Source organism: Kitasatospora sp. NPDC001664, assembly GCF_053596675.1.
In genome coordinates this window covers 216,109-273,779 of the sequence record NZ_JBSFGS010000007.1, presented here as the reverse complement: position 1 = coordinate 273,779, position 57,671 = coordinate 216,109, and the positions used below count along the sequence as shown (strand labels likewise).

33 protein-coding genes and 1 pseudogene are annotated in these 57,671 nt (G+C 73.6%); 12 read left to right on the top strand and 22 right to left on the bottom strand.

What is annotated here, in order from left to right:
• Positions 1 to 247: 247 nt before the first annotated feature.
• The 3 genes from ACWCYY_RS12945 (at position 248) to ACWCYY_RS12935 (ending at position 3,084) form a co-directional block, all read left to right on the top strand.
• The gene (locus ACWCYY_RS12945; RefSeq protein WP_449796068.1) at positions 248 to 982 is read left to right on the top strand and encodes an alpha/beta hydrolase; all 735 of its coding nucleotides are present in this window, start codon (positions 248 to 250) and stop codon (positions 980 to 982) included.
• Between the two features lie 130 nt (positions 983 to 1,112).
• The gene (locus ACWCYY_RS12940; RefSeq protein ID WP_449796037.1) at positions 1,113 to 2,321 is read left to right on the top strand and encodes a hypothetical protein; all 1,209 of its coding nucleotides are present in this window, start codon (positions 1,113 to 1,115) and stop codon (positions 2,319 to 2,321) included.
• Entirely contained in the window at positions 2,305 to 3,084 is a 780-nt protein-coding gene (locus tag ACWCYY_RS12935; protein ID WP_449796036.1) for a hypothetical protein, read from the top strand. Before ACWCYY_RS12940 ends, ACWCYY_RS12935 begins: the two co-directional genes overlap by 17 nt.
• Before the next feature lie 180 nt (positions 3,085 to 3,264).
• Here ACWCYY_RS12935 and ACWCYY_RS12930 read toward each other — a convergent pair whose 3' ends face one another.
• From ACWCYY_RS12930 to ACWCYY_RS12920, 3 genes are all read right to left on the bottom strand, one after another.
• Complete coding sequence (locus tag ACWCYY_RS12930) at positions 3,265 to 3,696, bottom strand: SMI1/KNR4 family protein (RefSeq protein WP_449796035.1); 432 nt, start codon at positions 3,694 to 3,696, stop codon at positions 3,265 to 3,267.
• Between the two features lie 361 nt (positions 3,697 to 4,057).
• Positions 4,058 to 8,167, bottom strand: coding sequence for a tetratricopeptide repeat protein (locus tag ACWCYY_RS12925; RefSeq protein WP_449796034.1), 4,110 nt, complete (start codon positions 8,165 to 8,167; stop codon positions 4,058 to 4,060).
• Positions 8,168 to 8,275: 108 nt separating this feature from the next.
• A complete protein-coding gene (locus tag ACWCYY_RS12920; protein ID WP_449796033.1) occupies positions 8,276 to 8,593 on the bottom strand; it encodes a trypco2 family protein in 318 nt (105 codons plus the stop codon).
• A gap of 626 nt (positions 8,594 to 9,219) precedes the next feature.
• On the opposite strand from ACWCYY_RS12920, the gene ACWCYY_RS12915 reads away from it, so the two are divergent.
• Positions 9,220 to 9,483, top strand: coding sequence for a DUF2695 domain-containing protein (locus tag ACWCYY_RS12915; protein ID WP_449796032.1), 264 nt, complete (start codon positions 9,220 to 9,222; stop codon positions 9,481 to 9,483).
• A 6-nt stretch (positions 9,484 to 9,489) separates the two neighbouring features.
• Here the strand turns inward: ACWCYY_RS12915 and ACWCYY_RS12910 are convergent.
• Together ACWCYY_RS12910 and ACWCYY_RS12905 are read right to left on the bottom strand one after the other, a co-directional pair.
• Positions 9,490 to 9,624: pseudogene (locus ACWCYY_RS12910) on the bottom strand (transposase); the annotation flags it as partial.
• A gap of 460 nt (positions 9,625 to 10,084) precedes the next feature.
• Entirely contained in the window at positions 10,085 to 11,827 is a 1,743-nt protein-coding gene (locus tag ACWCYY_RS12905; RefSeq protein ID WP_449796031.1) for an IS3 family transposase, read from the bottom strand.
• Positions 11,828 to 11,990: 163 nt separating this feature from the next.
• Between ACWCYY_RS12905 and ACWCYY_RS12900 the strand changes: the two genes are divergently transcribed.
• The gene (locus ACWCYY_RS12900; protein ID WP_449796030.1) at positions 11,991 to 13,313 is read left to right on the top strand and encodes an XRE family transcriptional regulator; all 1,323 of its coding nucleotides are present in this window, start codon (positions 11,991 to 11,993) and stop codon (positions 13,311 to 13,313) included.
• Between the two features lie 56 nt (positions 13,314 to 13,369).
• Here ACWCYY_RS12900 and ACWCYY_RS12895 read toward each other — a convergent pair whose 3' ends face one another.
• The 8 genes from ACWCYY_RS12895 to ACWCYY_RS12860 all read right to left on the bottom strand — a co-directional run bounded on the left by ACWCYY_RS12895 (position 13,370) and on the right by ACWCYY_RS12860 (position 35,359).
• On the bottom strand, positions 13,370 to 14,680 hold the full coding sequence (locus ACWCYY_RS12895; protein WP_449796029.1) for a JmjC domain-containing protein: 1,311 nt from the start codon (positions 14,678 to 14,680) through the stop codon (positions 13,370 to 13,372).
• The gene (locus ACWCYY_RS12890; protein WP_449796028.1) at positions 14,677 to 15,927 is read right to left on the bottom strand and encodes a hypothetical protein; all 1,251 of its coding nucleotides are present in this window, start codon (positions 15,925 to 15,927) and stop codon (positions 14,677 to 14,679) included. The genes ACWCYY_RS12895 and ACWCYY_RS12890 overlap by 4 nt, the downstream gene beginning before the upstream one ends.
• On the bottom strand, positions 15,924 to 18,551 hold the full coding sequence (locus ACWCYY_RS12885; RefSeq protein ID WP_449796027.1) for a DUF4135 domain-containing protein: 2,628 nt from the start codon (positions 18,549 to 18,551) through the stop codon (positions 15,924 to 15,926). The genes ACWCYY_RS12890 and ACWCYY_RS12885 overlap by 4 nt, the downstream gene beginning before the upstream one ends.
• A 171-nt stretch (positions 18,552 to 18,722) precedes the next feature.
• Entirely contained in the window at positions 18,723 to 18,869 is a 147-nt protein-coding gene (locus ACWCYY_RS12880) for a hypothetical protein (RefSeq protein WP_345284730.1), read from the bottom strand.
• A 121-nt stretch (positions 18,870 to 18,990) separates the two neighbouring features.
• Positions 18,991 to 19,683, bottom strand: a complete 693-nt coding sequence (locus tag ACWCYY_RS12875; RefSeq protein WP_449796026.1) for a VOC family protein — start codon at positions 19,681 to 19,683, stop codon at positions 18,991 to 18,993.
• A 10-nt stretch (positions 19,684 to 19,693) separates the two neighbouring features.
• Positions 19,694 to 19,903 (bottom strand): MbtH family protein, encoded by a 210-nt coding sequence (locus tag ACWCYY_RS12870; RefSeq protein ID WP_345284734.1) that lies wholly within the window; start codon positions 19,901 to 19,903, stop codon positions 19,694 to 19,696.
• 13 nt (positions 19,904 to 19,916) lie between these two features.
• Positions 19,917 to 34,274, bottom strand: a complete 14,358-nt coding sequence (locus ACWCYY_RS12865; protein ID WP_449796025.1) for an amino acid adenylation domain-containing protein — start codon at positions 34,272 to 34,274, stop codon at positions 19,917 to 19,919.
• 65 nt (positions 34,275 to 34,339) lie between these two features.
• Positions 34,340 to 35,359, bottom strand: a complete 1,020-nt coding sequence (locus tag ACWCYY_RS12860) for an iron-siderophore ABC transporter substrate-binding protein (protein ID WP_449796024.1) — start codon at positions 35,357 to 35,359, stop codon at positions 34,340 to 34,342.
• A 196-nt stretch (positions 35,360 to 35,555) separates the two neighbouring features.
• Between ACWCYY_RS12860 and ACWCYY_RS12855 the strand changes: the two genes are divergently transcribed.
• The 3 genes from ACWCYY_RS12855 (at position 35,556) to ACWCYY_RS12845 (ending at position 38,162) form a co-directional block, all read left to right on the top strand.
• The gene (locus ACWCYY_RS12855; protein ID WP_449796023.1) at positions 35,556 to 36,503 is read left to right on the top strand and encodes a methionyl-tRNA formyltransferase; all 948 of its coding nucleotides are present in this window, start codon (positions 35,556 to 35,558) and stop codon (positions 36,501 to 36,503) included.
• Between the two features lie 112 nt (positions 36,504 to 36,615).
• Positions 36,616 to 37,632, top strand: coding sequence for an SMP-30/gluconolactonase/LRE family protein (locus ACWCYY_RS12850; protein WP_449796022.1), 1,017 nt, complete (start codon positions 36,616 to 36,618; stop codon positions 37,630 to 37,632).
• Positions 37,633 to 37,697: 65 nt separating this feature from the next.
• On the top strand, positions 37,698 to 38,162 hold the full coding sequence (locus ACWCYY_RS12845; protein ID WP_449796021.1) for a DUF5990 family protein: 465 nt from the start codon (positions 37,698 to 37,700) through the stop codon (positions 38,160 to 38,162).
• A 13-nt stretch (positions 38,163 to 38,175) separates the two neighbouring features.
• Here the strand turns inward: ACWCYY_RS12845 and ACWCYY_RS12840 are convergent, their stop codons facing one another.
• Complete coding sequence (locus tag ACWCYY_RS12840) at positions 38,176 to 40,227, bottom strand: phosphocholine-specific phospholipase C (RefSeq protein ID WP_449796020.1); 2,052 nt, start codon at positions 40,225 to 40,227, stop codon at positions 38,176 to 38,178.
• A gap of 290 nt (positions 40,228 to 40,517) precedes the next feature.
• Between ACWCYY_RS12840 and ACWCYY_RS12835 the strand changes: the two genes are divergently transcribed.
• On the top strand, positions 40,518 to 41,039 hold the full coding sequence (locus ACWCYY_RS12835; protein ID WP_380149674.1) for an SgcJ/EcaC family oxidoreductase: 522 nt from the start codon (positions 40,518 to 40,520) through the stop codon (positions 41,037 to 41,039).
• A 267-nt stretch (positions 41,040 to 41,306) separates the two neighbouring features.
• On the opposite strand, the gene ACWCYY_RS12830 is transcribed toward ACWCYY_RS12835, so the two are convergent.
• The 5 genes from ACWCYY_RS12830 to ACWCYY_RS12810 all read right to left on the bottom strand — a co-directional run bounded on the left by ACWCYY_RS12830 (position 41,307) and on the right by ACWCYY_RS12810 (position 47,779).
• The gene (locus ACWCYY_RS12830) at positions 41,307 to 42,590 is read right to left on the bottom strand and encodes a chitinase (RefSeq protein ID WP_449796019.1); all 1,284 of its coding nucleotides are present in this window, start codon (positions 42,588 to 42,590) and stop codon (positions 41,307 to 41,309) included.
• 259 nt (positions 42,591 to 42,849) lie between these two features.
• Positions 42,850 to 44,232: a sensor histidine kinase gene (locus tag ACWCYY_RS12825; protein WP_449796018.1), complete on the bottom strand. Its 1,383-nt coding sequence runs from the start codon at positions 44,230 to 44,232 to the stop codon at positions 42,850 to 42,852.
• Entirely contained in the window at positions 44,229 to 44,912 is a 684-nt protein-coding gene (locus ACWCYY_RS12820; protein ID WP_345284757.1) for a response regulator transcription factor, read from the bottom strand. Before ACWCYY_RS12820 ends, ACWCYY_RS12825 begins: the two co-directional genes overlap by 4 nt.
• A 49-nt stretch (positions 44,913 to 44,961) precedes the next feature.
• Positions 44,962 to 46,623, bottom strand: coding sequence for an AMP-binding protein (locus ACWCYY_RS12815; protein ID WP_449796017.1), 1,662 nt, complete (start codon positions 46,621 to 46,623; stop codon positions 44,962 to 44,964).
• A gap of 178 nt (positions 46,624 to 46,801) precedes the next feature.
• The gene (locus ACWCYY_RS12810) at positions 46,802 to 47,779 is read right to left on the bottom strand and encodes an Lrp/AsnC family transcriptional regulator (RefSeq protein ID WP_449796016.1); all 978 of its coding nucleotides are present in this window, start codon (positions 47,777 to 47,779) and stop codon (positions 46,802 to 46,804) included.
• 212 nt (positions 47,780 to 47,991) lie between these two features.
• On the opposite strand from ACWCYY_RS12810, the gene ACWCYY_RS12805 reads away from it, so the two are divergent.
• Positions 47,992 to 49,419, top strand: coding sequence for an MFS transporter (locus tag ACWCYY_RS12805; protein WP_380149673.1), 1,428 nt, complete (start codon positions 47,992 to 47,994; stop codon positions 49,417 to 49,419).
• A 40-nt stretch (positions 49,420 to 49,459) separates the two neighbouring features.
• Positions 49,460 to 50,647 carry an amidohydrolase gene (locus ACWCYY_RS12800; RefSeq protein WP_380149672.1) on the top strand — a complete coding sequence of 396 codons (1,188 nt, stop codon included), beginning with the start codon at positions 49,460 to 49,462 and terminating at the stop codon, positions 50,645 to 50,647.
• Between the two features lie 62 nt (positions 50,648 to 50,709).
• On the opposite strand, the gene ACWCYY_RS12795 is transcribed toward ACWCYY_RS12800, so the two are convergent.
• The 3 genes from ACWCYY_RS12795 to ACWCYY_RS12785 form a co-directional block, all read right to left on the bottom strand.
• Positions 50,710 to 52,614: a helix-turn-helix domain-containing protein gene (locus tag ACWCYY_RS12795; protein WP_449796015.1), complete on the bottom strand. Its 1,905-nt coding sequence runs from the start codon at positions 52,612 to 52,614 to the stop codon at positions 50,710 to 50,712.
• A 104-nt stretch (positions 52,615 to 52,718) separates the two neighbouring features.
• Positions 52,719 to 55,526: a molybdopterin-dependent oxidoreductase gene (locus tag ACWCYY_RS12790; RefSeq protein ID WP_449796014.1), complete on the bottom strand. Its 2,808-nt coding sequence runs from the start codon at positions 55,524 to 55,526 to the stop codon at positions 52,719 to 52,721.
• Positions 55,523 to 56,356, bottom strand: coding sequence for an FAD binding domain-containing protein (locus ACWCYY_RS12785; protein WP_449796013.1), 834 nt, complete (start codon positions 56,354 to 56,356; stop codon positions 55,523 to 55,525). The genes ACWCYY_RS12790 and ACWCYY_RS12785 overlap by 4 nt, the downstream gene beginning before the upstream one ends.
• Positions 56,357 to 56,665: 309 nt before the next feature.
• On the opposite strand from ACWCYY_RS12785, the gene ACWCYY_RS12780 reads away from it, so the two are divergent.
• Positions 56,666 to 57,671: CHAP domain-containing protein (locus tag ACWCYY_RS12780; protein WP_449796012.1), on the top strand; the 1,006-nt coding region annotated here is incomplete at its 3' end.

Genomic DNA, 57,671 nt, shown 5'->3' with positions numbered 1-57,671 from the left:
GGCATCCGCCGCCGGTTCGTGCCACCACCCCCTGCTGCGCGGGCCTCCGGCAGAGCAACCGTCGGCCCGGAATCCGTTTGTGCCGAGGCTGCGGGCACTGCTACGTTCTCAGCGACCGTGTGGCAGAACGAGGAGGTGGTACCCGTGAACGCAGTATCGACGTGGGTGCTCCTCTCCGAGGTCACGGTCGGGCGGTAGGTCGCCCGGGAGCGCCGTTCTCTGAGCCCTCCCGAAAGGCATGACCACCATGCGCTTCACCTCCGAACAGCGTCTCGACGGCGACCTCCTCGAGCGCGGGTTCACCCTCGGCGACGTGCCGGGCTTCCTCTGGACGCCCGAACCGGCCGCCGCACCGGCTCCGCTGATCCTGCTCGGCCACCCTCCCCTGGGCCTGGCCCGGATGTACCCCGCGCTGCTCGCGCGGGCGCGACAGGCCGCGGCGGACGGCTTCGCCACCGCCACCATCGAACTCCCCGGCAGCGGAGACCGGCCCCGCCTGCCCGAACTCGACCGGGCCCGGGCCGAGTTGCGCCGCACGATGGAGGCCGGCGAACCGGTCGGCCCGGCGATCGTCGACGCCCTGATCCTCCCGCTGGTGGACCGGGCCGTCCCGGAGTGGCAGGCCGCTCTGGACGCCCTCCTCGACCTGCCCGGGCTCCGGGGTCCCGTCGGCTACTCGGGCGGGGTGATCGCCGTCGGCACCCGGCTGGCGGCGGTCGATCCGCGCATCGAGGCCGCCGTCCTGTTCGCCGGGAGCTTCGTGCCCGCCGCCACCGTCGAGGAGGCCCGCCGGGTCGGCATTCCGCTGCACGTCCTGCTCCAGTGGGACGACGAGGGGAACGACCGGCAGGCCTCCCTCGCGCTCTTCGACGCCTTCGGCTCCCGGGAGAAGACGCTCAACGCCAACATGGGCGGGCACACCGGCGTCCCGGCCTTCGCCGGAGAGGCCGCCGCCCGGTTCTTCACCCGGCACCTGAAGTAGCCTTGGCCGAGGGCTCCCACCCCAACCGACCTGCGAAAAAGGCTGGTTGGGGTGGGTGCCCGATCTTCGTTGCCCACCGTCGGAGCCCGTGAGAGCATCGAGGCTCGACGGACGACGACAGGTACATTCGATGCAGACAGCAGAGGCCCGGCTCCAGGATGCGGACCACATCCTGGTCGCACCTTCGACGGTGACGGACCGTGACACGCGCGGGGACTTCTTCGGGTCCGTCATCACGCCCGGGGAGCTCGCCTCCGGCGCCGCCGACCTCGCGGGGAGGACCGTCTACCTCTGCGGCGACGTCTCCACCTACGCCGAGCACCGACTCCGCCCCGCCGCAAGGGTCTTCGTCGTCCGGGAGCTGTCGCACGGCCACCCGGGACCCTGGCCGGTGGTCGGCCTCGGGCGGGTCCCGGTGCGCGTGCACGGCGCCGGCGTGTACTACCGCCGCTTCTTCGAGCCGGACGCCGGCCACTTCGGCAGGATCCGCGCCGAGCACGAGTTCCAGTCCCTGACGGAGTCCACCAAGCCCGGGACGGCCCACCGCAGCGGGATCTACCTGACGCCCGTCACCCGGGAGGGCGACGCCCTGCGCTTCCGCCTGCTCCGCTGCTCCACCAACCTCTCGGGGCCGACCGAGACCTTCCGGCCGACCGACACCGAGATCGTCGACGCCCTGAACCGCGAGGCCGCCACCGTCTTCCGGGGCCACGCACCGCTCAACCACGTCCTCGCGCAGGTCTACCACAACACCCTCGCCACGGCGGAGCGCAAGCAGTCCAAGGCCAGGATCTCCTCCCACGCCGACAAGACCAAGGACATGCCCGCCGACGGCGTGATGGCCTTCTGTACCTTCTACCAGGGACTCGACCGGCTCCAGCCCCTGGCCGACGACCCCTTCGACCTCGGCGTGAAGCGCACCAGCGGGCTCACCCGGCTCGACTTCCGCCTGAAGGAGCCGACCGCGGGTCCCGACGGGACCGCCCTCCCCGCCCGGTTCGGCGTGACGCTGTACCCCGGCTCCGTCTTCTTCATGCCGCTCTCCACCAACCGCCTGTACACCCACGAGATCCGGCCATCGACCCTGGACGCCGGGCTGCTGCCGACCCGCCTCGGGTACGTCGTCCGCTGCTCGGACACCGAAGCCGTGCACCGGGACGGCAGGACCTATCTCCAACGGGAGGGCCGGCCGGTGGAGTTGGAGCCCGCCACGGAGGAGGGCATGGCCGAGCTGCGCCGGCTGTACGCGGAGGAGAACCGCAGCACGTCCCCCGTCGACTACGGCGACAAGTTCCTCTTCAGCATGAACGCGGGGGACTACCTTGCTCCCCGCCCCTGACATCGCCGGCGCCGTCCTCACCCACGAGCTCCCGCTCGAGGAGAACCCCTTCCCCGAACTCTCCCTCTCCGCCCGCTTCGAGGAACTCGGCAAGGGCCGCCGCGGCACCACGCTCGCTCTGGTCGACGAGACCACCGGCGGCGTCCCGCTGGTCCGCACGACCAGCCGCTACGCCCACCCCGCCCAACAGTTCGGCGCCGTGCACCGGCGCTTGGCGCAGCTGATCCAGGAGCGCGCCGCGGTGCCGCTCGGCTTCAACAACGCCCTCGTCGAGTGCTACACCAACGCCTACGCCAAGATGGGCGCCCACTCGGACCAGGCGCTCGACCTCGCCGACGGCTCGCACATCGCCGTCTTCTCCTGCTACGAACACCCCGAGGCGGATCCGCCACGGCGCCTGCTCGTCGAGTCCAAGGAGTCCGGCGAGACCCTCGAACTCCCGCTCACCCACAACGGATTCGTCGTGTTCTCGGTCGAGGCGAACCGACGCCTCAAGCACCGCATCGTCCTGGGCTCGCCCTCCCGACGCACCGAGAACCGCTGGCTCGGCCTCACCTTCCGAACCTCGAAGACCCTCGTCCGCTTCCACGACGGACACCCCCACCTCCCCCGGGGCGACCGCCTGACCCTGGCCGACGAGGACCAACAACGCGACTTCTTCCGGATGCGCCGCCAGGAGAACACCGAGCCGGACTTCACCTACCCCCCACTGACCTACACCGTCAGCCCGAGCGACCTCCTGCCGCCCGTCTCCCCGGGGTGACGGCCCCTCAGCCGTAGCGATCACGAGTCCCGGGATGGGCGGCCGCACTGCGAAGAGGTAGCCGGACCTCACGGTGAAGAACGTCGGCCGGCCGATCACTCAGGAGTGTGTGTGCAGGCTTGCGCGCAACGTGCAGGCGCGCGGGTGAGCTGAACAATGCCCGGCTACAAGGTTGCAGGACTACCGGTACCAGTCCCCGCGTGCCTGGAGAGCCTGCTCCAGATACTGGTCCAACCCGTACGAAACCAGGTACCTGCTGTCAGTCTCGTGCTCCCAGACGAAGACCTCGTTGCGTTGCGGGGTCCGGACGAAGGCGAACTGGTCACCCCCTGCGTTGCTGCCGAAGAACATCAACGGCTCGAACGGCATGTACAGCTCGGCGAGATCCCTGGCCGTTCGAAAGTCGGCATTGTCCTTCGCGATCCGCTCCGCGCTCCAGATGACGTCGAGACCATTGCGTCCTCGAACGCCATCGCATTCACCCAACAGCGCAGCAAGCTCGGAGGGCAGCGGCTGCCCAAGTACGCGTTCGACCGCCGCCAACGAGTCTTCCCCGGCCGGACCGCCAACTTCGGCATCCGCCATCACATTCAGAACCAGTTCCCGCCACATCGCCCCAGCATTCCAGATCGTCCTACGGAGACCGACCTGAGCTGCTGGACAAGCTTGGCGCCGGCAGGCGATCGGCCCGGTCCCTCAGTGAGCCTTGCGGGTCTCTTGACCGGATATCGCCCGCTCACTGCCGGGCCCGCGCCGACGGTCGGTCGAAACTCACAGCACGACCCTGCGTGTCCGGAAGCAACACCGTCCTAGTATTCCAGTACGACTTCGTGACCTATCGGGCGCGCGGACACGAAGCAACTGGCCTGAAGCTGGCCTCATCAATCGGCGGGTAAACAAGCGACACTCGCCGAAGGCGTGTACACCGCCCCAGCCCCCTGCTGGAGGTTCCGGTTCGGCCGGGCGATGCTTGCTATTCCGGAAGAGACCTGAACAAGGCAGCGATCTCCAGCGACTTTCGCAGAGCCGCGTCGAACCGCTCTGGGTTCGCCTCGGCAAGCGGGCGGTGGATGGTGACCGCTTCCTCGCTCACCGCCAGTCCCTCCGCCCACCGCCCCACCTCCGCCAACCGGACGGACAAGTTGTTCAGGGCGCCGGCGAGGTCGGGCAGGTAGGCGTCCGGGCTCGCCTCAACCAACGTGCGGTAGTGGCGTGCGGCTTCCTCGCTCGCCACCAGTCCCTCCGCCCACCGCCCCACCGCCCCCAACCGGACGGATAGGTTGTTCAGGGCCATGGCGAGGTCAGGCAGGTAGGCGTCCGGGCTCGCCACAACCAACGTGCGGTAGTGGCGTGCGGCTTCCTCGCACACGGCCAGGGCCTCCTCCCACCGCCCCACCTCCCCCAGATCGACGGACAGGTTGTTCAGGGCGCCGGCGAGGTTGGGCAGGTAGGCGTCCGGGCTCGCCACAACCAACGTGCGGTAGTGGCGTACGGCTTCCTCGCACACGGCCAGGGCCTCTGCCCGCCGCCCCACCTCACCCAGATCGACGGACAGGTTGTTCAGGGCCCTTGCGAGGTCGGGCAGGTAGGCGTCCGGGCTCGCCTCAACCAACGTGCGGTAGTGGCGTGCGGCTTCCTCGCTCGCCACCAGTCCCTCCTCCCGCCGCCCCACCGCCCCCAACCGGACGGACAAGTTGTTCAGGGCCCTTGCGAGGTCGGGCAGGTAGGCGTCCGGGCTCGCCTCAACCAACGTGCGGTAGTGGCGTGCGGCTTCCTCGCTCACCGCCAGGGCCTCCTCCCACCGCCCCACCTCCCCCAACCGCACGGACAGGGTGTTCAGGGCCCTTGCGAGGTTGGGCAGGTAGGCGTCCGGGCTCGCCACGGCCAACGTGCGGTAGTGGCGTCCGGCTTCCTCGCTCACCGCCAGTCCCTCCTCCCGCCGCCCCACCGCCCCCAACCGGACGGACAGGTTGTTCAGGGCGCCGGCGAGGTCAGGCAGGTAGGCGTCCGGGCTGACCTCAACCAACGTGCGGCGGATGGTGACCGCTTCCTCGCTCGCCGCCAGTCCCTCCTCCCGCCGCCCCACCTCCCCCAACCGGACGGACAGGTTGTTCAGGGCCCTTGCGAGGTCAGGCAGGTAGGCGTCCGGGCTCGCCACGGCCAACGTGCGATGGATGGTGACCGCTTCCTCGCACACGGCCAGGGCCTCCTCCCACCGCCCCACCTCCCCCAGATCGACAGACAGGTTGTTCAGGGCGCCGGCGAGGTCGGGCAGGTAGGCGTCCGGGCTCGCCACAACCAACGTGCGGTAGTGGCGTGCGGCTTCCTCGCTCGCCGCCAGTCCCTCCGCCCGCCGCCCCACCTCCCCCAACCGGTTGGACAGGTTGTTCAGGGCCCTTGCAAGGTCAGGCAGGTAGGCGTCCGGGCTCGCCACGGCCAACGTGCGATGGATGGTGACCGCTTCCTCGCACACGGCCAGGGCCTCCTCCCACCGCCCCACCTCCGCCAACCGGTTGGACAGGTTGTTCAGGGCGCCGGCGAGGTCGGGCAGGTAGGCGTCCGGGCTCGCCTCGACCAACGTGCGGCGGATGGTGACCGCTTCCTCGCTCGCGGCCATGGCCTCCGCCCGCCGCCCCACCTCCCCCAACCGGTTGGACAGGTTGTTCAGGGCCCTTGCGAGGTCGGGCAGGTAGGCGTCTGGGCTCGCCACGGCCAACGTGCGGTAGTGGCGTCCGGCTTCCTCGCTCACCGCCAGGGCCTCCGCCCGTCGCCCCACCTCCCCCAACCGCACGGACAGGTTGTTCAGGGCCATTGCGAGGTCGGGCAGGTAGGCGTCCGGGCTCGCCGAGACCAACGTTCGGTAGTGGCGTGCGGCTTCCTCGCACACGGCCAGGGCCTCCGCCCGCCGCCCCACCTCCGCCAACCGGTTGGACAGGTTGTTCAGGGCGCCGGCGAGGTCGGGCAGGTAGGCGTCCGGGCTCGCCACAACCAACGTGCGGTAGCGGTTGGTGATGGCCTCGGCGAGCTGGGAGGCGGTGCAGGCGAGGCGCCGACTGGAGTGCGGGAGCCGGTCGTGGAGGGTGGTGAGGTCGCCGAGTGCAGTGGTGGGGTCGGTGGCGAGGGTGTCGAGGGCGGTAATGAGGGGTCGGGGGTGGTCGACCTGGACGGCGGTGGCGATGATGTGGGGGGCGAGCCAGTCATGGTGCCTTACACACAGGGCGGTGAGGTGGGTGTCGAGGCGACCGTCGAAGATGGGGTGGGCGGCTGCGCGGCTGTAGACGGTCAGGAGCTGGGCCGCCTGCGCGGCGTCGGTGCCGTCGATCAGGCGTTCAGCCAGGTGAGGGTCGGCGGCAAGGACGCGTCCGATGTGGCGTTCGGCGAGCCGGTCGGGCTGCAGCGCGCCCCAAGGCCGGCCCGGCGCGGTGGCCGGGTAGAGAGCGGTGATCCAGGCGGTGACCGCATCGCGCCGGTCGCGGGGCTGGTCCGCCAGGGCCGGGATTCTCGACCACGTGCGGTCGGCGTGTTCGTTGTCGGCCGCTCCCACCAGGTGGGCTGCGGCCAGGGCCGTCTCCAGGGTGCTGCGACTCGGCGTCGGGGTGAGGCCGTGGACTGTGGCGCCGTGCTGCCAGTAGCGGCGCTCGTGTCCGAGCAGCCGGTCTTCCACACCGTGCACCTGTTCGGCGGGAACCGGTGGCGTCCCGGGGCCGGCGGGGGTGGTGGTGTCGAGGAGGTCGGCGAGTGCAGTCATCTGCAGAGTCAGGGCGTTGGCGAACGCGTCGTGGTCGAGTCCCGGGGTGGGCAGGGTGTCGGCGGCGCTGCGCCAGTCGTGTCCGGCCATCCCTTTCACGTCCGGCAGGGCATCGGCCAGGGCGCGGGCGGCGGTGCGGTAGGCCTGCGGGCGCGGGCCCGGGTCCTGCTCCAGCGGCTCCAGCAGCATCGAGGGGGCACCGTCGAGGTAGTTGTCGGTCAGGCGGGTGGCGCTCTTGGCCTGGGTCCACCAGTCGCCGTCGGTGCGGGCCAGCAGCAGGACCTTGAACGGCGTGGTGTCTGGGTGGTGGGCGGCAGCCACAATGAGCGCGGTCAACTGCCCGGTGCGTGCCTCGGCGTAGTCGAGGACGACCAGCAGCGGCTTGACTACCTCGCGCAGCTCTCGTAGCTCGGCCGCGGTGGCGTCCGCGCGCGGCCACAGCACGGCCCACCCGTCGGCGGCCAGCAGCGCGGCCAGGTGGTGGGCGAGCCGGGTCTTGCCCTGCCCGCCCGGTCCGTGCAGCAACCATGCCCCGAACCCGTCCCGGCCGCACCAGTCACGCAGGCTGGCGAGCAGGCCTTGGCGGCCGTGGAAGGGAACCGTCTGCCGACTCGCCTGCAGCAGTGCGGCCGGTGAGCCCGGTGCCTCTCCGCGCCCGGCGGGCTCAACCTCAGCCAGGTACTGGAGCTCCACCGCCTCCAGCCCGCTCGCGCCGGCGCCGTGCTCGGCCAGCGCGGCGCGGAAGGCCGGGTCGTGGTGCAGGACGTAGGCCGGGACGACGTTCAGCTGCCCGTGCCCGGAGTGCTCGCGGTCGGAGGCCACCACCCCGGCCAGCATGCGGTCGCAGAAAACAGCCGCCCCCGACATCCCGCCCCACGGCGAGGTGCCCTCCTCGGACCACTGCGGGGGGTGCTGGAGCAGGTCCATCACGTACTGGTTGCCGGCGAACCCGGTGCCCGGGTTGACCGTCCCCGCCAGCTGCGCGGCCTCGACCGGCTGCCCGGCGCGTTGGGCCACGTCCGGCACCCCCCACGTCCGGCATCCGGTGCCCGGCTTGTCGGTCGCCATCCGCCCCCAGCGCACCACCGCTCCCGGCGCCTGCCAGGCGGAGTCGTCGTCGAGCAGGACCAGCGCGGCGTCGTCCCGCCCACCCGGGGTGCCGCACCACACCACCCGGCCGCCCACCCTGCCCGCGCCACCCGGGCGGAACACCTGGACCCGCTCACCCGCCCGGGCCACGACATGAGCGGACGTCAGCACCAGACGCCCGCCCACCGCATACCCCGACCCCGGACCACCCAGCCCGGTCACACCCACCACCCGCGCCCGCTCCACCCCTGGCCCCTCCGACCGAGTCTTCAGTTCACCCCGCGGCGTGCCGCGGCACGCCGCCGGCCGTCCGGCCCCGCTCCGAAGCCGGACGGCCGGCGACAGCCAACCCGGTCAGTCCGGAATGCGGCCCGACACGTCACCAGGACCGTCAGGACGCTCAGCTGAGCCGCTCACCAGCAGGTCACCACCGTGCGCGCTCCTCGGCGTCAGCGTGAACGACACCCTGTGCGTGCGGCCCCGCGAGAGCCCGGCCTCCGTCTCCGCGCCCACCGCCCACAGCTTGAACCCGGCCTTCGCTTTCGCGTCCACCCGCAGCTCGACCTCGAACTCCATCTCCACCGGCCCCACCGCGAACACCACCTCCGGATGGTTCCCGCCCCGCCCCGCCGCCGCGATCAACTCGTCCCGCACCGCCGCCACCGCGTCCACCAGAGGAATATCCACTCAACCCACCCCAATCCGACGACCCGTCAACACCCCCACCGTAGAACCCCCGTAACCACTCCGGCAGGCGAACACCCAGACCCACCCCAGGGCCCACGGCAGGACACCCCGGCCTCCAGGACGGACAACGCCCGCCCGGCCCAAGGCCAGCCCACGCCCGGTCCCGGCACAGGGGGAGTACCGCACGCTCCGCCGATCGGCCGGGCGGGCAAAGCCCGAACACGGGAGACTCGCACGGCACGGGTTCTGGGTGCCGGGCCCCTGCCCGGACCAGGGCCCCTCTCCACGGAACTCACGTGATCATCGATGGTCGTGACGACTTCTGAAGATCACGACACGGCCGCCACTCATAGCTTGGACGCCGCCTGCTGGCGGGCGATGTTCGACCAGGCGATGGCCCGGATCGCGGGCCGTTTCACGCGGGTGGAGCCGCGCGCGACCGCCCGTGCCTTCGTCCTAGTGCCGCGTCAGGCAACCTTTGCCCTGTTCAAAGGACGAAATCGTGACTTCGCCCCCGGAGGCGGGGACTGTCGGCGGTCATAGGCTTGGGGCTTCGGTTGGACTGACGAGAGCGGGTCGTTCTGATGCCTTCGGAGAAGGATCGGCGGCGGATGCTGCGCGACGCCTACAAGGCAGAGCGCAAGCGTGATGAGTGGGACCTGCTCGGCATCGACCGCGAACAACTCGACGGTCTCCTCGATCATCTCGAAGAGCGTCTCGCGGACACCGGCTGTGATCACACGCTGAGCCACTCCCGGGCCTGGGCCGGCTCCAGGCCAGTGGCATGGTCCGAGCTGGAAGCGGGCCTACTGGCCAGCGGCGCCGGCTGCGACTGCGAAGTGCTCTCGAACGTCGACCCGGACGAGAAAGTCTGATACTGCTCAGGCGACGTTCGCCCTGGTGACGACCTCGCGTAGCCGCTGATCGGCGGCGTGCTTGTTCCGCCAGGTGATGTAGCGGCGGATCATGCTGCCCTGCTCCTTGTGACTGGCGTGGTCGGTGCCGTCGAGGGCGAATGCCGCCCAGCGCAGCAACCTGACGACACGTCACACAGGGCGAAGGTTGCCTGATGCGGCACTAGCACGAACCGGCGGGCGGCATCTTCACTGTGCCCGGTGACCATGGACCAGGTCGGCCTCAGCTACGCCCGGATCGCGTGGGGCGGACCGATCCTATGCCTCCCCGTAAGAACCGTGCCTATCTGCGCCGCCGCGGGACCCGCTGCACCATCCCCGACAAGACCGACCATGCGCGCAACCGGCGGAAGCTCGGCCCCGCGGCGGTCGGCCGCCGATGGTCGACAAGGCTGACTGCCGTGAGCGTCATGTGGTCGAGTGCGGATCAATCGCCTCGAAAGGCACCACCCTGTCGCCACGCGATATGACGAGCTCGCTCTTCGCTACGAGGTGACCGTGCTGATCACAGCTCTCGACGAGTGAGCTTGCTCCGCTTTGACGAACACCTGCGGTGTGGTGGTCAGGCTGCGAGGACGGTCACGTACTCGGCGGGGCTGCGGTAGCCGAGGCTGCTGTGCAGCCTGTGTATATTGTACCAGCTTTCGATCCACTCGAAGATCGCGGAGTGGGCCGCTGCCCGGCTGGGCCAGGTCCGGTGGCCCGTCAACTCCCGTTTGAGGGTGGCGAAGAAGGACTCGGCGAGGGCGTTGTCCCAGCACTGCCCGGTACGACCCACGGACAGGCGGATGCCGAACTCGCTTGCCAAACCGGCGAATTCACTACTGGCGTACTGGCATCCGCGATCGGAGTGGAAGATCACGTGGCCGGCAGGCCGACGCTGGTGGCAGGCGGCGCGCAGGGCCTCGGCGACGAGTTCGGTCCGCAGGTGGTCGGCGGTGGCCCAGCCGACCACGCTGCGGGAGGCGATGTCGATGACGGTGGCCGGGTAGAGCCAGCCATCCTCGGTCGGGATGTAGGTGATGTCGCCGCACCAACGTGAGTCGGTGGCCCGCGGGTTGGGTTCGAGGCCCCGCAGGACCAGGTCGGGCCGGGCGGCGGCGTCGGGGACAGTGGTGCGCTGCCGCCGTCGACGGTGCGGCCCTGCCAGGCCGGCCTGGCGCATCAGGCGCGCGATGCGGCGCCTGGGCATTCCCCGTCCTTCCGGACAGTCGGCGATCTCCCGAAGCCTGTCCGCGCCCCGGGACTTCTTCACCGTGTCACGGACCTCCACGTCGGCCGCCCCGGCAGTTCCGCGCCGCTTGCGGACCTCGGCCGTGGTGTCGACGTAGGTCACCGTCAGCTGGCCGCCGAGCATCCGGCGCAGCTCGGCAGTCACGTCGTACTCGTGGAGGGACTCGATGGTGAGGCGGGCGAGGTAGTGGTGGGCGGCGGCGTAGCGGTCGAGTCCGTCCAGGAGCAGTTCGGCGCGCACAACCGGGGGCAGGGCGTACGGGTCGGTGATGCCGGCGTGGGCTGCGGCCTGTTCGATCAGGTAGCCGATCTTGAGGCGGTCGTGGCTGTGGCGGGTGCTCAGGTACTTCCCCATGGTGCTCTTGCCGCTCTCGGACAGGCCGCCGAGGCCGACGACGCCGACTCCGGGCAGGCACCGGGCGGGGATGGCCGGGGCGTGCGGGTGCAGGAGGCGGCGCAGTTCGTCCTGGACGGCGACGACCGGCCGCCCGGCGACGACGATCACCTCGGCGAAGCGGCCCGCGGCGGCGAGGCGGTGGATCTGGTGGTGCAGGTGCCGCTGGTAGGCGGCGTAGGTGTCGGTGACGCTCGTCTCGTGGGACAGGCTCAGGCGGGTGCCGACCTCGGGGTCTTCGTCGTGTAGCAGCAGGACTCCCCGCTCCCGGGCCTCGGCCGCCTTCAGCTCGGCCGCGAACGGGGCGAGCAGCTGGCGGGCCCGGCCGGCCGCCCTGTTCGGGTTGAGCTGCTCGCGCACAGCGACCGTCGCCGCGAGCGATGCCTCCAGCATCGGCACGCCGCGGTCCACCAGACGCACCCCCGGCAAGGTGGCGGCGTGGCAGGAGCGGGCGAGGTAGGAGGAGGCGAGGACATCGGCCACCTCCTGCATCGGGGCGTCGCGCCACCACCAGGTGCCCATCCCCTGCGACTTGATCTCCGCCCATCGGTCGTAGTGCGCGTCCAGCGGCCAGGCCGGGGCGGCCACCGCGCCGAGGCGGCGGGCCAGGACGCCCAGCTGCTTGGTCTTGCCGGTGTTGTCCGCGCCGCTCACCGCGACGGTCACCACGTCGTCCACCACAACCTCCGAGCAGTCGTTCGATCGCGCGGGCCGATCGGCCCGGAGGTGCGAGTACAACCGAACCTCCGTGCGGCGCAACAGGGTTCAGCCGTCATCGAGGAGTAATGGAACCCGCTCGTTTCGGCGCGCCCGGGGTCCGGCTGATGCTGAGATGGGGACCGTGGACGCGCAGAGTTTCCAGCACCCGATCACCGTCGCCCGGGCCTTGAGGGGCATGTCGATGACCGACCTGGCGGTGGCGATGAGAGCTGCCGCGCGCCGCCGCGACCGCCGGGCCGGCACCACCAAGCAGCAGGTGTACGCCTGGGAGCGGCCCACCGCGCGCCCGCCGAGCGAGTGGTCTCAGCTCCTGATGGCCGAAGCCCTCGGCGTCGACCCCGCACACGTCACCGTCCTGGGCTGGCCGTACTGGCTGCCCGGCACCGAAGCACCGCTCCCCCTGGGCACAGGGGCCACGGTGGCCGCCCTCAGAGAGGCCCAACACCGCGCCATGCTCAACCGCCGCACCCTCCTGGGCCTCGCGCCCGCCGCCATGATCACCCTCTCCCAGCAGTGGGCCACCCTCGACCCCGCCCTCGCCGCCACGGCCACCGACGGGCGCACCGTCGACCCGGAGTTCGCCGGCTGGCTGGAGACCAGCGTCCACCAGCTCACCTCCCTGGCCACCGCCGACCGCCAGCACACCGCCCCGCTGCTGGACTCCTACTACGACACCGTCGTGGGCCTACTGGAGAGCGCCTCCTACAGCGAACAGATTGGCGTGCGGCTCCAGTTGCTGGCCTCCTCCCTCGCGCAGACCATCGGCTGGCACCAGTTCGACCACGAGCACCACTCCGCCGCCGCCCGGTACTGGACCGCGGCCCTTCATGCCGCCCACCACGCCGGCGACACCGACCGCGGCGCGGGCGTCCTCTCCGACCTCGCCTACCAGAGCATGTGGCTGGGCCGGGGCGCACCCGCCGTCGAAGTGCTCGACCACGCCCTGACCCGCACTCAGGACCCCACTGCCCGCTCCCTGCTGAACCTGCGCCGCGCCCGCGCCCTCGCCATGACCGGCGAGGCCCGAGCCTGCCGACGCGCCCTCGACGCCGCCGAACACTCCCTCAACGTCGCCACCACCGCTGCGCCCGCCTGGTGCTCGTGGATGAGCCCCGCCGACCTCGCCGTCGACTCAGGCCGCTGCCTCATCGACCTCAGCGAACCCGGCCCCGCCCATCGCCAGATCACCGAAGGCGTCACCCTGCTGCCCACCGCCCGCGACAAGACCCGCGCGGTGTTCCTCGCCTACGAGGCAGAAAGCCTCCTTCGCCAGGGCGCGGTCGACCAGGGTGCGACCACCGCACATCAGGCATTGCTCCTCGCCCGGCACACCGGGTCCACCCGCTGCATCCGCCAGATCAGTGACCTCGCGCCCGCACTGAGCGGGCATCAACACGTCGAAGGAGTCGGCCAGTTCCTCGACGCCGTGCGATCAGCAGCGTGATCCCGACACGGACGCCTCCCGGCTGCAAGGGGGTGGGAGATCGGCCACTCGGCCGACTACCCAACATCTTCATCAGCGTTCTGGAACCGGCCAAGGGCGCGGAAGGTCTCCAGGGCCTCCAGCAGGTGGCGGGCCTCCGTCCGGGCGGCGGGTGGGAGGGGGGCCAGCAGCTCGCCCACCGGGAGCGGGGCGGACTCGGTGGCGGCCAGGCGGTGCAGCAGCTCGTCCAGGTGGCGGGGTGTCAGGGCGGTGCCGGTCACGTGCCCGTTGGCGGCGCAGAGTTGTGCTCCGCCCGCCGGTGCGTGCAGCACCCGGGTGCGGGCCCGGACCACCGTGTGGTCGGTGAGCGGTCGCGGTGCCTCGGGGGGCGGGGCGGGGGTGAGGCCGGCCGCGGTCAGGTTGCGGAGCGAGAGGGCGGTGACCCGCTCCTGGATCCGCTCCGGGTCGCGGTACTCCTGGAAGACCCGCAGGGTCTGTTCGAGGGCCTCGGGCAGTGTGCCGTCGGCCGGCGGCTCGGGCACCGAGAGCGGGGCGGTGGCGGCGGGCAGCCCCGCCAGACCGGCGTCCGGGTCGACCATCGCCTCCGCCGTCCGGCCGAGCAGCAGGTCGTCCACGTCGTAGACCGCGCGGTGCGCCTCGCGCGGCACGCCGACGTTGACGCTGGTGGCGGACCCCCCGTCCACGCTCTCGCCGACGTGGTAGTAGTCGGACGGCCAGTACAGCAGGTCGCCGGGCTCGGGCTCGGCGGTGAACGAACTCTCCAGGTACGCCTGGTAGTCGAGCACGGTGGTCACCGGACCGGTCCACGGGCGTTCGCGCCAGAACCGCATCCGCTTGCGGCCCTCGAGCGCGAACATGAACGTCGCGAAGCGGTCCTTGTGGACGCCGACCGGGGTGTGCTCGTAATTGCCGTGGAAGAGCGTGGTGATGGCCCCCGACAGCGGCAACCCGGTGCGCTCCCAGAGCGGTTCGAAGAAGGCCCGCTGGCGCTCCCACTGTCCGGAGTGGAAGGCGTGGAAGGCGTGCACCGTCAGCGCGTACCGCCGCTCCGCCGAGAAGGCCGCCAACTCACCGTCCAGTCGCGACCGGTAGCCACCGAAGGTGGCGTCCTCGGCACGCGGGAGCCAGGCGGCCGGCTCGGACTGCTGGAAGCGGCCGACGGCGAACTGCGCGTTCGGCGGCATCAGGTACGGATTCGGCGGCCGGGTGGCGAGCGCGGCGGTGGCGAAGACCTCGCCCAGCTCGTAGGGCGCCGGACGGACGGCCTTGATCAGCACCGGGCGCCGGTCCCAGTAGCGCGTGGCGAACTCGTCCCAGTCGAGCGGGCCTCGGACGACGGCCAGTTCGCTCGTACGTGCGGTCGTCATCCGTCCACCCCGCCGTCCTCGGCCCACTCGACCGACCCCGATGACCCCGATGACTTCGATGACTTCGATGACCCTGCCGACTCGGTCAGTTCGATCGCGCGCAGCCGGTAGAGCTTGCGCAGCAGCGCGGTCACGGCGGCGTTCCGCTCGTCCGCACCCACCGCCCGGCAGAGCTCGGCGAGCGTCAACTCCCGCCCGACCGTCAGCTCCTGCGCGATCAGCTCGCCGGCCGCCCCGCCGATCGGGAAGGCGTGCCCGTTGACGGCCCAGATCCGCCGGCCGGGCCCGTCCGGCTGCCGGAGCACCTCCCGCACCACCCGCAGCCGCTGTCCGGGGACGAGGGCCACGTCCTCGCGCGGCTCGGGGGCGGGCTCCAGCCCGGCGGAGGAGCGCCAGGCCGCCCAGCGGGTACGCAGCGCGGCGGGCAGCTCCGGTCCGCCGGCCGCGGCTCGGGCCGCCTCGCCGATGGCGAGCATCGGAGCGGCCGGTCCGCCGTCGGGCGGCGGGTAGGGCAGGCAGGGCACCGTGCCGTCGTACTCCAGGCGGTCCCGGACCTCCTCCGCCAGCAGGATCTTGACGGCTCCGGCCGCCAGGTGCGGGGCGCGCGGGACGGAGATCCGCAGCGTCAGGCAGCCGTCCAGGTGGCGCTCGCGCCAGCGGGACCCCTCGGGCCAGTGGAGCAGCTCGCCGGCGTTGGCCCGCAGCACCCGGAACGACCCGTCCGCCTCCCGCAGTTCGGCCTCCAGGGTGCCGCCCAGCACCCAGGTCAGCACCGCGTGGTCGGACGGGGCGGCCAGGCCGCGGAGGCGGGTGTGGTCGTCCCCCTCGGTCAGCTCGGCCTCGACCGGCAGGCACGGCAGGCCGACCCGCTGCCACAGCCGCTCCAGGCCTTCACGGATGGCGGACCACAGCGCGTAGTCGGTGTGCAGCGGTTGACGGACGCTCAGCAGGAATCCGGTGTCCGGGCCGCTGCCGGCCGGCCCGCGGCGCAGCCGGGTCCGGTAGGCCGCCGGGGTCGGATCCTCGGCGTCGGGCAGCAGCCGGCCGGGCGCGCCGAGCCAGCCGAGCGCGGTGTGGAGACGGACCTGCGGGAAGGTCCGGAACACAGTGCCGGCCCGGAACGGGGCACAGGCGGCGACGACCGTCCGGTGCAGATGCTCCGGGTCGGTCGGAGCGGCGGCCTTGAGCAGCGCGGGCTCCTTGCCCCAGGCGGGGGCGAGGAGTTCGGTCCAGTCGGTCGCGCTCACGCCCGTACCCCTTCCTTCGCGGGAGTCGGCTCTGACGCCGCCCCAGGTGCGGACCGGGACTCCGACCCGGGTGGTGCCGGTGCAGCCGGCGACGACCCGGGTGCCGAGCCGGTTCCCGACCCGGATCCCGGCGCGGACCACGGCTCGGGTGCCGAATCGGGTGCCGACGCGGGTGCCGAGCCGGGTGGCGGGTACTTCGCCGCGAGCAGGGCCGCGTAGGCGGCCAGCGGCTGCAGTCCGGCAGCGGCGCGCCGCTCGTCCACCCGGTCCTGGTCCTCGATCGGGCAGGGCCGTAGCTCCCCGGTCGCGGCCCGTTCGAACTTGGTGCCGTACAGCTGCGGCCGGCCCTCGGCCCAGCGCACCGCATCGGTGAGGTAGGCCGCGTCGCGCGGCAGCATGTCGCCCGCCTCGGCGGCGGCCTCGATCAGCGTCAGGCACGCGCGCCGGAAGTCGAGGTCGCCCTCGTGGTGTTGGAGCAGCGCGCCGGCCGCCGTGGCGGCCTCCGGTCCGACCAGACCGTGGCCGGGCCAGCCGTGCTCGGCGACCACACCGCGCAGCCAGGCGATCCCGGCCCGGGTCAGCCGCTCCAGCCGCCCCTCCAGTTCGGTGTCGGTGAAGCCCCCCGCCGCCCAGGGTCCGCGCAGCGCGGCGTCGAGCCGGTCGAAGCGGAGCAACCGCTCGCGGATCTCCGCACCCGACCGGGCCTGCCGCCCACCCGCCTCCGCGAGGTCGGCAGTGGCGGAGGTCGAGGCGGTGGCGGAGGCGGAAGCGGTGTCCTGGGCTGCCGGCCCGTCCTGCCGGCCCGCACCGACCGCTCCCTCCCGTGCCGTCGGATCGACCCGGCCGGCCGTCCTGATCAGCGGGTCGATGCGCAGCCGCAGCTTCGCCTCGTCCCAGGAGTAGGTGATGCGGCGGCCCGCCTGCGGCCAGTCGAAGGAGACCTCGCCCTCGCGCGGCCCGCGCCGTACGAGCCGCACCCCGTGCCCCGGATCGTCCAGCTCGCCCGGCCCCGGCGAGTCGGGGTGCACGTACTCGACCGCGTCGCGCAGCGCGATGCCGAGCCCGGCGAGGTCAAGCTTGCCGCCCTCGCGGACGGCGGCGACCGGCGGCCAGGGCCGGTCCTCGCCCCACGCGGGTGCCTCGGCCGGCTCGGCGCGCAGCCCGCCGCCGGGCGGTGTCCGCATCGCCAGCAGCGGGCCGCCGTCGGCCGTCCGGAAGAAGTACGGGACGTCGCCCCGGGCGAGCTGCGCCGACTCGGCCTCGGTGAACGGCACGTCGCCACCGTCGGGGTACTCGTCCGTCGGCCGGGCGATCACCCGGACCACGTGCCCGGCCGCCCGCTCCCCGATGAACTCGGCGATCCGGGGCCGGTGACAGCACATCAGCGTCCAGGCGTCGAACATGCCGCGCAGCAGCGCCGGCAGGTACGGGCCGTAGCCCACCCGGCCCCCGGTGTCGCCGACGACCGCGCGGGTCTCGGTCCTGGTCAAGGAGCGGGTCCGGCGCTCCAGCCGCAGCGAGCCGTCGGGCTGCGGGTGCCAGCAGGTGGCCGGGCCGTCCGGCTCGCACCAGCGCGGGAGGGACTCCAGCCCGGCGTGGTGGTGGGTGGAGACCGCCGGATCGGCGATCAACCCGGTCCCGAACAGGCGCTCCACGGCACCGAAGTAGGACTCCAGGTCGACCGGGTACGGGAGCGGCTCGCCGTCCTCCGGACGCTGCCCGATCAGCACGTTGCCGCCGATCAGGTCGGTGATCCCGAAGGCGAACGCGGCGGCGGCCAGCGAACCGGCGCGATGCCAGTAGCGGTCCGCCACTCCGGGTTCCAGGACGGCGCCGCGCAGACTCAGCGGGCCCTCGGCCCGCAGCACGCCCCAGGCCTGCGGCGGCTCGATCCACTCCTGCCACGAGTGGTCCGGCCGGCCCGGCCCGCTGCCCTGCCGCACGCGCATCGTGGGGAGCCTGATCTCCCCCGCCATCGGAGGCAGTTGGTTGAGCAGGGCGAACAGCGAGCCTTCGGTGGCCAGGAACAGCAGTTCGCCCGTCGCCGGCCGTGGCTTGTACGCGAGCCGGCCGCCGTCGGCGAACTCGACCCGCACCACCCGCTGCCCGCCGTTGTGGGTCTCCTCGCCGTGCGCCCACAGGCCGGTGACCCGGCGGTCGGCGGGCTGGTCGCGGGCCAGCCGTTCGAGGAACAGTGTCAGGAACTCCAGGTACTGGCCCACCCGTTCGGCGGTGGACGCGGCGGCCCGTTCGGCCGGCCCGGCCACGCACGCCTCCAGCGCCTCGGTGAGCAGCGGCCCGAACACCTCGGCGTTCTCCGGCCGCAGCAACCGCGGCTCGACCTGCCGGGCTTCGGCGGCGGCCTGCGCGGACCAGGCGTCGATCCGCCGGAGCGCCTCGTGCAGCGGCGCGAACCGGGGATCGGACAGCGCATGCGCCAGCGCCCGTGCGTCGGACGGGCCGCCCAACGGACGCTCGACGGCGAGCGTGCCCTCCGGCCCGGGCACGACCGCGGGCGGGAACGCCCGGCCCGCCCGGCCCTCGGCCAGCGCGGTCAGCAACCGCCGTGTCGTGATCGGGAGTTCGGGCGCGGGGACGGTGCCGCCCGGGTCGCGCAGTTCCATTCAACCCCTCACCGGGTGGTCGCAGCCGCACGCTTCGCCGCCGACCTGCCCTGCCCTGCCCTGCCACTGGAATTCCCACGACAAGAGGTCGGGTGCCACCGAATACGGCGGCACCCGATTCTCCTCGGAGGGGGGAAACTCTGCCTCCGCAGCGGATTCCCCCGCCACTTGCTAGAAGGAGCAGTAAACGCGGATACAGGTGCCGTTCTGCGGCTGGCCCTTCGGCGCGTCCTGCTCCAGCTCGCCGATCACGAGGTCGAACTCCGCGTCGCCGAACGTGGTGTCGGCCGGCAGCGCGTGTACGGTCGGAGCTTCCATACGGTCCTCCTGACAAGTGGGAACGAACCCCGGCCCCGCACGGCACGGGACCGCCGCCCAGTCTTGCCGCGCCCCGGCTGCTTCGTCAACAGATCGTTCCGCACCCGGAGTTCGAATTCCGCTATCCGTCCCGGCCCTGCCAGGTGGTCACGCAGACCTCGTTGTCCTCGACGTCGGCGAGCACCCAGAAGGCCGGGGCCCGGGCGGCGGAGAGCAGGCGGCCGCCGGCCGCCAACGCTGCGGCGATCCGCCGGGGCGCCTCGTCGTGGGGGACGCACACGTCGAAGTGGATGCGGTTGCGCTGCGGGCGGGCCTGGTCCATCTGCTGGAACCAGATCGCCGGGCCCTGCCCGACCGGGTCGACCAGGGGATCCCGGGGGCCGTCGGCTCCCTGCTCGTCGGCGTAGCCCAGCACGGCCTTCCAGAACGAGCGGATCGCCGCGATGTCGAGGGCGTCGATGGCGAGTTCCAGGAGCTGGACCGACCGCGGTGCGTCCGCTCCCACCTCGGGCTCCGTCCGTGAACCGGACTCCTCCGCGACGGCCGAGATCCGGCCCGCGAGGGAGACGTCCCGGGTCGTCACGGCGGCGTGGTCCAGTGACTGGAGGGTCAGGACCACCCGCCCGGGCCGGACGTCGACACGGAGGTGCCGGTCGGCCTCGTCGCCGCAGGCCGCCACCGCACCCGCCGCCACCGCGACCCCCTCGGCCAGCGACCCGACGGGGACCGAGGTGCGGATCGCGCCCAGCAGGAACCGCCACCCGAGACCGCCGACGGCCTCCGAGGCCTCCCGCCCGCTCAATGTCCGTTCCACGCCCACGTCCTCAGGCCTGACGGGCGGTCAGGCCCGCCGGGCGCAGGTCGGTCCAGTGGGACTCGATGTGGGTGAGGCAGGCGTCGCGGGTGGTGGGGCCGAGGATGCTGGTCCAGCCGGGCGGGACGGGGGCGAAGGCCGGCCAGAGGGAGTGCTGGTTGTCCGCGTTGACCAGGACGTGGAAGTCGGCCTCGGGGTCGTCGAACGGGTTGGTGGTCACGGGAGTGGGCTCCTCAGTCGGTGCAGGGGGTGGCCATCAGGGCGGCCAGGACGGTGAGTGGGAGGTCGGGGTTGGCGGTGGCGGTCCGGAGGAGGGTGAGGAGTTCGCCGGCCAGGGCGCCGGCCTTCCGGGGGCCGAGGCGGTCGGTGGCGTGGATCAGGGCGCAGTGCACCTCGCCGTCGCCGCGCGGCTGGTGGAAGCTGAGGGTGAGGTCGGCGGGGGTCCAACCGGTGGGGACGGCTTCGAGGGTACCCACTCCGCCTTCCAGGGAGGCGAGTTCGGCGGCCTCGTGGTGGATGACCATGACCTGGGGCGAGTGGCCGGCCAGGTCGGTGGCCTGGAGCACCTCGGCGTACGGGAGCTCCTGGTGTTCGAGGGCGGCCAGGGTGGTCTCCCGGACCCGGGCGAGCAGGTCGGCGAAGCTCGGGTCGCCCCCGGTGTCGGTGCGCAGGACGACGGTGTTGAAGAAGCAGCCGACCAGGTCGGCGAGTTGGTCGTCCGTGCGGCCGGCCACCTTGGCGCCGATGGGCAGGTCGGTGCCGGTCCCGTGGGCGGTGAGCAGGGTGGCGAGCGCCGCGTGCAGCACCATGAACATGCTGGTGCCGGTGGCCGAGGCCAGGCGGTCGACGGCGCGGCGCAGGCGCGGGTCGAGGACGAAGGGGACGTGGGCGGCCCGGTGGGTGCGCACGGTCGGGGCCGGACGGTCCGCGGGGAGGGCGAGGCGGGTCGGGGCTCCGGCCAAGGTCTGCCGCCAGTGGGCGAGTTGAGTGGCGGCCAGGTCGTGGGAGGCCAGCACGGCGTGGGCCCAGCGGGTGTAGTCGGTGTAGTCCACCGGGAGCGGGGCCCAGGCGGGGGCGGCGCCGCCGAGCCGGGCGGTGTAGGCGGCGGTGAGGTCGCGGAGCAGCGGGACCACGGACCACTCGTCCACGGCCAGGTAGTGCAGGGTGAGCAGGACGGCCTGCGCTCCGGTGGGGTCGGTCAGCAGGTGGGCCCGGAGCGGGGCGCCGTCGGGGAAGACGGCACGGCCGGTGGCCAGCTCGGCGATCCTGGCCTCCAGGTCGGGGCAGGCGGAGCACTCCAGGCGTGGCCCGGGAACCGGGAGTTGACCGCCCTCTCCGGCGGAGGTCCGCAGCGGAGCGTGCCGCTCAGCCAGGTCGGCGAGCGCGGCGGCCAGCGCGGCCCGGGACAGCCCGCCGGGTGAGCGGAGGACGAGGGCGTGGTCCCAGCCGGGGTGGACCGGGCTGGCGTGCCAGCGCTGGACCGGCGCCAGCGGGAGGGGCTGCGGGGAGGGGGCGGGCGGTGCGGGCAGGAGGGCGGGGCGGGCGGCGGTCGAGGGGGTGAGCTTGGCGGCGAGGCCGGCCACGGTGGGGGCGTCGAAGACGTCCCGGATGCCCAGCTCGACGCCGAGTTCGGCGCGTAGGCGTCCGACCAGGCGCATGGAGGCCATCGAGTGGCCGCCGAGGGCGAAGAAGTCGTCGTGGCGGCCGACGACCGGCAGCCGGAGGATCTCGCGGAAGATCCGGCCGACCGCCTCCTCGGCCGGGCCCTCGGGCTGGTCGGCACCGGTCAGGTCGGCCCAGTCGGGGGCGGGGAGGGCGGCCCGGTCGAGCTTGCCGTTCGGGGTGAGCGGGAGCGGGCCGTCCAGCGGGAGGAGGGCGGAGGGGAGCATGTACTCGGGGAGCGCGGCGGCGAGGCGTTCCCGGAGGGCGGTGGGGTCGAACGGCTTCCCGGCGGCGGGGACCACGTACCCGACCAGGCGGACGATGTCGCCCCGCCGGTCGGGGAGCACGGCGGCCTGGGCGACCGACGGCTGGGCGGTCAACGCGGCCTCGATCTCGCCGAGTTCGATCCGGAAGCCGCGGATCTTCACCTGGGTGTCCACCCGGCCGAGGAAGTCGAGGTTCCCGTCCCGGCGCCAGCGGGCGCGGTCCCCGGTCCGGTACATCCGGGCGCCGGGGGCGCCGAACGGGTCGGCGAGGAACCGGGTCGCGGTCAGGCCGGGGCGGGCGAGGTAACCGCGGGCCAACCCCCGCCCCGCGACGTAGAGTTCGCCGACCACCCCGGGCGGGACGGGGCGCAGGGCGTCGTCCAGCACGTAGCAGCGGGTGTTGGGGTCGGGGGCGCCGATCGGGACCTGGCCGCTGCGGCGGCCGGTGCGGGTGGCGGGCCAGAGGGTGGAGTTGACGGTGGCTTCGGTGAGGCCGTAGGCGGCGATCAGGTTGACGCTGCCCGCCCAGCGGTCGATCAGGTCCGGCGGGACGGTCTCGGTGCCGACCAGGATGGTGGAGCCCTCGGGGAGTTCGCAACCGGGCGGCAGGGCGGAGACCAGCGAGGGCGGCAGGATCAGGTGGGTGACGCGCTGCTCGGCCAGGAAGTCGGTGAGCGCGGGGCCGGCCACCCGGGCCTCGTCCGGGACGAGGACGAGGCGTCCTCCGTGGCACAGGGCCATGGCGAGTTCGAAGACGAAGACGTCGAAGCCGACCGAGGCGAACTGGAGCACGCGGCTGTCGGCGGTCAGGCCCATCCGGTCCACGGCGGTGGCGACCAGGCTGGCGATGCCCTCGTGCGGCAGTACGACGCCCTTGGGGCGGCCGGTGGAGCCGGAGGTGTAGATGACGTAGGCGGCCTGGTCGAGCGCCACCCGGACCGGGGCGGCCGGTTCGGCGGCGGAGAGCTCGGCCGCCACGGCCGGGGCGTCCAGGAGGAGCAGCGGGGCGACCGGCGGGAACTTCCCGGCGACCGGTTCGGTGGCGACCACCAGGGTGGCGGCGGAGTCGCCGAGGAAGTGCGTGAGGCGGTCGGCGGGGTGGGCCAGGTCCAGTGGGAGGAAGGCGGCGCCCAGCCGCAGCACCGCGAGCACGGTGGCGATCAGGTCGGCCGAGCGCGGGACGGCGACGCCGACCACGCTCTCCGCTCCGACGCCCCGGGCCGCCAGCAGGGCGGCGATCCGGGCGGCCCGGGCGTCGAGCTCGGCGTAGCCGACCTCCCGGCCGCGGTCCACCACGGCCACGGCGTCGGGCCGTTCGGCCAGCCGGGCGGCGAACAGTTCGGGGAGGGTGAGCTCGTCCACCGGGCGCGCGGTGGCGTTGAAGGTCTCCAGCACCAGCTCGCGCTCCCCCTCCCGCAGCACGTCCGCGTGGGAGAGCGGTCGGGACGGGTCGGCGAGCACGGCGGCCAGCAGCAGCTCCAGCCGGGCGGCCAGCTCCTCGACGGTGCGGCGGTCGAAGAGCTCGGTGGCGTACTCGATCCGGCAGCCGAGCCGCTCCCGCTCCCCCAGCTGCTCGGTGAAGCTGAAGACCAGGTCGAACTTGGCGGTCCGGGTCGGGTACGGGACGTACTCGGCGCGCAGGCCTTCCAGCGCCAGGGGCGCGTCGGTGCGGGTGTGGTGACCGACCATCACCTGGAAGAGCGGGTTGCGTGAGGTGGAGCGGGCCGGGTTGACCGCCTCGACGACGCGTTCGAAGGGCAGGTCGGCGTGGGAGAAGGCGGCCAGGTCGGTGGTGCGGACCCGGGTGAGGAGTTCGGCGAAGCTCGGGTCGCCCGTCAGGTCGGTGCGCAGGACCAGGGTGTTGACGAAGAAGCCGACCAGGTCGTCCAGGGCCTCCTCGTCCCGCCCGGCGATGGGTGCGCCGATCGGCAGGTCGGTGCCGGCGCCGAGGCGGTGCAGCAGCGCGGCGACGGCGGCGTGGAGCACCATGAACATGCTGGCGCCGTGCTCGCGGGCGAGTGCGCGCAGGGCGTGGTGGGTGTCCGGGGCGAGCTCGACGGCGAGGTCGGCACCGTGGAAGCCGGGCCGGGCGGGGCGGGGGCGGTCGGTCGGGAGCTCCAGCTCCTCCGGGGCGCCCGCCAGCGTCCGCTTCCAGTGGGCGAGTTGGGCGGCGCCCAGGCTGGAGGGGTCGTCGTCGGCGCCGAGCAGCCGCCGCTGCCAGAGCGCGTAGTCGGCGTACTGCACCGGCAGCGGCTCCCAGGCGGGGGCCAGGCCCGAGCGGCGCGCGGCGTAGGCGGTGGTGAGGTCGCGCAGGAACGGGCGGTCGGACCACTCGTCGGTGGTGATGTGGTGGAGCAGCAGGACCACCACCCGGTCCTCCGGGTCGATCTCCAGCACACTGGCGCGCAGCGGGAGTTCGGCGGCGAGGTCGAAGGGTCGGGCGACGGCGGCGGCGATCAGGTCGGGCAGCAGCTCCTCGCTGGCGGGCACCACCGTGACCTCCGGCCGGGCCTCGGCGGGTGGCAGCACGTGCTGGTGGGGGCGGCCGTCACGGACCCGGAAGAGGGTGCGCAGCGGTTCGTGGCGGGCCGTCAGGTCGGCGAGGGCGGCCGTCCAGGCGGCGAGGTCGAAGCGGCCGCGCAGCCGGAGCACCAGCGGGAAGTTGTAGGCGGCGGAGGTGCCCTCCAACTGCTGGATCAGCCACAGGCGTTGCTGGGCGGCGGAGAGCGGGATCTCGGCGGGGCGGACCGTGGCCACCAGCTCCGGGCGGGCCGCCGGACGCTCCGCGCCGGTGGCCGCGTCGACCCGGGCGACCAGGTCGGCGACGGTCGGCGCCTCGAACAGGTCGCGGATGGCCAGGCCGGCGCCGAGCACCGCGCGGGCCCGGCCGATCAGGCGGGTGGCCAGCAGGGAGTGGCCGCCGAGGTCGAAGAAGTCGGCGTCGACGGTGACGCTGCCCTCGGGCAGGCCGAGCACCTCGGCGTAGAGCGCGCAGAGGGCCCGTTCGCGGTCGTCGCGCGGGGCGCGGCCGGGGCCGGTGAGCCCGGCGAGGTCGGGAGCCGGGAGGGCGCGGGCGTCCAGCTTGCCGTTGACGGTCAGCGGCAGGGCGTCGAGCAGGACGGTCGCGGCGGGCACCATGTAGTCGGGCAGCACGGTGCGCAGGTGGGCGCGGAGCTCCTCGGGGGTGACCGGGCCGGACGGGACGGCGTAGCCGACCAGGCGCCTGCCCTCGCCGACCACCACGGCGGCCCGGGCCACGGCCGGATGGGTGGTCAGGGCGGCGGCGACCTCGCCGAGTTCGATCCGGTAGCCGCGGATCTTGACCTGGTCGTCGGTGCGGCCGAGGAAGTCCAGCAGGCCGTCGGGGCGGCGGCGCACCAGGTCGCCGGTGCGGTACATCCGCTCCCCCGGCTCGCCGAAGGGGTCGGCGACGAAGCGGGCGGCGGTCAGCCCGGGCCGGTCGTGGTAGCCGCGGGCCAGGCCGGTGCCGGCGATGTACAGCTCGCCGGGGGCCCCGGGGGCGACCGGGCGCAGCATGGCGTCCAGCACGTGGGCCCGGGTGTTGCGGATGGGGCGGCCGACGGTGGGGGTGCGGCTGTCGGCGGTGGAGCCGCCGAGGGTGTTGATGGTGTACTCGGTGGGGCCGTAGAGGTTGTAGCCGTAGGTGCCCTCGGTCTCGCGCAGGCGGTGCCAGACCGCGTCCGGGACGGCCTCGCCGCCGAGCAGCACCAGGGCGGGCCGGTGGCCCTCCAACAGGCCGTGCTCGATGAGGAGTTGGGCATAGGTGGGGGTGACGTTCACCACGTCCACCGCGTTCCGGTCGCAGTACGCGACGAGCTGCTCGGCGTCGCGGCGCAGCTCCTCGTCGCAGACGTGCACCTCGTGGCCCTCGACCAGCCAGAGCAGCTCCTCCCAGGACATGTCGAAGGCGAAGGAGACGGTGTGGGCGATCCGCAGCCGGCGCCCGCCCGCCGAGGCGACGGCGGGGGCGAACACCTCGCGCTGGTGGTTGAGCTGCATGTTCGTCAGGCCCCGGTAGGGGGTGACCACGCCCTTGGGGCGGCCGGTGGAGCCGGAGGTGTGGATGACGTAGGCGGGGTGCTCCAGACGGCCGGGGCGGCCGGGCTCGAAGCCGGGGACGTCGGCGAGCGGCCCGGCCGGGAGGGCGGCCAACTCGGCCTGGACGTCCGGATGGTCGAGCAGCACCGGCTCGGCGGTTCCGGCCAGGGCCGGGGCGACCTCGGTGGTGGTGAGCAGGCAGAGCGGGCGGGTGTCCTCGAGCATCAGCCGCAGGCGGTCGGCCGGGTGGTCGAGGTCCAGCGGCTGGTAGGCGGCGCCGGTGCGCAGCACCGCGAAGAGGGCGACCACGGTCCGCACCGAGCGCGGCAGGGCGAGGGCCACCACGCGCTCGGGGCCGGCGCCGTGGGAGAGCAGCAGGCGGGCGAGGCGGTTGACCTCGGCGTCCAACTCGGCGTAGCTGAGCCGCTGTCCGCCGCTGACCAGGGCGGTCGCGCCGGGGGTGCGGGCGGCCTGCTCGGCCAGCAGTTCGGCCACCGTGCGGTCCGGCAGGGGCTCGCGGGTACCGGCTGTGTCGGGGGCCTCGCCGGGCAGCAACAGGTCCAGGCGCCCGACGGGCGCGGCGGCCTCCAGGCCCTCGGCGAGGCGGTCCAGCACGGTGGTGTAGCGGTCCAGGACGGTGCGCGCGGCCTCGGCCGGGAAGAGGTCGGGGCGGGCGGCCAGGGTGACCCGCAGACGGGCCTCGGGGGTGACGATCAGGGTGAGCGGGAAGTGCGTGCCGTCCACGTTGCCCACCGCGGTGATGCCGTGCTGGGCCCGCAGGGCGGCGGCGCGCTCCTCCCCGTCGGCGGAGCGCAGCACGAAGAGGGTGTCGAACAGCCGTCGGTGGCCGGTCCGTTGCTGGATCGCGCCGAGGCCGAGGTACTCGTGCGGCATCAGCTCGGCGCGCTCGGCCTGGAGGCGCCGGAGCAGCTCCGGCACCGGCTCGGCGGGGCGGAACGCGATCCGGGTGGGCACGGTGTTCAGGAACATCCCGATGATCCCGGCCACCCCGGGCACCTCCGCGGGCCGACCGGCCACGGCGGTGCCGAAGACCACGTCGGAGCGGCCGAGCAGGGCGGAGAGGGTCAGGCCCCAGGCGGCGCTGAGCAGGGAGTTGAGGGTGAGGCCGTGGGCGCGGGCGGCGGCGTGCAGGCGCTCGCTCGCGCCGGCGTCCAGCAGGGCGTGGTGGTCCTCGGGGATGACCGGGCCGCCGTCGCGGCCGGCGGGGGCGGTGAGGGTGGGCTCCGTCAGGCCGGAGAGGGCTCCGGCCCAGGCGTCGAGGGCCGCCTCGGAGTCCTGATCGGCCAGCCAGCGGAGGTGCTCGCGGTAGGAGCCGGGCCGCGGAAGGCCGGCGGTGTCGCCGGAGCGGGCGTAGAGGGTGAAGAGCTCCTCCAGGAAGAGCCAGGCGGACCAGCCGTCCCAGAGGATCAGGTGGTGGGTCACGACCAGGGTGTCCCGGCCGCCGCCGCGCCGGAGCAGCAGCAGGCGGCAGAGCGGAGGGGCCGTCAGGTCGAAGCGCCGGCGCCGGTCCTCGGCCAGCAACTCGGCCGCGCGGGCGTCCTGTTCGGCCTCCGGGAGGTGGGCGAGGTCGGCGACGGCGAGCGGGATCTCGGCCTGCTCGACCAGGTACTGGACCGGGTCAGGGACGCCGTCGGCGGTGAAGCCGGCCCGCAGGCCGGGGTTGCGCTCCAGCAGGGCGCGGCAGGCGGCGCGCAGCCGGTCGGTGTCCAGGCGGTGGTCCAGCTCCAGGGTCTCCTGCGAGAGGTAGACGTCGAGCGCGTCCCCGCTGTCGTAGCCGGCGTGGAAGTACATGCCCTCCTGGAGCGGTGAGAGCGGCCAGACCTCGCCGACGGTCCGCCCGGCGACGGCTTCGACCCTGGCACGCTCCTCCCCCGTCAGGTCGAGCAGCGGAGCCGGGGCCGGGGCCCCGGCGGCCGCCGTGAGCTTGGCCAGCAGGGACTGCAGCGCCGGGTCGGCACTGCCCTGCTGCGCGAGCAGGGCCTGGAGGGCGGCGGCCTCGGCGGCGCCCAGGGTGAGGTCGGTCGGTTCGGTCACGGCGGTGGCGGGCTCCGGCTCGGGGGTCGGCTTCGACTCGTCGGGGGCGGGCAGGAGAGCGGCCAGGGCGGCCGGGGTGCGGGCGGTGAAGACCTCGCGCGGGCCGACCGGCAGGCCGAGCGCGCGGGCCCGGGTGGCCACGGTGATGGAGGAGAGGCTGTCGCCGCCCAGCACGAAGAAGTCGTCCTCCGGCCCCACCTCGGGCAGCCGCAGCACCTCCGCGTAGACGGCGCACAGCTCGCGCTCCAGGGAGGTGCGGGGCTCCCTGGAGGCGGTGGTCCGCCCGGTGGCGGACCCGGTGGCGGACCCGGTGGCGGGCAGGGCGCGCTGGTCGAGCTTCCCACTGGGCGTCAGGGGCAGCTCCGCCAGCGGGACGACCGCCTGCGGGACCAGGGCGGCCGGCAGCACCTCCACCAGCGCGGCGCGCAGCGCCGCCCCGTCGAGCACCGTGCCGGGCAGCACGGCTCCGGAGGGCACCGCGTAGCCGAGCAGCGCACCGTCCCGGGCGATCACGGCGGCCCGCGCCACCCCGGGCAGGGCGGCCAACGCGGCCTCGACCTCCCCCAGCTCGATCCGCTGGCCCCGGATCTTGACCTGACGGTCCGTCCGGCCCAGGTACTCGAGCTCCCCGTCCGGCCGGCGGCGCACCAGGTCCCCGGTGCGGTACATCCGGCTGCCCGGCTCGCCGAACGGGTCGGCCACGAAGCGCTCGGCCGTCAGGCCGTACCGGCCGAGGTAGCCACGGGCCAGCTGGACCCCGGCCAGGTAGAGCTCGCCGGGGACGTCCTCGGGGACGGGGCGCAGGAAGCCGTCCAGCACGTGCAGCCTGGTGTTCCAGACCGGGCGGCCGATCGGCACCGGGCCGGCCGCAGTCCCGGTCCCGACGTGGGGGACGTCGACACGGGGGACGTCGAAGTGGGTGACGTCCACGGCCGCCTCCGTCGGGCCGTAGAGGTTGTGCAGGGGCACCCCGCCGGAGACCTCGGCCCAACCGCGGGCGGTCTCGCCGCCGAGCGCCTCGCCGCTGGCGAAGGCCCGGCGCAGGCTGGCCGCCCAGCCGGTCCCGCCCGTCGCTCGGGTGGCCTGGACGAAGGCGGTCAGCATCGAGGGGACGAAGTGCAGGGTGGTGACCTGCTCGGCCCGGATCAGCTCCGCGAGGTAGGCCGGGTCCTTGTGGCCCTCGGGCTCGGCGAGCACCACCGCGGCGCCCTCGCACAGGGCCCAGAAGAACTCCCAGACGGAGACGTCGAAGCCCGACGGCGTCTTCTGGAGCACCCGGTCGGTGGGGTCGAGCCGGTAGCGGTCCTGCATCCAGGCCAGCCGGTTGACGATCGCGCGGTGGGTGACGGACACGCCCTTGGGGCGCCCGGTGGAGCCGGAGGTGTAGATCAGGTAGGCAGGGTGGTCCGGCCCGGCTTCAACCGGGGTGGCCTCGGCCGGGGCGGGTTCGGGTTCCTGGTCGAGGTCCTCGATCAGCAGCCGTTCGACGCCCGGCAGGTCGGGGAGCTCGACCCCGGCCGTGGTGACCACCGTACGGGCGCCGGAGTCGGCCAGCATCGTGGCGAGCCGCTCGCGCGGGTGGTCCGGGTCCAGCGGGAGGTAGGCGGCGCCGGAGCGGAGCACGCCGAGCAGGGCGGTCATCAGCTCGGCCGAGCGCGGCAGGGCTATCGCGACGTGGCGCTCCGGACCGGCGCCCCGAGCTCGCAGGGAAGTGGCCAACCGCTCGGCCCGGCGCTCGAGTTCGGCGTACGAGAGGGTGGCGTCGGCGGAGACCACGGCAGGTGCGTCCGGGGTCCGGGCGGTCTGCTCGGCGATCAGCCGGGGCAGGGTGGTGGCGGGCACCGGGTGGGCGGTCGCGTTGAGCGCGGCGAGCTGGAAGCGCTCGCGGTCGGAGAGCAGGTCGACGGCGGCCAAAGGCAGTTCGGGGGTGGTGACGACCGTGGTCAGCAGGGCCGTCAGCCGGGCGGCCAGCGCGGCCGTCCCGGCAGCGGTGATCCTGCTGCCGTCGTGCTTGAGCCGCAGTTCGAGCTCCTCGCCGGGGAGCACCACCAGGGCCAGCGGGTAGTGCACCGCATCGCGGACCTCGACCCCGGTGATCCGCAGGCCGTCCCCGGCGGCCGGCCCGGCGTCCAGGGCCGCCGTCGGGTGGTTCTCGAAGACCACCAGGGTGTCGAACAACTCGCCGCCCCCGCCGATCCGTTGCAGCTCGGCGAGGCCCAGGTGCTGGTGGTCGAGCAGGGCGCTCTGCTCCTCCTGGAGACGGGCCAGCAGGGCGGACAGCGACTCCTCGGGGCGCAGTCGCACGCGGACCGGGACGGTGTTGCTGAACAGCCCGACCAGCTCCGCGCTGCCGGCCACCTCGGTGGTGCGGCCGGAGACGGTGGTGCCGAACAGCACCTCCTCACGGTTGGTCAGCGCACCCAGCAGGACGGCCCAGGCCCCGTGCAGCACGGTGCTCGGGGTGAGGCCGTGCGACCGCGCGAACTCGGCTATCCCGGCCGTGAGTTCGGCGGGAAGCCGGACCTCCACCGTCCCTGGTGCGGCGGGATCCACTGCATCACCCAGCAGCTTCAGCGGTTCGAGCGGTCCGGCGAGGGCGGTGCTCCAGGCCGTGCGGGCGGCCTCGCGGTCCCGGGTGACCAGCCAGCCGAGGTAGCCGTCCGGGGACGGCGCGGGCGGCAGCGGGGCACCCCCGTGGGCGGCGAGCAGGTCGCGCAGGACCAGGGCCACGGACCAGCCGTCGGCCACGATGTGGTGCAGCGTCAGCAGCAGCCTGGTCCGGCCCGGCGTCCGCAGCAGGGTGGCCCGCAGCAGCGGCGGCACCGCGAGGTCGAACCCGGCGGCCCGGTCCTCGGCGAGCGCCGCCTCCAAGGGACCGTCGTCCGGTCCGTCGGCCGGCCCGCTCGACTCGACCACGCGCCACGGCAGTTCGCCGAGCGGCGCGATCCGCTGCACCACCCGGCCGTCCAGGAGCTGACGGAAGCCGGCCCGCAGCAGCGGGTGGCGTTCCAGCACGGTGCGCAGCGCCCCGCGCAGCCGCTCGCCGTCCACCGCCCCGGCCAGCTCCAGCACCTCCTGGACGAGGTACCCGTCCTGCGCGGCGCCGTCCAGTGCGGCGTGGAAGAAGAACCCCTCCTGGAGCGGGGAGACCGGCAGCGCCTCCGGGTCGAGCACCACCGCCGGGGCCGCGGAGCCGGTCCCGACGAGGGTGGCCGCGGCGGCCAGCGCGGCGACGGTGCGCAGCCGGAACACCTGCCGGGGCGTGAGCCCGATGCCCTGCTCGCGGGCGGAGTTGACCAGCTGGATGGCCACGATGCTGTCGCCGCCCAGCTCGAAGAAGCTCTCGTGCACCCCGACCCGGGGCAGCGCCAGCACCTCGCCGAACAGCCGCGCGAGCGTGGCCTCCAGCGGGCTGCCCGGCGCCGAACCGGCGTCGCCGCCTCCCGCGGTCCAGTCCGGATCGGGCAGCGCCCGGTGGTCGAGCTTGCCGTTGGGGGTCAGCGGGAGCGGCCGGTCCAGCACCACCACGGCGCTCGGCACCAGGTGCTCGGGCAGCTCCCCCGCCACCGCGGCGCGGGCCGCCGCCACCGCGTCCCGGCCGCCCACCAGGTAGGCCACCAGCCGCTTGGTGCCCCGGTGGTCCTCGCGGACCAGCACGGCGGCCTGGGCGATGCCGGGGCGGGCCATGAAGGCGCTCTCCACCTCGCCGGGCTCGATCCGGTGGCCGCGGATCTTCACCTGGCCGTCGGCCCGTCCCAGGAACTCCAGGTTCCCGTCGGCCCGCCAGCGGACCCGGTCCCCCGTCCGGTACATCCGGCCGCCCGGCTCGCCGAAGGGGTCGGCGACGAAGCGTTCGGCCGTCAGCCCGTACCGGCCGAGGTAGCCCCGGGCCAGGCCGCGCCCGGAGACGTAGAGCTCGCCCTCGACGCCGACCGCGACGGGGCGCAGCGCCGGGTCGAGCACGTGGCAGCGGGTGTTCGGGTCCGGGCGGCCGATCGGGACGGGCCCGCTCCAGCCGGAGGTGGCGGGCCAGAGCGTGGAGTTGACGCTCGCCTCGGTCAGTCCGTACGCGACCACCACGCGCAGCCGGCCGGCCCAGCGGGCCACCAGCTCCTGGGGTACCGCCTCGGTGCCGACCACCAGTACCGCGCCCTCGGGCAGGGTGCACTCCGGCGGCAGGGCGGCCACCAGAGAGGGCGGCAGGATCATGTGGGTGGCCCGGTGCTCGGTCAGGTACTCCGTCAACGCGGGCCCGGCGACCCGGCGTTCGGCGGGCACCAGGACCACCTGTCCGCCGACGCAGAGCGACATCACCAGGTCCCAGACCGTCACGTCGAAGCCTACCGAGGCGAACTGGGCGACCCGGCTGTGCTCGGTGACGCCGATCCGCTCGGTGGCGGTGGCGATCAGACTGCCGATGCCGTCGTGCGGGACCAGGACGCCCTTGGGGCGGCCGGTGGAGCCGGAGGTGTAGATCACGTAGGCAGCCTCGTCCAGGGCGATGTCCACGCCCGGGGAGGTGGACGGCGCCGAGGCCAGCGCCTCCTGGACCTCGGGGGCGTCGAGGGCCAGGGCCTCGACGCCGGCGGGGAGTTCCGGCGCGAGCGCGGTGGTGGTGAGGACGGTGCGGGCCCCGGCGTCGGCCAGCATGTACGCGATCCGCTCGCGCGGGTGGTCGGCGTCCAGCGGGAGGTAGGCCGCGCCGGCCTTGAGCACCCCGAGCAGCGCCACCACCAGCTCGGCGGAGCGGGGCAGGGCGAGGCCGACCGGCTCCTCCCGGCGCACGCCGCGGGCGAGCAGCAGATGGGCCACGCGGTTGGCGGCGGCGTCGAGTTCGGCGTAGCTCAGCCGCTGGTCCTCGCAGACCAGGGCGGTCGCGTCCGGGCGGCGGGCGGCCTGGCGCTCGAAGGCCGCGGGCCAGCTGAGCTCCGGGCTGTCCACCGGGTCGGCGCCGAACTCCTCCAGCAGTTCGGTGAGTTCGGCGGCGGCGAGCAGCTCGATCCGGGCCACCGGCAGGTCCGGGTCGCCGGTGAGGGCGTCCAGGACGCGCAGCAGGCGTCGCTGGTGGCCGGCCAGCTCGGCCTGCGCGGTCGCGTCGGCCGGGGTATCCAGGGCGAGGTCGAGGCGGATGCCGTCGCCCGCCAGGGTCTCCCCGAAGGTGATCGCGAGGTCGGCGGCCGGGCCGAGCCAGAGCGGGCGGAACTCCGGGGCGAGGCCGGTGAAGCCGAGGCCGGTGCCGACCGGGAGGACGTTGACGGTGGGGCCGGTGAGCGCGGCGACGCCCTCGGCGAGGCCGAGCTCACGGGCCAGCTCCTCGGCGCGCAGGCGGCTGTGGGGCAGCAACTCGGCGATGCCGTCCGCCACTTCGGCGACCAGCTCGGCGAGGGTGGTGGCGGGGCGGACGGTGAGCCGCAGCGGCAGGATGTTGGAGAGCATCCCGGGCACCTCGGCCCGCCCGCCGTCCGGCCGGGCGGCGACGGGCAGGCCGACCAGCAGGTCGTTCTCCCCCGTGCTGCGGTGCAGATAGGCCGCGACGGCGGCCACCAGCAGGCGGGAGGTCCGCACGCCCATGGCCCGCGCGGCCGCCCGCAGGCGCGCCACCCGCTCGGCGCCGAGCTCCACGTGCCGGGTCACCCGCGTGGCAGTGGAGGCGGAGGCCGAGCCGGCGCTCCGGCACTCCGCCGAACCGGCGCCACCGCCCTGACCGGGCGTCACCCGGCCGGTGCCACCCTGCTCCCCCGGCCCGCCGGCGCCACCCTGGCCGCCCTGCCGCACTCCGGTGCCGCCCTGACTGCCCCGGTCCGCCGTGAGGTCCGTCCCGTCCGGACGGGCCCCCGGCCCACCGGTGCCTGCGGTCGAGCCCCCCGGCTCGCCGTCGGCCGGTGCGGCCGGTGAGGACGGGCGGGCCGTGGCGAGGCGGGCCGGCTCCGGGCGGGCCGCCAGCTTGGCGCGCCAGTAGGCGCGGTCGGCCTCGTGGGCGGGCGAGGCCAGGTAGGCCCGCTCGGCGTCGGTGAGTCGGGCCAGCCGCCAGTCCGGGTCGGACGCCGGGGCCGACGGGTCGTCGTAGAGCGCGGCGGCCCGGCGGGTGATCAGGGCGACGCCGGTGCCGTCCACCGCGATGTGGTGGTAGACCTGGTACCAGCGCACCACGCCGTCGGCCAGCCGGAGCAGCGCGTGCCGGTGCAGCGGCCCGGCCGCCAGGTCGATCGGCCGCACCCGGTCGGCCGCCATCCACGCCTCCGCCGCCCCGTACGGGTCGCCCTCGCCCCGCAGGTCGACCACCTCCGGCACGGCCATCTCCCTCGCCGTGTCCGGGAGTTGGACCGGGCCGGGGGCGAACCGCACCCGCAGGCACTCGGCCTCCTCCACCGCCCGGCGGGCTGCCGCGGCGAGCCGCGGCAGGTCCACGGCCCCGTGCAGGTCCAGGAAGTAGGCGGCATGGAAGGCGGTGCCCTCCGGTTCGTACTGCTGGGCGAGCCAGATCCCGTGCTGGCCGCCGGTCATCGGCAGGCCGGCGGGTGCCGTCGGGTCGGACTCGGCAGCAGACATGGTGGTACGCCTCTCTGGATGGGCCGGTGACGGTGCGTCCGGGGGCGGCGGCGCCCGGGCGGCTGCTACTGCTTGGGGCTGAGCAGCGGCTCGATCTGGTCGATCGCGTAGGGGATCGAGAGCACGGTGTTGAAGGAGAAGGCCGCGCCCACGTCCGGGTCGGTGTAGGGGACGAAGAGGTCGCGCTTCTCCTGCTGCACCTTGAGCTTGCGGTAGAGCGGCTCGCCCTTGATCCGCTCGTTGGCCGCGGCGCTGGAGGTGACCCAGACCAGGCGGTCGGCGTCGAGCACGTCGAGCTTCTCGGCGCTCAGCTCGGCGACGTTCCAGCCCGGCTTGGCCAGCGCGTCGATCTCCGGCTTGAGCTTGAAGCCGAGCTCGTTGAAGAAGATCGCCTTCGGATCGGTCCGGGTGAAGGCCGAGTACTTCCCCGCCTCGAAGCTGTCGGCGACGGCCAGCGTCTGCTGCGCCCACTCGGGGTGCCGCGCCTTGACGGCCTTGAAGCGCTCGCCGATCGCGGTGATCTTCTGCTCGGCCTCGGCCTCCTTGCCGAGCGCCTTGCCGATCTGGCGGGTCATCACCTGCCAGGGCGCGGCGTAGTCCTGGTGCTCCTTGGGCTGGGCGACCACCGGGGCGATCTTCCGCAGGGTGTCGTACTGCTCCTGCTTCATGCCCGAGTACTGGGCGATGATCAGGTCGGGCTTCAGCCCGGCGATCTTCTCCATGGCGTACTCGTCGCGCTCGCCGACCACCTGCGGAGCCGTGCCGCCCCACAGGTCCTTGGCCCACGGCCACTTGCCGTACGGGCTCTCCTTGAACCAGTCCACCGCGCCGACCGGCTTGACCCCGAGCGCGAGCACCGCGTCCTGGTCGGAGAGGCCGAGGGTGACCACCCGCTTGGGGGCGGACTTGATCTCGGTGCTCCCGTACTTGTGCTGGACGGTGGCGGGGAACCCCGTGCCCGCACCTGCGGTCGTGCTGGGGGCCGTGTCGGCGGCGGGCGTGGTGCCGCTCCCGCAGGCGGCCAGGGTGAGGGCGGCGAGAGCGGCGGCGGCCGCGTGCGGGAGGCGTCTTGCGGAACGGTGCACGGTCTTCCCTTCGAGGCGGAAACAGAGCCAAACTTAGGTAAGCCTAAGTTAATGTGCAAGTGCCCACCTGCGATCTCCCCGAACTGACCCGTCGACAACTGGCCATTCCGTGGCTGGAGTTCGCCTTCGTTGCATAACTTAGGTAAGCCTTGCTTTACTGATCGCATCCGACCGTCCCTTCCGAGGAGGAACCTCCATGCGGGTCGTCATGTTCGGCTACCAGACCTGGGGCCACCGCACCCTCCGAGCGCTCCTGGAGTCCGAGCACGACGTCGTCCTGGTGGTCACCCACCCCGCCAGCGAGCACGCCTACGAGAAGATCTGGAGCGACTCGGTCGCCGAGCTCGCCGAGGCCCACGGCGTCCCGGTGGTGATCCGCAACCGGCCCGACGACGAGGAGCTCTACGCCCGCCTGAAGGAGGCCGACCCGGACGTCATCGTGGCCACCAACTGGCGCACGCTGATCCCGCCGCGGATCTTCCAGCTCCCGCGCCACGGGACGCTCAACGTGCACGACTCGCTGCTGCCCGAGTACGCGGGCTTCTCCCCGCTGATCTGGGCCCTGCTGAACGGCGAGCCCGAGGTCGGCGTGACGGCCCACCTGATGGACGAGCACCTGGACGCCGGGGACATCGTGCTCCAGCGGGCCGTGCCGGTCGGCCCGCGGGACACCACCACCGACCTGTTCCACCGCACCCTGGAGCTCTTCGGGCCGATCACCGTCGACGGACTGGCCGAAATCGCCTCCGGCCGCACCGACTTCACCCCGCAGGACCGCTCCCGGGCGACCTTCTTCCACAAGCGCGCCGAGGAGGACATCCGGATCGACTGGCGCTGGAGCGCCGAGGAGCTCGACCGCCTGGTCCGGGCCCAGTCGGCGCCCTACCCCGCCGCCTTCACCCACCACCGGGGCCGCCGCCTGGAGATCCTCGCGGCCCGGGTCTCCGAGCAGCGGTACGGGGGCACCCCCGGCCGGATCTTCTACCGCGAGGGCGACGCCGTGGTCGTCGTCGCCGGCCCCGACGCCCGCACCGGGCGCTCCCACGGCCTGGCCGTCACCGAGGTCCGCACCGAGGACGGCCGGGAGCTTCCCGCCGCCGAGTACTTCACCTCCATGGGCGGTTACCTCACCGACCGACCCTGACCGGAAGGCCGCCCTTCCACTTGTGCGGGGCGGGCCTGGCGGTGGTGCGCGGACGCGGCGGGGTGTGGTGGAGTGTCGGGCATCAGCTTCCACGGGGGAAGGATCATTCCGCATGCCTGAAAACGTCTCGCGGCGCACCCTGCTCGGCCTCGGCGCGGCCGCCGGGGCCGGAGCCCTGCTCGGCCCGCTGGCCGGTTCCGCCTCGGCCGCCGACGACGGGTGGCACGCCGCCCCGGCCGGGGACGGCACCCCGGCCGTCGCCGGCCCGGGCCGGTGGCCGGCCGGCTTCGCGCTGCCCAACGGCTTCCGGCCCGAGGGCATCGCCATCGACGCACGGGGCCGGGCCTATTTCGGATCGCTCGCCGACGGCCGGGTTCTGCGCTACGAACTCGCCACCGGCAAGGGTGAGTTGCTCTACCCGGGCCCGGCCGCCGGGACGCCCTCGCTCGGTATGAAGGCCGACGACCGCGGCCGCCTTTTCACCGCCGGCGCCTGGGGCGGCGACGCCCGGGTGCTCGACACCCGGACCGGCGCGGTGCTGGCCTCCTACCAGCTCGGCACCGACCCGGCGAACACCTTCGTCAACGACGTGGTGCTCACCCGGGACACCGTCTGGATCACCGAGTCGCTCCAGCCGGTCCTCTACGGCCTGCCGCTCGGCCCGGGCGGACGGCTGCCCCACCAGGACCAGGTGATCCGCCGCCGGCTCACCGGCGACGTCGACCACGTCCCGGACGAGATCAACTCCAACGGCGTCGAGACCACCCCGGACGGCTGCGCGCTGCTGGTGGCCAACATGACCACCGGCGTCCTCCAGCGGATCGACCCGGCCACCGGCGCCACCACCAAGGTGGACCTCGGCGGCGCGTCCCTGCCCTACGGCGACGGGTTGCTGCGGAGCGGCCGCGACCTCTTCGTGGTGCGCAACCAGGCCAACGAGGTCACCGTCGTCCGCCTCGACGCCTCCGGCCGCCGGGGCACCGTCACCCGCCGGATCACCGACCCGCGCCTGCGGGTCCCCGCCACGGTGGCGGCCTTCGGCGGCCGGCTCTACCTGCCGAACGCCCGCTTCGACACCGAGCCCACCCCGGACACCGACTACGACGTGGTCGCCGTCCCGATGCACTGACACGCACGGCCGAAGTGCCGCCGGGATCCGGTCCGTTGACGGACCCCGGCGGCACAATGGCGCGCATGGAGAACCGGATCGAGATCCGCATCGAGGCGCACGACCTGCCCGGCCGCGACTGCCCGCCCGGGCCGGGCTTCCCCGGCTACCGGGAGGTCGTGGTGGGCCTGCAGCGCAAGGGCCGGGCCGACGAGTTGCTCGACCCGGTGCCGGGGGACGCCGCCGCCGCCCGGTGGACGGCGGAGTGCGCCGTGAAGGGCGCGGGCGACCTCACCGGCCCGTACGTGCAGGGCCGCCCAGGCGCCCGCTTCCTCTACCTGACCTGGACGGGCGTGGCCCCCGACGGCGGCCGGGAGCTGTTCCGCCGGGCCAAGCTGATGCTGGACGGCGTGCCGCCCGAGGTGCTCGGGGCCGCCCTGGCCACCGGTCGGCTGACCGGCCGCCTCGGCCTCACCGACGGCCGCGGCCACCCGCTCTGCGCGGCGGTCCGCCCGCCCGTCGTCGACTGGACGGGCGAGCGGACCGACTGAGCTGCCGCGCCGCTCAGTTGGTGAGGATGCCCGGGTCCGAGGTGCCCGGGGCACCGGTCTCCACCACGCCCGCGAAGCGGCGGACGAAGTCGGCCGTGGTGCCGGCCGTGACCGTGACGTCGTACCAGCGGTTCCCGGCGGTCAGGTCCAGCGAGAGGGTGACCGTGGCACCGGTGGCCACCGTGACCGTGCGGGTGGTGTTGCCGTAGGCGTTGACCACCGTCAGGACGGCGGAGGCGCCGGCGTTGGTGCAGGTCAGGTCGAGCTTCCCGGTGGCCGCGTTGTGACGGGCCGTCACCTCGGGGCCGGCGGTCTTGCCCGGGTTGCGGAAGCGGCGCAGGAAGCCGTTCGGCCCGTGCACGGTGAGGTCGGTGACGCCCTTGGAGTAGGTGGTGTTCCAGGTGTCGGCGATCGACTTGCCGGCCTCGGTGGTGTAGGTCCACGGGGCGTCGGTCCGGTTGGCCGAGGTCACGTAGAACTGCGCGCCGGCCGACGGGCCGCCGCTGAAGGTCAGCTTGAACTTGCCGCCCGCCACGTCGGCCGAACCGTCCACGTACGGGGCGTACTTGAGCGGGCGGGTGGGCTTGGAGCCGGGCTCCTGGCGCGGCATGGTGCCGACCGTCGGCGCGACCGCGAGGAAGTCGCTGTGCCGGTTCTTGTCCGGCGGGTAGTAGCCGGCCGTCGACGGCAGCGCCGCGGCGGTGCCGGTGCGGGCGAAGTCGAAGGCCGAGGTGAGGTCACCGCAGATCGCGCGGCGCCAGGGCGAGATGTTCGGCTCGGTCACCCCGAAGCGCTTCTCGATGAAGCGGATCACCGAGGTGTGGTCGAAGGTCTCCGAGCAGCTGTAGCCACCGGTGCTCCAGGGCGAGACCACGATCATCGGCACCCGGGGGCCGAGACCGTACGGTCCGGCCACGTAGCCGGTCTTGCCCGGGAAGTAGTCCAGCGTGGTGGACACCGTGGACAGGCCCTGCGAGGCGCCGGACGGCGCGTACGGCGGCACCACGTGGTCGAAGAAGCCGTCGTTCTCGTCGTAGGTGATGAACAGCGCGGTGCGGGCCCACACGTCCGGGTTGGAGGTGAGCGCGTCCAGCACCTGGGAGACGTACCAGGCACCGTAGTTGGCGGGCCAGTTGGCGTGCTCGGAGAAGGCCTCGGGGGCGGCGATCCATGACACCTTGGGCAGGGTGCCGGCCTGGACGTCGGCGCGCAGCTTGTCGAAGTAGCCCTCGCCGGCCTTGGCGTTGGTGCCGGTGCGGGCCTTCTCGTAGAGCGGGCTGCCGGGCTGGGCGCTGCGGTAGCTGTTGAAGTAGAGCAGCGAGTTGTCGCCGTAGTTGCCGCGGAAGGCGTCGCTGATCCAGCCCCAGGAGCCGGCCGCGTTCAGCCCGTCGCCGATGTCCTGGTAGACCTTCCAGGAGACCCCGGCCGCCTCCAGGCGCTCGGGGTAGGTGGTCCAGCCGTAGCCCGCCTCGGCGTTGTTGATGACCGGGCCGCCGCCGGTGCCGTCGTTGCCGGTGTAGCCGCTCCAGAGGTAGTAGCGGTTGGGGTCGGTGGAGCCGATCAGCGAGCAGTGGTAGGCGTCGCAGATGGTGAAGGCGTCGGCCAGCGCGTAGTGGAACGGGATGTCCTGCCGGGTCAGGTAGGCCATCGTGGCGGCGGTCTTGGCCGGGATCCAGTTGTCGTACTTGCCCTTGTTGAAGGCCGACTGGCCACCGGCCCAGTCGTGGTTGAGGCCCTGGAGGTACTCCATGCCGAGCTTGGCGGAGTTGGGCCGGAACGGCAGGGTGACCTTGCCGCCGCTGGACTGGTTCCAGACCGACTTCCCGCTGGGCAGGGTGACCGGGCGCGGGTCACCGAAGCCGCGGACGCCCTTCATGGCGCCGAAGTAGTGGTCGAAGGAACGGTTCTCCTGCATCAGGACGACGATGTGCTCGACGTCCTGGATGGTGCCGGTGCTGCCCTGCGCCGGGATCGCGGCGGCCCGGGCGATGGAGTCCGAGAGCATGGTCAACGCGGCGGTGCCACCGGCGAGTTGGAGGAACCGGCGGCGATCGATGTTGGTCATGGGTGGCTGTGACCTCGGGAGGGTGAGGGGGCGGAGGACTGGCGGCCACCAGGAAAACGTTCCTCGGGTACCGCCCGGCGGACCTCTGATGGCTGCCCGCGGTACACCTGGCAAACGCATGCCAACGCGCCGAGTTGTCCTGCCCGACAGAGCCGGTTGTCTGGCCATTTTCCCCATCTGTCCGCAAGCTTGTCCGCCCCCTTCCGCTCCCCTGCACCTCTCCTGTACCAGCGCTTGCCCGCCGATCGAGAGGGTGGAGCCACTCGCAACCGAGCAGAGCAGGAGCAACGATGAAGCGTCAGCGCACGACCGGTGGGCGCCCCGCCCGCGTCAAGATCGCCGTCGCCGCCGCCGTCGCGGTCGCCGCGGCCGGCACCGTCACCGCCGGGGTCGCCCAGGCCGGCGACGACAGGCGCGGCAGGGTCACCGAGCGCGAGATAGCCGCGCTCTTCGACCAGTGGAACGCCGCCCTGCAGACCGGGGACCCGGCCAAGGTGGCCGACCGCTACGCCAAGGACGCGGTGCTGCTGCCCACCGCCTCCCCGCAGATCCGCACCAACCGCGCGGAGATCACCGACTACTTCGAGCACTTCCTGCAGAAGAAGCCGCGCGGCGAGAAGATCCGCTCGGTGATCAACGTCCTGGACAAGGACTCGGCGCTCGACGCCGGCGTCTACCGCTTCCACCTCACCGACCCGAAGACCGGCGTGACCAAGCCCGTCGAGGCGCGTTACTCCTACGAGTACGAGAAGCGCGGCGGCAAGTGGCTCATCGTCAACCACCACTCCTCGGTCCTCCCGGCCGAGGGCTGACGGCCGCCTGACGCACGGGGATTCCACCGGAGTGTCGCGGAGTGCTGAACCGTTTCGGCTCCGCTCCCGCTCCCTAGGCTCCTGTCCGCCGGGGTGCTTCCTCCCCCGGCGCCGAGCACTCGTCCCCCGAGGAGTCCCCGTGCGTCTTCGTCCTGCCCTCCGCTCAACCACCGCCCTGCTCATGGCCTTCGGAGGCATCGGCCTGATGACCGCCACACCGGCCGTCGCCGACCCCTACGGCCTCTACGGGACGGCGGCACCGCGCGGTCAGCAGGCGCCGTTGTCCGCCCACACCCCCCACTGGCCGCTGAGCGTCGGGTCCTCGTTCAGGGTCCACCACTTGTTGGTCCAGTAGTGGCCCTTCCAGGAGACCTTGGTGCCGGCGGCGGCGTAGGTGGTGGTCGCGCTCCAGCTCGGCGCGGCCGTGCAACTGCCGCCGGACGGGCTCGGACTGGGGCTGCCGCTGCTGCTCGGCGACGGGCTGGGGGTGCTGGTGGGCGGGGTCGCCCCGGCGAACTTCACGGTGAACTTGGTGAAGTCCCAGTCGTTCTGCACCACGCTCGAACAGGCGCCGGACAGGCCCGGGTCCACCGTGCCCGGGCACTGGCGGTCGCGGTTGACGGACCAGTAGGTGTAGCGGGCCAGCCGGTGCGCGGTCGCGAAGTCCAGCACCGTCTGGAAGTCGGCCTGCCGGAAGTACTCGGCGGCATCGGTGCGGCCGTTCATCAGCGACACGCCCTCGTGCGCGTACGCCGTCGCCTCGCTCCAGCCGAAGGTGGACTGCAGGATGCCGTTGAACTTCACCAGCGCGTCGGTCTGCGCCGCGGCGCCGTTGAAGCCGCCGTCGAACGGCATGATCGAGTAGTTGTCGGGCGTGAAGCCCTGCGACTTCGCCTCCAGCAGCATCTGGGTGCCGAACCAGCCCGTGCCGGCGTTGGTCCCGGCCGTGGTGATGGAGATGTAGATGCCCGGGTTGTTCTGCTGCAGGATCCGGGCCGCGCCGATCTCGTTGTGGATCGCGGCGGTGTTCTCGTACTCCGGCTCCTCCAGGTCGAAGTCGATGGCCTTGAGGCCGTACTTGGTCACCACCTTCTGGTAGGCGGCGGCGGTCGCCTCCGGGGTGCCGCAGGTCTGGCCGAGCTTGGTGCCGCCGTAGCCGCCGACCGAGACCGAGACGTCACCGCCCTTGTTCCGGATGGTCTGGATCACGGCGGGCATGGTGGTGTCCGTGTCGATCGAGGACGTGCCGCCCCAGGCGGGGCTGCAACTGCTGCCCTGGGCCAGGATGAAGGCCAGCTGGAACGCCTTCTGGCCGGTCGCGTCCATCACCGCGGCGGCGTTCGGCGGGCTGTTGTCCTCGGGCATCAGGTACGGCGCGGAGGCGTACCAGTTGGAGCCGATCCCGGCGGCGGCGTTCGCCGTGCCGGTCGTGGTGACCGCGGTGGCCGCGCCGGCCAGCAGTCCGAAGACCGACAGGGCGACGGCGAGGACGCGGCGGGGCCGGCGGGCGGGTGCGGGCGCGGGGGCATGTGGGGGTAGTACGCGTTCCATCGGAGACCTCTCCAGGAGGCGGCGAGGACATCGGCCCGGACGCGCGGATGTGGGGGCGCGCGGCCGGGTCAACGGTCGGGTACCAGGCCGAAGTTGACGTGACTGCCCACTGGTATAGACCTGTGCTGCGCCACCGTCAAGCCCTGACGGGCGATCGGGGCGCCGGCCGTGCCGACTCCTCAAAGCGCAGGTCAACGGCGGGTCAAGAGGGCCCCACGACCGCTGCGGCGACGCCCTTCCGGCCCCCGGGCACCCTTCGTCAACGTCCCGTCCGGGGCTCGGTCCTGAGCCCGATCCGGACCCGGAGGCCGCCGCCCGGGGCCTCCGCCAGGGTGGCGGTTCCGCCGTCGTCGGTGACCAGTTGGCGCACGATGGCCAGCCCCAGGCCGGAGCCGGTGCGGCCGGTGAGGCCCTGGCCGCGCCAGAAGCGGTCGAAGGCCCGGGAGCGTTCGGCCTCGGACATGCCCGGGCCCTGGTCGAGCACGTCCAGCAGCACCTGGTCGCCCGGGCGCGCGGTGAGGCGCACCGTGATGGCGGAGCCGTCCGGGGACACCTCCAGGGCGTTGGAGAGCACGTTGTCCAGCACCTGGTCGAGGTTGCCGGGCCCGGCCAGCACGCGCGGCAGGTCGTCCGCGTCCCCCGACAGCGCGATGGTCACCCCGCGCTCCTCCGCCGCCGGGCGCCAGACCGCCAGGCGCTCGGCCACCAACTCCCGCAGCACCAGAGGCTCCGGGGCGGAGACCTTGGCCTCCGCCCTGGCCAGCACCAGCAGGCCGCTGACCAGTCGGCTCATCCGGACCACCTCGGCGGTGGCCTGCTCCACGTCCTCCCGGACGAACTCGTCGTCCACGCCGTCGGCGATGTTGTCCAGCGACAGGCGCAGCGCGGTGAGCGGGGTGCGCAGCTGGTGGGAGGCGTCGGCGACGAAGATGCGCTGGGAGGCGACCAGGGTGTCCAGCCGCTCGGCGCCCTGGTTGAGGGTCAGGGCGAGCGTCCTGGTCTCCTGCGGTCCGGTGACCGGGGAGCGTGCGGTCAGGTCACCGGCACCGAACCGGCTGGCCATCTCGTTGAGTTGGCGCAGCGGGCGGGTGAGCAGGCGGGCCACGATGGCACCGAGCCCGGCGGCGACGGCCAGGACACCGACGGCGAGGACCGCGCGGAAGCCCCAGATCCGCCAGAGCCGGTCGGTGAGGTCGGCGGTGGCGTAGCGGATCCGCACCGCACCGGCGACCGCACCGCCGTCCGGCGCCCGGGCCGGGACGGTGACGACCAGTTCGGGGCCCCAGACCAGCCGCGAGCCCCAGTCCACCGTGGTGCGGCCCTCGCTGACGGCGCGTCGGAGCGCCTCGTCGGCCGGTTGCCCGGGGCGGGGCAGGGTGTCCACCGCTCCGCCGTCGGCGGCCACCACCTCCACCCGGCCCGGGGTCTCCTCGGCGTAGGCGCCGGCGAGCCGGGAAAGCGCTTGCCTGGCCGGCTGGTCTCCCGCGCCGAGCAGCAGCGCCATGGTGGTGGCCTCGCGGCGCACCGACTCCTCGGTGTCACCGCGCAGCTGAGCCGTCAGGGTGAAGGCGACCGGGACGGTGAAGGCAGCCAGCGCGACCGCCACCAGCAGCACGTAACTGAGGATCAGCCGGCGGATCACGGCGCGCCGTCCGCCACCACCAGCCGGAAGCCCACGCCGCGGACCGCCTCGATCACCACCGCTCCGGCGAGCTTGCGGCGCAGTGCGGCCACGTGCACGTCCAGGGTCTTGGTCGGGCCGAACCAGTTGGCGTCCCAGACCGCCTCCATGATCTGCTCACGGCTCATCAACGCGCCGGGCTCCTCGGTGAGGAAGGCGAGCAGGTCGTACTCCTTGGGCGCGAGGGCGACCTCGGTACCGTCCAGGTGCACCCGCGCCGCCCGGCGGTCCACGGTGAGCCGGCTGCCGTACCGGTCGGGGCCGCTCTCGGCGCCGTTGGCGGGGCGGGGCTGGACCCGGCGCATCACCGCCCTGATCCGGGCGATCACCTCGCGGACCCCGAAGGGCTTGGAGACGTAGTCGTCCGCGCCGAGCTCCAGCCCCACCACGCGGTCGGTCTCGTCGCTGCGGGCGCTGATCACGATGATCGGCACCGTGCCCCGGGCCCGCAGCTCCTTGCACACGTCCAGCCCGTCGGTGTCGGGCAGCCCGAGGTCGAGCAGCACCAGGTCGTAGGGCTCCGCGACGGTCAGCGCCGCCTGGCCGGTCGCGACCCACTCCACCTCGAACCCGTAGCGCAGCAGGCCCCGCCGAAGCGACTGGGCGACCGGCTCGTCATCCTCCACCAGCAGTACACGCACGTGGATCACCCTAACCGGGCACCGCCGCGCACCCCGGACGGGGACCGCCTCAGGCGTGCTCGGCGCCGGCCTCCCGGTGCAGGCCGAGCAGCTCGATCGCCTCCTCCCGCATCTCCACCTTGCGGATCTTGCCGGTGACGGTCATCGGGTACTCCTCCACCAGGTGGACGTAGCGCGGGACCTTGTGCCGGGCGATCCGGCCCTCGCAGTAGGCCCGCAGCGCCTCGGGCGTCAACTCGGGCGCGCCGGGGCGGAGTTTGACCCAGGCCATCAGCTCCTCGCCGTACTTGGCGTCCGGCACCCCGATCACCTGGGCGTCCAGGACGTCGGGGTGGGTGTACAGGAACTCCTCGATCTCGCGCGGGTAGAGGTTCTCGCCGCCCCGGATGACCATGTCCTTGATCCGGCCGGTGATGTTGAGGTAGCCCTCCTCGTCCATCACCGCCAGGTCCCCGGTGCGCATCCAGCCCTCGGCGTCCACCGCCTCGGCGGTGCGCTCGGGGTCGTTCCAGTAACCGAGCATCACCGAGTAGCCGCGGGTGCGGAGTTCGCCGTGGGTGCCGCGCGGGACGGTCTCGCCGGTGAGCGGGTCGACCACCTTGACCGTCAGGTGCGGGCCGACCCGGCCGACGGTGGAGACCCGGCGCTCCAGCGTGTCGTCCAGGCGGGTCTGGGTGGAGACCGGAGAGGTCTCGGTCATGCCGTAGCAGATCGAGACGTCACGCATGCCCATCCGCTCGACCACCTGCTTCATCACCTCGACCGGGCAGGGCGAGCCCGCCATGATGCCGGTGCGCAGGCTGCTCAGGTCGTGCTCCTCGAAGGTGGGGTCGTTGAGCTCGGCGATGAACATGGTCGGCACGCCGTACAACGAGGTGCAGCGCTCGGCTGCGACCGCGCGCAGGGTCGCGGCCGGCTCGAAGCCGGGGGCCGGGATGACGACGCAGGCGCCGTGGGTCAGGGCCGCGAGATTGGCCATCACCATGCCGAAGCAGTGGTAGAACGGCACCGGGGCGCAGATCCTGTCCTGCTCGGTGTAGCCGCAGAGCTCACCGACGAAGTGACCGTTGTTCAGGATGTTGCGGTGCGAGAGCGTGGCGCCCTTCGGGAAGCCGGTGGTGCCCGAGGTGTACTGGATGTTGATCGGCTGCCCGGCGCTCAGGCCGACCGCCACCGCTGCCAAGCGGGCGCGACTGTCGCGGTCCGCCGGGTCGGTGCCGACCAGCTCCCGCCAGCCGTCCGTGCCGATCAGCACGACGTCCTTCAGCTCGGGGCAGGCCGGGCGGGCCGCAGTCAGCATGGCCGTGTAGTCGGAGGTCTTGAACGAGGGCGCGGCGACCACGGTGCGGATGCCCGACTGGCGGAGCACGTACTCGAGTTCGTGGCTGCGGTAGCCGGGGTTGACCGTCACCAGGACCGCGCCGATCCGGGCCGTGGCGTACTGGGTGAACACCCACTCCGGGCAGTTGGGCGCCCAGATCCCGACCCGGTCGCCGGGCAGCACCCCGAGCCCGAGCAGCCCGAGCGCCACCCGGTCCACCTCGTCGGCGAGTTGACGGTACGTCCAGCGGCGCCCGCTCGGCACGTCCACCAGCGCCTCGCGGTCGGGGTGGACCGAGACCGTGCGGTCGAGGGTCTCCCCGATGGTGACCTCCAGCAGCGGGCTCTCCGTGGGGCCGGTGCTGATGCTGGGCTGGGGGGCCGTCGGCATGCGGGACTCCTGGGCTCGTTCGGACTGCTCCTCGGACGGACGATCACCGAGTCTAGGCAGCCGTGACCGGAGCACGCCATCCCTGTGCAGGGGCGACGGATCGGCACGCGCCGTGGGTTGACGGCCCGTCAAGCGCCGCAGGTCGACGGCCCGTCAGCCGGAACCGTACGTACGCCCGTCAGCCTCCCGGCCCGGCCGCCCGCCCGGCGCGCTTGTAGCTGCGCAGCAGGAGTGCGGTGTCGACCGGATGCGTGGTGCCGGCGAACGCCCGGGTGGAGAAGGCGTCCAGCTCGGCCATGGTGCGGTGGCTGGAGTAGCCGAGCAGGCTGTGCGCGCCGGTGGTCAGGGCCAGGTGGCGGACCGCCGGCTCCCGGCCGAGGGCGCGCAGGACCTCGTCGCGCTCGGCGGGCGGGGCGGCCAGCCGGAACCGGCACTCGACCGGGAAGCCGAGCACCTCCGGCTCGGCGTGCAGCCGCAGGTGCAGCACGTGGGAGCCCATCAGCCGGGCCAGCCGGCGCCGCGCGGTGGTCTCGCCGACCCGGAGCTCGCGGGCCAGCCGGGTCATCGACATCCGGGCGTCGTCCTGCAGCAGGGCCACCAGCTGCTCGTCCAGCTCGTCCACCGCGATCGGCTCGGGCAGCGGGCGGCCTTCGCTGACCGCCCGCCGCGGCTCGGTGGGCTCGTCGTCGAAGGGTGCCCAGTCGTTGGCGGTGAGCAGCAGGCGGACCAGGACCTCGGAGTGCACGCCGGTGACGCCGTCCAGGCACCCGATCGAGGTGACCGCCTCCAGCAGCCGGCGCCGGTCGGGGAGGGTGAGTTCGACGTAGACGTCCGGGGCGCCGGTGGCGACCTCCACCGAGTTGGTGTCCGGGCGGCGGGCCAGGGCCAGCGCGGTGTCGTGGAGCCGGTCCGGTGCGCAGCGCACCGCCAGTTCGGCGACCAGCGCGTCCCCGAGGAAGTCGCGGATGAGGAGCGCGGTGAAGCGCACCCGCCCGCTGGAGGTGAGGCGGTCGAGCCTGCGGGCGACGGTCCGCTCGTGGATGCCGAGGGCCGCCGCGACCTCGGCGAGCGGTGCCCTGGGGCTGCGGCGCAGCAGGCGCAGGATCGCCAGGTCGGTGGGGTCCGGGAGCTCCTCTCCCGGCAGGGTGCGGTCCATGGCTCCTCCTGCTCCGCGCCGGGCGCCGGACCACGGCGCCGTCGACCCCGTGATTGCCGGATTCCCGCACTCGGCCGACCCGAGATGCCGCTTCCACCCGACCTCTGGTCCAGATCTTGCCCGGTATTCCGCCCCGGGTCCACATTGACAGCCTGTTTCCGCCACCCCCACCGGCAGCCCCCGGCCGCCTCTCGAGAACAGGTGCCCCGCAGATGACCGAGACCACCGCACCGGCCGGGAGAGCGGCCAGAGCCCTGACCCTCCCGGCCGTCCTGGCCGGCGTGGCCGTCGTCGAGCTGACCAGCGGCATCACCCAGGGGTTCCTCTCCCCGGTGCTCAGGTCGCTGACCTCCGTGCTGCACGTGACGGCGGCTCAGCTGAACTGGCTGAGCATCGCGAACCTGCTGGCCAGCGTCGCCTTCACCCCCGTCCTGTCCCGGCTGGGCGATCTGCACGGCCACCGTCGGGTGCTGCGCTGGAACCTCGGGATCGTGCTGGCGGGTTCGCTGATGGTCGGCGCGGGCCGGTCCTTCGGCGTGCTGCTGGCCGGCCAGGTGCTCCAGGGCGCGTTCGCGGGCTTCTTCCCGCTGCTGATGGGGATCCTGCGCGGACGCGGCACGGCGGCCGAGAGCCGGCGGGGCGTCAGCCTGATGGTCACCGCGCTGGTCGGCGGCCTCTCGGTCGGCCTGCTGGCCAGTGGTCTGATCGCCCGTCACGTCGACAGCCCGACGGCGGCGCTCTGGCTCCCCGCGGTGGCGGTGTCCTTGGCCCTGCTGGTCACCTGGCCGCTGCTGCCGGAGAGCGGGCACCGGCCCGGCGGACGGGTGGACTGGGCCGGCGGGGCGCTGTTGAGCGCGGGCATGGTGGCGGTGATGCTGGGGCTCGGCCAGGGCGGCATGCCGGGCTGGGCCTGGGGATCGGGGCGGACCCTCGGCTGCCTGCTGGGCGGCGCCGCACTGCTGGTGGTGTGGACGGCGGTGGAGCGCCGGACGGCCGAGCCGATGATCGACGTGCGGATGTTCGCCCGGCGCGGGGTCACCGTGGTCTCGCTGGTCACCGTGGCCTTCTCGTTCTGCATGATCGGTCTCCAGGTCGCCAACGCGGTCTTCCTCGGCACCGACGCCGCCGGGAACGGCTACGGGATGGGCCTGGACCCGCTCGGGGTCGCCGCTGCCTCGCTGCCCGGGATGCTGGCGATCGCGGCCGGTGCGCTGGCCGCGCCCGCGGTCGCCCGGGCCGTCTCCGACCGGGGTGCCCTGGTGCTCGGTTCGCTGCTGATGGCCGCCGGGTACGGCGCGCTGGCGCTGCGGCACGACTCGCTCCCGCTCTTCCTGCTGCTCAGCGTCGTCTCCGGGATCGGCACGGGCTTCCTCCAGCAGTCGACCCGGGCCCTCGCGGTGGAGTCGGTCCCGCAGGACCGCACCTCGGTCGGCTCGGGCATCAACGAGCTGCTGATCAACGTCGGCGGTTCGCTCGGGGCGGCCGTCGTCCTCTCGGTGTTCGCCGCCCGCACCGCCGCCGGGCAGGTCCTGCCGGCGCTGTCCGCCTACACCACGGCCTGGTGGCTGTCGGCCGCCGTCGCGGGCGCGGGCGCCCTGCTGGCGCTGCTGTACCGGCAGCCCGCCGCCGACCGGCGCTGACCCCGCACCCCTCCGCCCCTTCCGACCTCCAGGAGTCCCCATGACCACCGAGCCGGCCACCCTCCGCTCGCGCACCCGGACCAGGCTGACCGCCCGTCAGGACGACGTGCTGGCGCTGAGCCACAGCCTGCACGCCGAGCCCGAACTCGCCTACGAGGAGCACCGGTCGGCAGCGAAGATCGCCGACCTGATGGAGGCCTCCGGCTTCGAGGTGGACCGCGGGGTGTGCGGCCTGCCGACCGCCTTCACCGCCACGGCGGGCCGCGGCGACCTGGTGATCGGCATCTGCGCGGAGTACGACGCCCTCCCCGGCATCGGCCACGCCTGCGGTCACAACGTGAACGGCGCCGCCTCGGTGGCGGCGGCGCTGGCGCTGGCCGCGGTGGCCGACGAGATCGGCGTCACCGTGAAGCTGCTGGGCACCCCGGCGGAGGAGTCCGGCGGCGGGAAGGTCGACCTGCTGAACGGCGGCGCCTTCGACGACGTGGCGGCCGCGATGATGGTGCACGCCGCCCCTGAGGACGGCGTCGGGATGACCTCGCTGGCGATCAGCAGCTGGCAGGTGCGCTACACGGGGCGCCCCGCGCACGCCGCGGCGATGCCGCACCGGGGCGTCAACGCGGCCGACGCCATGACGCTGGCCCAGGTCGCGATCGGACTGCAGCGCCAGCAGATGGTGCCGGGCGGCGTGGTGCACGGCGTGGTCACCTCGGCGGGCGAGGCCGCGAACGTCATCCCCGCCCTGGCCACCGCCTCGTACGACTGCCGGGCCGCGACCGCGGAGGACCTCCGGGAGGTCCAGCGCGCGGTCCGGGCCTGCTTCGAGGCCGGGGCGCTGGCCACCGGGGCGGAGCTCGACCTGCGCGGTGTCGGGCACGACTACGCCGACCTGCGCCAGGACGCCGCGATGTGCGGGCTCTACACCGAGGCCGCCGCACTGCTCGGCCGTACGGCGGCCCCCGCCGCGCCCGGCATCCGGGCGGGCTCCACCGACATGGGCAACGTCTCCCACCTGGTGCCGACCATCCACCCGATGATCGGCTACGGCACCGGCGACACGATCATGCACCACCCCGACTTCACCCGGTACGGGACCGGCGACGGCGCCGACCGCGCGGTCCTGGACGGCGGCCTGGCGATGGCCTGGACCGCCCTCGCCCTGGCCACCGACGACGGGCACCGCGCCCGCCTGCTCGACCGGCTTGCCGCGCGGACCACGGCCGCGTAGCCCGCGCGGCACCTGACGACGCGTCGGTCTGACCCACTCCGGTGGGGCGGGCCGACGCGTCGTCAGGCCTCGACGGAGCAGAGCAGGGCCGCGCGCAGGTCCATCCGGTGTTCCAGCTGGGTGAGGCTGCGGCCGGTGAGCTCCTCGATCCGGCGGATCCGGTAGTGCACCGTGTTCACGTGGATGTGCAGGGCCTCGGCGGTGCGGGACCAGGAGGCGTTGTGCCGCAGGAAGGTGTCCAGGGTGTTGAGCAGCGAGACCGGGTTGGCCCGGTCGTGGGCGGCCAGCGGGGCCAGCAGGCGACGGCGGAAGGCGGCCCGCACCTCCGGCGGGATGCCGCCCAACAGGGCGGCGAGGGAGCCGAGTTCGGCGCTGCTGCCGACGGCGCCCCCGGCGCCCGAGGCCAGCGCGTAGCGGGCCTGCACCAGGGCCGCGGCCAGCTCGGCCCGCTCCGGCTCGGTGGTCGGGCCCACGCCGGCGCGCAGCGGCCCGTGGCCGGCCAGGCGGCTCTCGAAGCGGGGCCAGACGGCGCGCAGGGCCGCCGTGACCTCGGCGGCCGGTGCGGCCACCAGTGCGACGGCGCAGCCCCGGCCGGGGCGGGCGGCGGTGCCGTGGGGCGGTGCGTCGGCGTGCGGCCGCGCCGCCTCCGGTGCGCCAGCGGCGCCGGCGGCGGGCGCGGTCCCGAACGGGCCCACCTCCGACGCGGACGCACCGAACGCGGACGCACCGAACGGGCTCGCACCGAACGGGCTCGGCTCGACAGGGCCCGACTCGATACGGCTCGCCTCGTACGGAGAGGCGGCCGGGTGAGGCGACTCCGGGGCGGCGGCGAACGGCACGCCCGCCAGGTGCAGCGCCTCGGCGAGGGCGGCGACGGCCCACCCCTCCGGGGCGCCCTCGGCTCGGACCACCACCGGGGTGAGCGCTTTCCGGGCCGGGAGCCGACAGAGCGTCAGGGCCTCGGCCAGACCGGGCCCGCCGTCCGGCCCGAGCAGCCCGACCAGGCGGGCGGCGGTGCGGCGTTGGGCCGCCGTGGTCGCCCTGGCCCGGGCGGCCGAGGGGGCCAGAAGCTCGGCCAGGCCCAGCAGCAGGGTGCGGACGGACGGGCCAGGTTCGACGGCGGTCCGCAGCAGCCAGCCGTCGAAGGGGGTGTCCCCGGGCGGGCCGACCGGGACCGCGCCGCCGCCCCGACCACCGCCCAGCGTGGCGACCACCTCGGCCTCCGCCTCCTCCGAGGAGGCGGCCAGCACCCGCCCGGAGCCGGTGAGCAGCGCACAGCCCGGCAGTCCGAGCCGGTTCACCGCGCGCGCCAGCACCTCCCCCAGCACGGCGTCGCGCACCGGGGCCGTGCCCGCCTCCGCACCTCCCGACGGTCCGTCAACCACCGCTCCAGCACCGACCGCACCCGCGCTCCGCCCCCCGGCCGCACTCCCGACAGCACCACCGGCCGGGCCCGTGACCGCGCCCCCAGCCGGGCCGTCGACCGCCGCCCGGGCGGCCGCGCCGAGCAGTGCCAGCAGGTCCTTGCGGACCGCCGCCGGCAGGGCGGCCGCGCCCTCCTCCGGGGCACCGAGCTCGCCCCAGAGCCGCAGGTACACGCGGTCGGTGACGGCCCGGAAGCTGGTGCCGGCCGGGACGGAGAGCAGCGGGACGCCGTGCAGGCGGCAGGCCTCGGCCAGCTCGGGCGGGACGGCGCCGTGGGTGCCCTCGCCCGCCAGCAGGGCGGCGGCGCCCGCGCTGCGCAGCGCGTTGGCGAAGCGCAGCGCGGCCGAGGCGGCGGCCGGTCCGTCCTCGGGGCGCCACCAGACCAGCCCGGTGAGCACCAGCTCGCCGCGCTGGAGGTAGCGGGCCGGGTCCTGGAGGTCGGTGGAGGTGACTCCGGTGACCTCGGTGGCCAGTAGCTCGGGGGTCGCCCAGGCCGCTTCGATGTGCAGGTCGGCCAGGTCCAGCAGGTCCCCGACGATCATGTGGTGCTCCTTGTGCTCCGCGCCCTGGCCCACTCTCGCCGATGCCAGGAGATCACGCAGTTCTGCATGGTAGATGCAAGCGGCCGAACCGTCTTTCCCTCTTGTCACTTCCTCCGAGCGACCGCCCCGTCCGCCGCCCCCGCCTCGGAGGCGCGCACAGTCCGGCCCCCTTCGCGGGCCTCGTGCAGCGCCCGCCAGACCTTGTCCCGCAGGAACGGCGCCTCGGTGAAGCGGATGCCGGTGGCGTCGCGCAGTGCGTTCGCGAAGGCCGGCGGCACCGGGTTGAACGGGCTCTCCGACATCGACTTGGCGCCCAGCGGTCCGATGGCGTCGGAGGTCTCGCTGAAGTGCACCTCGGTGCGCGGCACATCGGCGAAGGCGGGCAGCCGGTAGCGGCGGAAGGCGGCCGTGGTCACCTCGCCCCGCCCGTCCAGCAGCACCTGCTCGAAGAGCGTCGCGCCGAGCGCCTGCGCCACCCCGCCCTCCACCTGGCCCCGGCACTGCAGCGGGTTCATCACCTTGCCCGCGTCGGCGCCGTGGACGCTGCGCAGGATGCGGATCTCCCCGGTGTCCGGGTCGACGGCGATCCGGAACCACTGCGAGTTGAAGGCCACCGAGCGCGGCGAGCCGCCGAAGTGCCCGTCGGCCCGCAGCTCCACGCCCCGTCCGCGCGCGGCCTCGAACACCTCCTTGAGCGGCACCGTCCGCCCGTCGCACTCCACCGCCTCCGCGCCCAGCCGGACCTGGCTGCGCGGCCTGCGGGCGTACTCGGCCGTGAAGCTGACGATCTGTTCGGCCAGCGCGTTGGCGGCCTTCATCACCGCCTTCCCCGCCACCACCGTGCCCGCGGAGCCGAACGCCCCGGTGTCGTGCTTGACCACGTCGGTGTCCGACTGCCGGATGCCGATCCGGTCGACCGTGGTGCCCAGCGCGCCCGCGGTGATCTGCTTGTGCACGGTGGTGGTGCCGTTGCCGAACTCGGCGGTGCCGACCGCGATGTCGTACGTCCCGTCCTCCAGCAGCTTCACCGTGGCGTCGGCGATGTGGCCGCCGGGCGGGCCGCAGGCGATGGCGGCCATGGCGAAGCCCTGGCCCACCAGCCAGCCCTCGGGGGCGAGTTCGGCGCTGGTGTCCCCGGCGATGGCGTCGCGCACCACGTTCAGGCACTGGTCCAGGCCGTAGCTGGCGATGTGCAGGTCCTCCTCCTCGCCGAGCGGGCCCTCCATGTGCTCACCCGGCCCGATGATGTTCCGCTCCCTCAGCTCCAGCGGGTCGAGGCCGAGTCGGCGGGCCAGCTCGTCCATCGCCGACTCCACCGCGAAGGTGACCTGGCCGAGCCCGTAGCCGCGGAAGGCCCCGGCCGGCACGCCGTTGGTGTAGACGGAGTAGGCCTCCACCTTCTTGTGCGGGGCCCGGTACACGCCCATCGACTCGCCGATGCTGTGGAACATCACCGCAGGGCCGTGGTTGCCGTACGCCCCGGTGTTGGAGACCACCCGGTACTGCAGGGCCGTCAGGGTGCCGTCCCGCTTGGCGCCGAGCTTCACCGTGATCCGGAACGGGTGCCGGGTGGTGGCGCCGTAGAACTGCTCGGCCCGGGTGAACTCCAGCTTCACCGGCCGGTGCAGGCGCATCGCGGCGAAGACCGCGATGTCCTCGGTGAGCATCTCCTGCTTGCCGCCGAACCCGCCGCCGACCCGCCCGGCCACCACCCGTACCTTCTCCAGCGGCAGGTCGAACAGGTCGCACAGCGCCCGCCGGGTCAGGAACGGCACCTGGGTGGAGGAGCGCACCACGATCCGCTCCTCCCCGCCGGGCTCCTCGCTCTCCTCGAAGTACGCGAGGCAGCCGTGCGTCTCCAGGCTGGCGTGCTGCACCCGTTGGGTCCGGAAGGTCTCCTCGTACACCAGGTCCGCCTCGGCGAACCCCTGCTCCACGCTGCCCAGCTCGCCGTGCGCCTCGCCGCAGACGTTGCTCTCCGCCCGGGCGATCCGCGACTCCGGGCCCTTGGGGTGGATCACCGGTGCGCCCGGCAGCATGGCCTCCTCCGGGTCCAGCACGTACGGGAGTTGCTCGTACTCGACCACGATCCGCCGGCAGCCCTCCTCGGCCGCGCCCTCGGTCTCGGCCACCACCGCCGCGACCCGCTGGCCGACGAAGCGGACCACGTCGTCCAGCAGCCGGGTGTCGTCCGGATCCTCGGTGGGGTGTTCGTGCCGGGCCGAGGAGTAGAGCTTGGCAGGTGCGTCCTCGTGGGTGAACACGCCCACCACGCCGGGCACCCGGCGGGCGGCCGAGGTGTCGATCGAGAGGATCCGGGCGTGCGGGTGCGGGGAGCGCAGCAGCTTCATGTGCAGCAGGCCCTCCACCTCCACGTCGAAGGTGTACCGGGCCGTCCCGGTCACCACCTGCGGACCGGCGGGGGCACCGAGGCTGCGCCCCACCGCCTTGCCCGCGCACGGGAGTTCGGTGTGCCGGACACCGTTCACGGCGTCCTCGATCGCCCGGTACCCGGTGCAGCGGCAGAGGTTGCCCTTGAGCGCCCTCGGCAGGTCGGCCTTCTTCTCCTCGTCGAAGGCCTCGGCGGAGGTGGTCATCAGGAAGCCGGCGGTGCAGAATCCGCACTGGAAGCCCTGGGCGTCGAGGAACCTCTGCTGCACCGGGTGGAGTTCGCCGCCCTCGGCCAGGCCCTCGACGGTGGTGACCGTACGCCCCTCGGCGCGCACCGCCGGGTAGAGGCAGCTGTGCACCGGCTGCCCGTCCACCTGGACGGTGCAGGCACCGCAGTCCCCCGCGTCGCAGCCCTTCTTGACGCCGAACCAGCCGCGCTCGCGCAGATAGGTGCGCAGGCACTGGCCTCCCCGCGGCTCCGTGTCGAAGTCCTGCCCGTTGACCCGGACGCGATAGCTCATCGCGCGGCCTCCTCGTTCCCGTCGTTCAGCTCTCTGCGGATCTCCTCGGCGTGACGCAGCGTCATGTGACGTCGCCAGTCCGGGAGTCCGTGGATGTCGTCGAAGTACTCGTCGCCCCGGATGCCGTCCTCCACCGCCTCCCGGACGGCCGCCGCGTTGGGCTCCGGCGGGAACCAGAAGCGGAACGGGCGGACGGTGGAGGCGGTGACGGTCAGGGTGAGGGACCCGTCCTGCGGGTCACGGGCCCCGATCACCAGCACGCCGGATCGGCCGAGTCCGTAGAGCGAGGACTGCCGGAAGGCGGTGCGCGCCTCCAGCGCCCGGGCCGGCAGGCTGATCGAGCGCAGCAGCTCACCGGGTTCGCGGACGGTCCGTCCTGCACCGATCACGAACTCGGCCACCGGGACGCGCCGGTACCCGCCGTCCTGGCCGCGCAGCAGGCAGACGCCGTCCAGCGCGGCGGTCAGCGAGATCATCGGCCCGGCCGGCAGCCCGTTGCAGAGGTTGCCGCCGACGGTGGCGAGGTTCCAGATCTTCCAGGACGCCAGGAAGGCCCGGCAGCACTGCTCCACCAGCGGCGCGGCCCGCCAGTCGGCGTCCTTCCCGTACGCGGACAGCTCGGCGACGGTGCAGGTGGCAGCGATCTCCAGTCCACCCTCGGGCGTCCGCGCCAGCGGCTGCCAGCCCATCCGGCTGAGATCGACCAGGCGCCGCAGGTGGGGCTGCGGCTCGGAGAACAGGTAGGTGCCGCCGCCCAGCCAGGCATCGCCGGGCCGCCAGCTCCCGTAGCGGCGGGCGTCGCACACCTCCGTCACCGTGTGCAGGTCCATCGGCGCTCCTCCCGTCCCCGGCTTGTCGTCCCTGACCTGCCGTCAGAGCGATTGAAGCCCTCGGGCCGAGCGGGGGACGAGTGGGCCGTGACACCAGGCCAGGCGGTCTTGCCTGGGTGATCCTCCAGCACCGGCCACACCGGGAGCGCCCCGTTCCGAATCCCCTGGAACCGTTGCCGGTGCGGGCAGTAGCGCGTCTGACGGATATCGGCCGGTTCGCCGATCTGATCATCGGTCACCCCCGAGGATTTCCCCGAACACCCGCCGTCGCCTGACCGCGACGCGGCGTGACGACCGGAGGAGACTGCGATGCCATCCGCGACACCCGTCCCGCACGACCGCCGGAGAGCGCTCCGCCGCGCCCTCGGCGTCTTCCTGACGATCCTGCTGACCGCCCTGCTCTCGGTGGTGGCCCACCCCGTGGCCCACGCCTGGAACGACGACTACCCGGCGAAGTGGCGCAACGTCCCAATGGACTCGGTGATCGACGACTGGCGCATGTACAACAGGGAGTGCACCAGCTTCACCGCCTGGCGGCTGCACAGCCGCAACGGCTACGAGATCCCGTTCCACGCCAACGCCGGCGACTGGGGCTACCGCGCCCGCGACCTCGGTATCCGGGTCGACAACACCCCCGCCGTGGGCTCCGTCGCCTGGTCGTCCGGACACGTGGCCTGGGTCGAGTCGGTGGGCAACGGCACCGTGACCATCGAGGAGTACAACTACGGCTACAACGGCACCTACAACGAGCGGACCGTCGCGACGGGCGCGTTCCAGTACATCCACTTCAAGGACATCGGCGGCGGCCCGACGCCTCCGCCCGTCCCCCCGGCACCGGGCAGCCTCTCCGCCCTGGTCCACGGCTCCCGCGTCAACCTCCAGTGGGGAGCCTCCTCGGGCGCGACGGACTACCAGGTCAGCCGCAACGGCGTGCTGATCGGCACCGTGACCGGCACCCGCCTGCTGGACGTCCAGGTGTCCCCCCGGCAGAGCTACGGCTACTCCGTCGTCGCCCGCAACGCCGCCGGGAGCTCCGCCCCCACCACGCGGTACGTGCAGACGACCGTGGACTCCGCCGACTACGCGTACCTGCCGACCAAGGACGGTCCGGCGGAGTGCGGGCGAGCCGGCGACCAGAACTCCCAGTTCCTCGTCTGCAACGTCCTCAAATCCACCGGGTGGGTGAGCAGGTACTCGCCCGCCAACGACTGGGGCTACGCCAACGACCGCTCCTGGATCGCCAATTCGGACGGCAGCGTCTCCTACTGCCGCCGCGTCGGCACCGGCGACCAAGTCCTCTGCGACCGCTTCGACG

Excerpts from the sequence above, each read along its gene's own strand:
- ACWCYY_RS12945 (WP_449796068.1), top strand. The coding sequence starts at position 248 with ATGCGCTTCACCTCCGAACAGCGTCTCGACGGCGACCTCCTCGAGCGC.
- ACWCYY_RS12940 (WP_449796037.1), top strand. The coding sequence starts at position 1,113 with ATGCAGACAGCAGAGGCCCGGCTCCAGGATGCGGACCACATCCTGGTC.
- ACWCYY_RS12930 (WP_449796035.1), bottom strand. The coding sequence starts at position 3,696 with ATGTGGCGGGAACTGGTTCTGAATGTGATGGCGGATGCCGAAGTTGGC.
- ACWCYY_RS12915 (WP_449796032.1), top strand. The coding sequence starts at position 9,220 with ATGCTGCGCGACGCCTACAAGGCAGAGCGCAAGCGTGATGAGTGGGAC.
- ACWCYY_RS12895 (WP_449796029.1), bottom strand. The coding sequence starts at position 14,680 with ATGACGACCGCACGTACGAGCGAACTGGCCGTCGTCCGAGGCCCGCTC.
- ACWCYY_RS12885 (WP_449796027.1), bottom strand. The coding sequence starts at position 18,551 with ATGGAACTGCGCGACCCGGGCGGCACCGTCCCCGCGCCCGAACTCCCG.
- ACWCYY_RS12880 (WP_345284730.1), bottom strand. The coding sequence starts at position 18,869 with ATGGAAGCTCCGACCGTACACGCGCTGCCGGCCGACACCACGTTCGGC.
- ACWCYY_RS12865 (WP_449796025.1), bottom strand. The coding sequence starts at position 34,274 with ATGTCTGCTGCCGAGTCCGACCCGACGGCACCCGCCGGCCTGCCGATG.
- ACWCYY_RS12855 (WP_449796023.1), top strand. The coding sequence starts at position 35,556 with ATGCGGGTCGTCATGTTCGGCTACCAGACCTGGGGCCACCGCACCCTC.
- ACWCYY_RS12850 (WP_449796022.1), top strand. The coding sequence starts at position 36,616 with ATGCCTGAAAACGTCTCGCGGCGCACCCTGCTCGGCCTCGGCGCGGCC.
- ACWCYY_RS12845 (WP_449796021.1), top strand. The coding sequence starts at position 37,698 with ATGGAGAACCGGATCGAGATCCGCATCGAGGCGCACGACCTGCCCGGC.
- ACWCYY_RS12840 (WP_449796020.1), bottom strand. The coding sequence starts at position 40,227 with ATGACCAACATCGATCGCCGCCGGTTCCTCCAACTCGCCGGTGGCACC.
- ACWCYY_RS12835 (WP_380149674.1), top strand. The coding sequence starts at position 40,518 with ATGAAGCGTCAGCGCACGACCGGTGGGCGCCCCGCCCGCGTCAAGATC.
- ACWCYY_RS12830 (WP_449796019.1), bottom strand. The coding sequence starts at position 42,590 with ATGGAACGCGTACTACCCCCACATGCCCCCGCGCCCGCACCCGCCCGC.
- ACWCYY_RS12815 (WP_449796017.1), bottom strand. The coding sequence starts at position 46,623 with ATGCCGACGGCCCCCCAGCCCAGCATCAGCACCGGCCCCACGGAGAGC.
- ACWCYY_RS12810 (WP_449796016.1), bottom strand. The coding sequence starts at position 47,779 with ATGGACCGCACCCTGCCGGGAGAGGAGCTCCCGGACCCCACCGACCTG.
- ACWCYY_RS12805 (WP_380149673.1), top strand. The coding sequence starts at position 47,992 with ATGACCGAGACCACCGCACCGGCCGGGAGAGCGGCCAGAGCCCTGACC.
- ACWCYY_RS12800 (WP_380149672.1), top strand. The coding sequence starts at position 49,460 with ATGACCACCGAGCCGGCCACCCTCCGCTCGCGCACCCGGACCAGGCTG.
- ACWCYY_RS12795 (WP_449796015.1), bottom strand. The coding sequence starts at position 52,614 with ATGATCGTCGGGGACCTGCTGGACCTGGCCGACCTGCACATCGAAGCG.
- ACWCYY_RS12790 (WP_449796014.1), bottom strand. The coding sequence starts at position 55,526 with ATGAGCTATCGCGTCCGGGTCAACGGGCAGGACTTCGACACGGAGCCG.
- ACWCYY_RS12785 (WP_449796013.1), bottom strand. The coding sequence starts at position 56,356 with ATGGACCTGCACACGGTGACGGAGGTGTGCGACGCCCGCCGCTACGGG.